Source organism: Kitasatospora sp. NPDC056273, from assembly GCF_042268845.1.
Taxonomy (GTDB): domain Bacteria; phylum Actinomycetota; class Actinomycetes; order Streptomycetales; family Streptomycetaceae; genus Kitasatospora.
Genome location: NZ_JBHJSJ010000054.1, coordinates 1 through 54,642 on the forward strand (window position 1 = coordinate 1; position 54,642 = coordinate 54,642).

The 54,642-nt window shown below is 73.6% G+C and carries 51 protein-coding genes and 1 pseudogene (1 of these 52 only partly in view); 17 read left to right on the forward strand and 35 right to left on the reverse strand.

Annotation, left to right across the window (positions count from 1 at the left end; genetic code table 11):
- Positions 1–97, forward strand: a pseudogene (locus ACFCY1_RS33250) (ABC transporter ATP-binding protein); the annotation flags it as partial.
- Between the two features lie 62 nt (positions 98–159).
- Positions 160–2,721, forward strand: coding sequence for an ABC transporter permease (locus ACFCY1_RS33255; RefSeq protein WP_375876984.1), 2,562 nt, complete (start codon positions 160–162; stop codon positions 2,719–2,721).
- A gap of 139 nt (positions 2,722–2,860) precedes the next feature.
- On the opposite strand, the gene ACFCY1_RS33260 is transcribed toward ACFCY1_RS33255, so the two are convergent.
- The 5 genes from ACFCY1_RS33260 to ACFCY1_RS33280 form a co-directional block, all read right to left on the reverse strand.
- A complete protein-coding gene (locus ACFCY1_RS33260; RefSeq protein ID WP_158077734.1) occupies positions 2,861–3,472 on the reverse strand; it encodes a DUF4232 domain-containing protein in 612 nt (203 codons plus the stop codon).
- Positions 3,473–3,724: 252 nt separating this feature from the next.
- Complete coding sequence (gene efeU / locus ACFCY1_RS33265) at positions 3,725–4,573, reverse strand: iron uptake transporter permease EfeU (RefSeq protein WP_117486587.1); 849 nt, start codon at positions 4,571–4,573, stop codon at positions 3,725–3,727.
- 48 nt (positions 4,574–4,621) lie between these two features.
- Positions 4,622–5,923 (reverse strand): iron uptake transporter deferrochelatase/peroxidase subunit, encoded by a 1,302-nt coding sequence (gene efeB, locus ACFCY1_RS33270; RefSeq protein ID WP_375876985.1) that lies wholly within the window; start codon positions 5,921–5,923, stop codon positions 4,622–4,624.
- A gap of 114 nt (positions 5,924–6,037) precedes the next feature.
- Positions 6,038–7,186 (reverse strand): iron uptake system protein EfeO, encoded by a 1,149-nt coding sequence (efeO, locus tag ACFCY1_RS33275; protein WP_074003652.1) that lies wholly within the window; start codon positions 7,184–7,186, stop codon positions 6,038–6,040.
- 194 nt (positions 7,187–7,380) lie between these two features.
- Positions 7,381–8,205 (reverse strand): ABC transporter ATP-binding protein, encoded by an 825-nt coding sequence (locus ACFCY1_RS33280; protein WP_049655803.1) that lies wholly within the window; start codon positions 8,203–8,205, stop codon positions 7,381–7,383.
- 202 nt (positions 8,206–8,407) lie between these two features.
- On the opposite strand from ACFCY1_RS33280, the gene ACFCY1_RS33285 reads away from it, so the two are divergent.
- A complete protein-coding gene (locus tag ACFCY1_RS33285; protein ID WP_375876986.1) occupies positions 8,408–10,507 on the forward strand; it encodes an amino acid adenylation domain-containing protein in 2,100 nt (699 codons plus the stop codon).
- A 75-nt stretch (positions 10,508–10,582) separates the two neighbouring features.
- Here the strand turns inward: ACFCY1_RS33285 and ACFCY1_RS33290 are convergent, their stop codons facing one another.
- Together ACFCY1_RS33290 and ACFCY1_RS33295 are read right to left on the reverse strand one after the other, a co-directional pair.
- A complete protein-coding gene (locus ACFCY1_RS33290) occupies positions 10,583–11,911 on the reverse strand; it encodes a hypothetical protein (protein ID WP_375876987.1) in 1,329 nt (442 codons plus the stop codon).
- A 79-nt stretch (positions 11,912–11,990) separates the two neighbouring features.
- Positions 11,991–12,392 carry a GNAT family N-acetyltransferase gene (locus tag ACFCY1_RS33295; protein ID WP_074003655.1) on the reverse strand — a complete coding sequence of 134 codons (402 nt, stop codon included), beginning with the start codon at positions 12,390–12,392 and terminating at the stop codon, positions 11,991–11,993.
- 159 nt (positions 12,393–12,551) lie between these two features.
- Here ACFCY1_RS33295 and ACFCY1_RS33300 point away from each other — a divergent pair, with 159 nt between their 5' ends.
- Positions 12,552–14,144, forward strand: coding sequence for a M4 family metallopeptidase (locus tag ACFCY1_RS33300; RefSeq protein WP_375876988.1), 1,593 nt, complete (start codon positions 12,552–12,554; stop codon positions 14,142–14,144).
- A gap of 10 nt (positions 14,145–14,154) precedes the next feature.
- Here ACFCY1_RS33300 and ACFCY1_RS33305 read toward each other — a convergent pair whose 3' ends face one another.
- The 3 genes from ACFCY1_RS33305 to ACFCY1_RS33315 are packed head-to-tail and all read right to left on the reverse strand — an operon-like array spanning position 14,155 to position 16,507.
- Positions 14,155–15,186 (reverse strand): hypothetical protein, encoded by a 1,032-nt coding sequence (locus tag ACFCY1_RS33305; protein ID WP_375876989.1) that lies wholly within the window; start codon positions 15,184–15,186, stop codon positions 14,155–14,157.
- Positions 15,187–15,201: 15 nt separating this feature from the next.
- Positions 15,202–15,597: a hypothetical protein gene (locus ACFCY1_RS33310; RefSeq protein WP_375876990.1), complete on the reverse strand. Its 396-nt coding sequence runs from the start codon at positions 15,595–15,597 to the stop codon at positions 15,202–15,204.
- A gap of 10 nt (positions 15,598–15,607) precedes the next feature.
- Complete coding sequence (locus ACFCY1_RS33315) at positions 15,608–16,507, reverse strand: glycerophosphodiester phosphodiesterase (protein ID WP_375876991.1); 900 nt, start codon at positions 16,505–16,507, stop codon at positions 15,608–15,610.
- Positions 16,508–16,688: 181 nt separating this feature from the next.
- Here ACFCY1_RS33315 and ACFCY1_RS33320 point away from each other — a divergent pair, with 181 nt between their 5' ends.
- The 3 genes from ACFCY1_RS33320 (at position 16,689) to ACFCY1_RS33330 (ending at position 19,020) form a co-directional block, all read left to right on the forward strand.
- Positions 16,689–17,642 carry an oxidoreductase gene (locus tag ACFCY1_RS33320; protein ID WP_375876992.1) on the forward strand — a complete coding sequence of 318 codons (954 nt, stop codon included), beginning with the start codon at positions 16,689–16,691 and terminating at the stop codon, positions 17,640–17,642.
- Between the two features lie 75 nt (positions 17,643–17,717).
- On the forward strand, positions 17,718–18,347 hold the full coding sequence (locus ACFCY1_RS33325; protein ID WP_375876993.1) for a histidine phosphatase family protein: 630 nt from the start codon (positions 17,718–17,720) through the stop codon (positions 18,345–18,347).
- A gap of 76 nt (positions 18,348–18,423) precedes the next feature.
- Positions 18,424–19,020, forward strand: coding sequence for a TetR/AcrR family transcriptional regulator (locus ACFCY1_RS33330; RefSeq protein ID WP_375876994.1), 597 nt, complete (start codon positions 18,424–18,426; stop codon positions 19,018–19,020).
- Positions 19,021–19,083: 63 nt separating this feature from the next.
- On the opposite strand, the gene pqqE is transcribed toward ACFCY1_RS33330, so the two are convergent.
- From pqqE to ACFCY1_RS33360, 6 genes are read right to left on the reverse strand one after another with little or no spacing between them, the layout of a single operon-like run.
- Positions 19,084–20,151, reverse strand: coding sequence for a pyrroloquinoline quinone biosynthesis protein PqqE (pqqE, locus tag ACFCY1_RS33335; RefSeq protein ID WP_375876995.1), 1,068 nt, complete (start codon positions 20,149–20,151; stop codon positions 19,084–19,086).
- On the reverse strand, positions 20,139–20,378 hold the full coding sequence (gene pqqD / locus ACFCY1_RS33340; RefSeq protein WP_375876996.1) for a pyrroloquinoline quinone biosynthesis peptide chaperone PqqD: 240 nt from the start codon (positions 20,376–20,378) through the stop codon (positions 20,139–20,141). Before pqqD ends, pqqE begins: the two co-directional genes overlap by 13 nt.
- Positions 20,375–21,049: a pyrroloquinoline-quinone synthase PqqC gene (gene pqqC / locus ACFCY1_RS33345; protein WP_049654684.1), complete on the reverse strand. Its 675-nt coding sequence runs from the start codon at positions 21,047–21,049 to the stop codon at positions 20,375–20,377. The genes pqqD and pqqC overlap by 4 nt, the downstream gene beginning before the upstream one ends.
- The gene (pqqB, locus tag ACFCY1_RS33350; protein WP_375876997.1) at positions 21,043–21,855 is read right to left on the reverse strand and encodes a pyrroloquinoline quinone biosynthesis protein PqqB; all 813 of its coding nucleotides are present in this window, start codon (positions 21,853–21,855) and stop codon (positions 21,043–21,045) included. Before pqqB ends, pqqC begins: the two co-directional genes overlap by 7 nt.
- 57 nt (positions 21,856–21,912) lie before the next feature.
- On the reverse strand, positions 21,913–22,074 hold the full coding sequence (locus ACFCY1_RS33355; RefSeq protein WP_375876998.1) for a hypothetical protein: 162 nt from the start codon (positions 22,072–22,074) through the stop codon (positions 21,913–21,915).
- A 26-nt stretch (positions 22,075–22,100) separates the two neighbouring features.
- Positions 22,101–23,558, reverse strand: coding sequence for a glucose/sorbosone family PQQ-dependent dehydrogenase (locus ACFCY1_RS33360; RefSeq protein ID WP_375876999.1), 1,458 nt, complete (start codon positions 23,556–23,558; stop codon positions 22,101–22,103).
- Between the two features lie 423 nt (positions 23,559–23,981).
- On the opposite strand from ACFCY1_RS33360, the gene ACFCY1_RS33365 reads away from it, so the two are divergent.
- Positions 23,982–24,263: a hypothetical protein gene (locus ACFCY1_RS33365; protein ID WP_375877000.1), complete on the forward strand. Its 282-nt coding sequence runs from the start codon at positions 23,982–23,984 to the stop codon at positions 24,261–24,263.
- 45 nt (positions 24,264–24,308) lie between these two features.
- Here the strand turns inward: ACFCY1_RS33365 and ACFCY1_RS33370 are convergent, their stop codons facing one another.
- From ACFCY1_RS33370 to ACFCY1_RS33380, 3 genes are all read right to left on the reverse strand, one after another.
- The gene (locus ACFCY1_RS33370; RefSeq protein WP_375877001.1) at positions 24,309–24,656 is read right to left on the reverse strand and encodes a peptidoglycan-binding protein; all 348 of its coding nucleotides are present in this window, start codon (positions 24,654–24,656) and stop codon (positions 24,309–24,311) included.
- Between the two features lie 366 nt (positions 24,657–25,022).
- Positions 25,023–25,592 carry a hypothetical protein gene (locus ACFCY1_RS33375; RefSeq protein WP_375877002.1) on the reverse strand — a complete coding sequence of 190 codons (570 nt, stop codon included), beginning with the start codon at positions 25,590–25,592 and terminating at the stop codon, positions 25,023–25,025.
- A gap of 112 nt (positions 25,593–25,704) precedes the next feature.
- Positions 25,705–25,935, reverse strand: a complete 231-nt coding sequence (locus ACFCY1_RS33380; RefSeq protein ID WP_049654693.1) for a hypothetical protein — start codon at positions 25,933–25,935, stop codon at positions 25,705–25,707.
- A gap of 126 nt (positions 25,936–26,061) precedes the next feature.
- Between ACFCY1_RS33380 and ACFCY1_RS33385 the strand changes: the two genes are divergently transcribed.
- On the forward strand, positions 26,062–26,673 hold the full coding sequence (locus ACFCY1_RS33385; protein WP_375877003.1) for a hypothetical protein: 612 nt from the start codon (positions 26,062–26,064) through the stop codon (positions 26,671–26,673).
- Here the strand turns inward: ACFCY1_RS33385 and ACFCY1_RS33390 are convergent.
- From ACFCY1_RS33390 to ACFCY1_RS33400, 3 genes are all read right to left on the reverse strand, one after another.
- Entirely contained in the window at positions 26,664–28,967 is a 2,304-nt protein-coding gene (locus tag ACFCY1_RS33390; RefSeq protein ID WP_375877004.1) for an acyltransferase family protein, read from the reverse strand. The genes ACFCY1_RS33385 and ACFCY1_RS33390 overlap by 10 nt on opposite strands.
- A 136-nt stretch (positions 28,968–29,103) precedes the next feature.
- Positions 29,104–30,843, reverse strand: coding sequence for a cellulose synthase catalytic subunit (locus ACFCY1_RS33395; protein ID WP_338016312.1), 1,740 nt, complete (start codon positions 30,841–30,843; stop codon positions 29,104–29,106).
- Between the two features lie 281 nt (positions 30,844–31,124).
- Positions 31,125–31,703: a GNAT family N-acetyltransferase gene (locus ACFCY1_RS33400; protein WP_375877005.1), complete on the reverse strand. Its 579-nt coding sequence runs from the start codon at positions 31,701–31,703 to the stop codon at positions 31,125–31,127.
- Positions 31,704–32,060: 357 nt separating this feature from the next.
- On the opposite strand from ACFCY1_RS33400, the gene ACFCY1_RS33405 reads away from it, so the two are divergent.
- A complete protein-coding gene (locus ACFCY1_RS33405; RefSeq protein WP_375877006.1) occupies positions 32,061–32,969 on the forward strand; it encodes a lysozyme in 909 nt (302 codons plus the stop codon).
- Positions 32,970–33,056: 87 nt separating this feature from the next.
- Here the strand turns inward: ACFCY1_RS33405 and ACFCY1_RS33410 are convergent, their stop codons facing one another.
- The 3 genes from ACFCY1_RS33410 to ACFCY1_RS33420 form a co-directional block, all read right to left on the reverse strand.
- The gene (locus ACFCY1_RS33410) at positions 33,057–34,748 is read right to left on the reverse strand and encodes a protease pro-enzyme activation domain-containing protein (RefSeq protein WP_375877007.1); all 1,692 of its coding nucleotides are present in this window, start codon (positions 34,746–34,748) and stop codon (positions 33,057–33,059) included.
- A gap of 243 nt (positions 34,749–34,991) precedes the next feature.
- A complete protein-coding gene (locus ACFCY1_RS33415; RefSeq protein ID WP_375877008.1) occupies positions 34,992–36,716 on the reverse strand; it encodes a M1 family aminopeptidase in 1,725 nt (574 codons plus the stop codon).
- Positions 36,717–37,047: 331 nt separating this feature from the next.
- The gene (locus ACFCY1_RS33420; protein WP_375877009.1) at positions 37,048–37,677 is read right to left on the reverse strand and encodes a maleylpyruvate isomerase N-terminal domain-containing protein; all 630 of its coding nucleotides are present in this window, start codon (positions 37,675–37,677) and stop codon (positions 37,048–37,050) included.
- A 341-nt stretch (positions 37,678–38,018) separates the two neighbouring features.
- Here ACFCY1_RS33420 and ACFCY1_RS33425 point away from each other — a divergent pair, with 341 nt between their 5' ends.
- From ACFCY1_RS33425 to ACFCY1_RS33435, 3 genes are all read left to right on the forward strand, one after another.
- Complete coding sequence (locus ACFCY1_RS33425) at positions 38,019–38,741, forward strand: TetR/AcrR family transcriptional regulator (RefSeq protein ID WP_375877010.1); 723 nt, start codon at positions 38,019–38,021, stop codon at positions 38,739–38,741.
- A 94-nt stretch (positions 38,742–38,835) separates the two neighbouring features.
- Positions 38,836–39,165 carry a hypothetical protein gene (locus tag ACFCY1_RS33430; protein WP_375877011.1) on the forward strand — a complete coding sequence of 110 codons (330 nt, stop codon included), beginning with the start codon at positions 38,836–38,838 and terminating at the stop codon, positions 39,163–39,165.
- Between the two features lie 14 nt (positions 39,166–39,179).
- Complete coding sequence (locus ACFCY1_RS33435; protein WP_375877012.1) at positions 39,180–40,253, forward strand: M14 family metallopeptidase; 1,074 nt, start codon at positions 39,180–39,182, stop codon at positions 40,251–40,253.
- Positions 40,254–40,345: 92 nt separating this feature from the next.
- Here the strand turns inward: ACFCY1_RS33435 and ACFCY1_RS33440 are convergent, their stop codons facing one another.
- The 4 genes from ACFCY1_RS33440 to ACFCY1_RS33455 all read right to left on the reverse strand — a co-directional run bounded on the left by ACFCY1_RS33440 (position 40,346) and on the right by ACFCY1_RS33455 (position 43,813).
- Complete coding sequence (locus ACFCY1_RS33440; protein WP_375877013.1) at positions 40,346–41,725, reverse strand: hypothetical protein; 1,380 nt, start codon at positions 41,723–41,725, stop codon at positions 40,346–40,348.
- 6 nt (positions 41,726–41,731) lie between these two features.
- The gene (locus ACFCY1_RS33445; protein ID WP_375877014.1) at positions 41,732–42,502 is read right to left on the reverse strand and encodes a hypothetical protein; all 771 of its coding nucleotides are present in this window, start codon (positions 42,500–42,502) and stop codon (positions 41,732–41,734) included.
- Positions 42,503–42,520: 18 nt separating this feature from the next.
- Positions 42,521–42,802, reverse strand: a complete 282-nt coding sequence (locus ACFCY1_RS33450) for an ABC transporter permease (RefSeq protein WP_375877015.1) — start codon at positions 42,800–42,802, stop codon at positions 42,521–42,523.
- Between the two features lie 384 nt (positions 42,803–43,186).
- Positions 43,187–43,813 (reverse strand): TetR/AcrR family transcriptional regulator, encoded by a 627-nt coding sequence (locus tag ACFCY1_RS33455; RefSeq protein ID WP_049660629.1) that lies wholly within the window; start codon positions 43,811–43,813, stop codon positions 43,187–43,189.
- Between the two features lie 192 nt (positions 43,814–44,005).
- Here ACFCY1_RS33455 and ACFCY1_RS33460 point away from each other — a divergent pair, with 192 nt between their 5' ends.
- Positions 44,006–44,764 (forward strand): SDR family oxidoreductase, encoded by a 759-nt coding sequence (locus ACFCY1_RS33460; protein WP_049660627.1) that lies wholly within the window; start codon positions 44,006–44,008, stop codon positions 44,762–44,764.
- Positions 44,765–44,772: 8 nt separating this feature from the next.
- On the opposite strand, the gene ACFCY1_RS33465 is transcribed toward ACFCY1_RS33460, so the two are convergent.
- A complete protein-coding gene (locus tag ACFCY1_RS33465; RefSeq protein ID WP_375877016.1) occupies positions 44,773–45,594 on the reverse strand; it encodes an NAD(P)H-binding protein in 822 nt (273 codons plus the stop codon).
- Between the two features lie 97 nt (positions 45,595–45,691).
- On the opposite strand from ACFCY1_RS33465, the gene ACFCY1_RS33470 reads away from it, so the two are divergent.
- Positions 45,692–46,105: a helix-turn-helix domain-containing protein gene (locus tag ACFCY1_RS33470; RefSeq protein ID WP_074003676.1), complete on the forward strand. Its 414-nt coding sequence runs from the start codon at positions 45,692–45,694 to the stop codon at positions 46,103–46,105.
- Positions 46,106–46,138: 33 nt separating this feature from the next.
- Here the strand turns inward: ACFCY1_RS33470 and ACFCY1_RS33475 are convergent, their stop codons facing one another.
- The 4 genes from ACFCY1_RS33475 to ACFCY1_RS33490 form a co-directional block, all read right to left on the reverse strand.
- On the reverse strand, positions 46,139–47,422 hold the full coding sequence (locus ACFCY1_RS33475) for an alpha/beta hydrolase family protein (protein ID WP_375877017.1): 1,284 nt from the start codon (positions 47,420–47,422) through the stop codon (positions 46,139–46,141).
- A gap of 120 nt (positions 47,423–47,542) precedes the next feature.
- Positions 47,543–48,757 carry an acyl-CoA dehydrogenase family protein gene (locus ACFCY1_RS33480; RefSeq protein WP_375877018.1) on the reverse strand — a complete coding sequence of 405 codons (1,215 nt, stop codon included), beginning with the start codon at positions 48,755–48,757 and terminating at the stop codon, positions 47,543–47,545.
- 6 nt (positions 48,758–48,763) lie between these two features.
- Positions 48,764–49,792, reverse strand: a complete 1,029-nt coding sequence (locus ACFCY1_RS33485) for a phosphotransferase family protein (RefSeq protein ID WP_375877019.1) — start codon at positions 49,790–49,792, stop codon at positions 48,764–48,766.
- A gap of 170 nt (positions 49,793–49,962) precedes the next feature.
- A complete protein-coding gene (locus ACFCY1_RS33490) occupies positions 49,963–50,184 on the reverse strand; it encodes a hypothetical protein (RefSeq protein ID WP_117486616.1) in 222 nt (73 codons plus the stop codon).
- A gap of 466 nt (positions 50,185–50,650) precedes the next feature.
- Between ACFCY1_RS33490 and ACFCY1_RS33495 the strand changes: the two genes are divergently transcribed.
- Positions 50,651–51,874, forward strand: coding sequence for a hypothetical protein (locus ACFCY1_RS33495; RefSeq protein WP_375877026.1), 1,224 nt, complete (start codon positions 50,651–50,653; stop codon positions 51,872–51,874).
- 162 nt (positions 51,875–52,036) lie between these two features.
- Positions 52,037–53,107 (forward strand): LuxR family transcriptional regulator, encoded by a 1,071-nt coding sequence (locus ACFCY1_RS33500; RefSeq protein ID WP_159028455.1) that lies wholly within the window; start codon positions 52,037–52,039, stop codon positions 53,105–53,107.
- An 88-nt stretch (positions 53,108–53,195) separates the two neighbouring features.
- On the opposite strand, the gene ACFCY1_RS33505 is transcribed toward ACFCY1_RS33500, so the two are convergent.
- Positions 53,196–54,642: the end of a hypothetical protein gene (locus ACFCY1_RS33505; protein WP_375877020.1), read on the reverse strand. The gene runs 1,622 nt beyond the window's last position; 1,447 of the gene's 3,069 nt are visible here — the last part of the coding sequence; its start codon lies off the right edge, out of view — the gene reads right to left on this strand; the stop codon is at positions 53,196–53,198.

Here is a 54,642-nt window from a genome sequence, read left to right on the forward strand (position 1 = left end):
CGCCGACGGCCGCATCGTCGACGAACTCCACCAGCCCACCGCCGACACCGTCCTGGACCGCATGCGCCGCTTCGACGCCAAGGGCCGCACCAGCTGATCCGGCCCACCAGGGCCCGAAGCCACCCGTCCCCCGAGTACCCCCAGGACTGACACTCCCTCATGTTCCGCACCGCACTGCGCAATGTGCTCGCCCACAAGGGCCGACTGCTGATGACGGTACTGGCCGTCATGCTCGGCACCGCCTTCGTGTCCGGCACGCTGGTCTTCTCCGACACCTTCGGCAACGCGCTGAGGACCCAGAACTCCAAGAGCTACACCGACGTCGCCGTCACGGTCGCCGACCGCGAGGCCCGCAACCTCAGCGACGACGACGGCGGCCGGATCGCCGGCCCGACCCTCACCGAGGAGACCCGTGCCAAGGTCGCCGCGGTGCCCGGCGTCGCCGAGGTCCGCGGCGTGGTCAGCGGCTTCGCCGGCATCGCCGACACCAAGGGCGCGCTGATCGGCAACGGCTTCTCCACCACCGGCACCAACTACGTGCCGGGCGCCGACGGCACCGACCCGCGCTACCCGATGGTCGAGGGCCGCGGCCCGAAGGACGCCACCGAGATCGCGCTGGACCGCAAGACCGCCGACAAGGGCGGCTACAAGGTCGGCGACACCGTCCGGGTCGCGGTCAACGGCCCGGTGATGAAGCTCAAGCTCACCGGCACCCTGACCACCAACGACCCGCGCGTGGTGGCCGGCGGCTCGCTCGCCGCCTTCGACACCGCCACCGCCCAGCAGCTCTACCTGACCCCGGGCCGCTACGCCGAGCTGGACGTCAGGTCCAAGCCGGGCACCGACGACGCCGCGCTGCTCACCGCCGTCAAGCAGGCCGTCCCGCAGGGCGACTCCATCGAGGCGAAGACCGGCCGCGAACTCGCCGCCGAGCAGGACGAGATGATCCGGAAGGGCACCACCGTCCTGACCACCGTCCTGATGGGCTTCGCGGGCATCGCGCTGTTTGTCGGCATCTTCATCATCGCCAACACCTTCACCATGCTGGTCGCCCAGCGCACCAAGGAGCTGGCGCTGCTGCGCGCCGTCGGCGCCACCCGCCGCCAGATCACCCGCTCGGTGCTGATCGAGGCCGTCCTGGTCGGCCTGACCGCCGCGGTGACCGGTCTGCTGGCGGGCATCGGCATCGCCGCCGGGCTCAAGTCGCTGCTCAACGGCCCGATGGACGCCAACCTGCCGGACGGCCCGCTGATCATCGCCCCGACCACGGTGGCCACCGCGCTCGCGGTCGGCGTGCTGGTGACGGTGCTGGCCGCCTGGCTGCCCGCCCGCCGGGCCTCCCGGATCGCCCCGGTGGCGGCGATGAGCTCGGCCGAGCAGCCCGCGACCCAGAAGGGCCTGCGGATCCGCAACACCATCGGCCTGCTGTTCTCCCTGGCCGGCCTCGCCGCGCTGGCCGGCGGTGTGGCCGGCAAGGAGGTCAAGCTGGTCGGCCTCGGCGCCGGCACGCTGCTGATCGGCGTGTTCGTGCTGACCCCGCTGCTGTCCCGGCCGCTGATCGCGCTGTTCGCCCCGCTGCTGCGCGCCGTGTACGGCGCCCCGGGCAAGCTGGCCCAGGAGAACGCGGTCCGCAACCCGCGCCGCACCGCCGCGACCGCCTCGGCGCTGACCATCGGCGTCACCCTGATCACCTCGCTGACGGTGATCGGCGCCTCGGTGAACCAGGCCGTGGACAAGGCCGCCGAGACCGACCTCAAGGCCGACTACACGGTCGCGATGCAGAACTTCTCGAAGCTCTCCCCCGAGGTCGCCACCCAGATCGCCAAGGCACCCGGCGTCAGCGTGATCAGCGCCGAGCGCAGCGTCACCGTCAAGACGGGGCAGAACGGCGAGGACAGCGAGTGGATGACCGCGGTGGACGCCGCGACCATCGACCAGGTGGCCACCGTCAAGGTCAAGGAGGGCTCCCCGGACGCCCTCAAGCAGGGCAGGCTGCTGGTCAGTTCGGGCCGCGCCGAGCGCGCCGGCTACAAGGTCGGCGACACCCTCGCCGTCACCTACCCGGACGGCGCCAAGGGCTCGCTGACCGTCGGCGGCATCCTGGAGGCCAACACCGCGCTGGCCTCGGTCATCGTCCCGGAGGCCGTGGTCGCCCCGCACCTGGCACCCGCCACCGGCCTGGAGAAGGTCCTGGTCAAGGGCACCAACGGCGCGACCGAGGAGCTGAAGCAGGCGCTGCGCGACGCGACCGGCGGCAACCCGCTGATCGCGGTCAAGGGCGCGAAGGAGATCAAGGCGGAGAACCGCCAGATGATCACCGGCATCCTGAACATGATGTACGGGCTGCTCGGCATGTCCGTGGTCATCGCGGTGCTCGGCGTGGTCAACACCATGGCGATGTCGGTGTTCGAGCGCCGCCGGGAGATCGGCATGCTGCGGGCGATCGGCCTGGACCGGCTCGGCATCCGCCGGATGGTCCGGCTGGAGTCGCTGCTGATCGCGCTGTTCGGCGGGCTGGTGGGTGTCGGACTCGGCATCCTGGTCGCCTGGGCGGGTGTGCGCACGCTGGCGGACAGCCTCAAGGACATCACCACCGTGGTGCCGCCGGTGCAGACCGTCGGCTTCCTGCTCGCGGCCGCCGTGATCGGCCTGCTGGCCGCGCTCTGGCCGGCCCACCGGGCGGCGAAGCTGGACATCCTGGACTCGATCAAGAGCCAGTAGTCCGGGCCCGGAACGGATGGAGCCCCCGGGGCGGTTCGGAAGAACCGGCCCGGGGGCTCCGTCGTGTCATCAGGCGAGCGTCATCAGGTGGACATCGTCAACCGGACAGCATCAAGTGAACCGGATCGGGTGAACCGGATCAGTTGAACAGCACCTTCTCGTTGTTCGGCTGCAGGGTGCCGGTGGTCAGCCCGGCGGCCGAGACCAGCAGCTGGCCGGCCGGCTTGCCGTCGGTGCCCAGCACCTCGGCGTTGACCGCCGTGGTCTCGTCCGGCGCGGTGACCTGGAGGCCGGTGAGCACGTGGCAGGTCGCGTCCGACTTGTCGCAGGCGCTCCACTTGAGGCCCGCGTAGCCGGACTTGTTGGGCTTCAGGGTCACCAGCACCGCGGGCCCGGGGTGCGACTCGCGGTTGGCCGCCAGCGCGTCCGCGCTGTTGTCGGCCTTCAGTCCGCCGAAGCCCGGGTAGCCGTACAGGGTGCAGTTGTGGCTGCTCTTGTTCTTGATCGTCAGCATCGCCGAGCCCGCGCCCTTGAGCTGCACGGTGGCGGTGATGTCGTCGCTCTTGCAGCGCGAACCGGCCGCCTGGCCGGCCATCGGGTCGCCCGGGACGGTGGCCCCGGCGGCGCTCGCCTTCGGGTCGCCCGGCTTGTCGTCGGTGTACTTCACGTCGTCGCACGCGGTCAGCAACACGGTCGCCGCGAGGGCGGCGACACCGGCGGCGACTAACCTGGCAGGCCTGCGAACGGTCATGTTCCCCCCATGTGTGGGTAATGGCATGGTGCTGTCACCCTAAGTACGAAGGTGGTGGCGCAACGGTTCCACTGGGACTGCAGTTTGTCAGAGCTGACCGTTTTCGTCGTCTTCCTGACTGGTTCCGACCGCTCCTGGCGAGAACTGGCTCGGCTCCTACGAAACCGCCCCGACCGGCGGGTGCCGGACGGGGCGGTACGGGTGGAGCGGGGTGGAGCGGGTGCTACGGGTGGAACAGGTCGAACGGCCGGATCAGGCGGCCGGCTTGGCGGCCACCGGCTGGGCGGGCTTCTTGCTCCTGCCGCCGCCGAGGAGGTTGAAGAACACCGCCAGGGTCGGGACCAGGTAGAGCAGCCAGACCACCAGCTGCAGCACCGTCGGGTCCGGCTGGAAGTTGAACACGCCCTTCAGCAGGGTGCCGTACCAGCTGTCCTTGGGGATGGTGCTGGAGATGTCGAAGGCCGTGCTGTGCAGGCCCGGCAGCCAGCCGGCCTCCTGGAGGTCGTGCACGCCGTAGGCGAGGACGCCGGCCGCGACCACGACCAGCATCGCGCCGGTCCAGGTGAAGAACTTGGCCAGGTTGATCTTCAGCGCGCCCCGGTAGAACAGCCAGCCGAGCACCACCGAGGTGAGCAGGCCGAGCGCGGCGCCGATCAGCGGGTTCCAGCCGTCACCGGTGGCCTGGACCGCGGTCCAGATGAACAGGGACGTCTCCAGGCCCTCACGGCCGACGGCCAGGAAGGCGGTGACCACCAGGGCGGTGGTGCCCATCGCGATCGCCGCGTCCAGCTTGCCGTGCAGCTCGGTCTTCAGGTGCCGGGCGGTGCGCCGCATCCAGAAGACCATCCAGGTCACCAGGCCGACCGAGATGATCGACAGCGAGCCGCCGAGCGCCTCCTGGGCCTCGAAGGTGAGCTGCGAGGAGCCGAACTGGAGCACCGCGCCGAAGGCCATGGAGAGCGCCACGGCCGAGCCGACGCCGATCCACACCGGCGGCAGCCGGTCCTTGCGGCCGGTCTTGACCAGGTAGGCGATCAGGATGCAGACGACCAGGCTGGCTTCGAGGCCTTCGCGCAGGCCGATCAGGTAGTTGCCGAACACGCGGGCTCCTGGGGGGTGTCGAGATGGTACGGGAGAACAGGAGGGGTGTCAGCCGAAGAGGGCCTGGCCCCACCACTCCCCCGGCTTGCGCACGCCCGCCGGGCAGGCGAAGTGGGCGGAGCCGACGTGCTGGATGTACTCGTTGAGCTTGTCGCTCGCCGCGAGCTTCTGCTGGAGCGGGACGAAGGCCTTGCGGGTGTCGCGCTGGTAGGCGAGGAAGAACAGCCCGGCGTCCAGGCGGCCGAGGCCGTCGGTGCCGTCGGTGAAGGAGAAGCCGCGGCGCAGGATCATCAGGCCGCTGTTGGCGTCCGGGTGGGCGAGGGCGACGTGCGAGGTCGCGGGCATCGCCGCGAGGTCCGGCGCGTCGTGCTCCTTGCCCTTGCCGTACGGGGCGCCCTCGCCCTTGGTGCGGCCGAAGGTGTCCTCCTGGTCCTTCAGCGAGGCGCGGTCCCAGGTCTCGATGTGCATCCGGATCCGCCGGGCGACCAGGTAGGAGCCGCCGGCCATCCACTCCGGGCCGTCGCCGGGGGCGGCCCAGACGTGGTCGGCCAGCTTCGCGCCGTCGGTGCCCGCGATGTTGTGGGTGCCGTCCTTGAACCCCATCAGGTTGCGCGGGGTCTGCTCGTCCGGGGTGGTCGAGGAGGTCTTGCCGAAGCCGAGCTGCGACCAGCGGATGTTGACGGTGCCCATGCCGATCCGGGCCAGGTTGCGGATCGCGTGCACGGCGACCTGCGGGTCGTCGGCACAGGCCTGGACGCAGAGGTCGCCGCCGCTGCGGGCCGGGTCGAGCTTGTCGCCCTTGAAGTTCGGCAGGTCGATCAGGCCCTCGGGGCGCTTGGCCTGGAGGCCGAAGCGGTCGACGCCGTCCTTCTCGAACAGGCTCGGCCCGAAGCCGATGGTCAGGGTGAGCCGGGAGGCGGGCAGGCCGAGGGCCTCGCCGGTGTCGTCCGGCGGCGCCTCCGGCGAGCCGGGCACCGCGCCGGTGCCGACCTCGCGGCCGCCGGTCATCGCGGCGGCCGCCTTGGTCCACTCCTTGAGCAGCTTGACCAGGGACTCCCGGGTGGCCTTCTCGGAGACGTCGAAGGCGGCGAAGTGCAGCCGGTCCTGGACCGGGGTGGAGATGCCCGCCTGGTGCTCGCCGTAGAACGGCACCTCGGCGCCGACGGGGGCGGCGACCGGGACGGCGTCGTCCTGCCGGGTGGCCGCGGCGACCGAGCCGACGGCGGCGGCGCCGAGCGCGACGCCCGCGCCGGCCCAGCCGATGACGGCGCGTCGGCTGACCGCGCCCCTGGTCCCGGTGGCGTCGGCGGCGGCCGGCGTCCCGTTCTGCTGCTCGTTCTCCGCGTCCATCGGCGGGCGGGCCCTTCTACTGTGCTGGACTTCTGCGCTGACCCGCGGAGGCCGTGGGGCCCGGATCGCGGGCCGCCACGGCGTCGGCGGGGTACTTCGGGGCGGGGTGGCCGGTTACTTGACGACCACGGCGGCGGCCAGCTTCGACAGCGGCTCGCCCAGCGAGTTGACCGCGTCGGAGAAGGCCTTGCGCTCGGCCTCGGTGACCTTGTCGTAGGAGGTGAAGGTGCCGTCGGCCTGCTTGTACTTGGCCAGCAGGGTGTTGATGGCGGCGAACTCGGAGTCCAGCGTCTTCGCCAGCTCCGCGTCCTTCTCGGAGGCGACCGGCTTCAGCAGTTCGTAGGCCTTCTGCGCGCCCTCGACGTTGGCGTGGAAGTCGGCCAGGTCGGTGTGGCTGTAGCGGTCCTCCTCACCGGTGATCTTGTTGGTGGCGACCTCGTCCAGCAGCTCCTTGGCGCCGTTGGCCATGCTGGTCGCGGTGATCTCCGCCTCGGGGATCTTCTTCTGCCAGTCCTTGAGGTCGGCGACCAGCTGGTCGGCGAGCTTCTTCTCGTCGTCGCCGATCTTCGCGTCGGCCCAGAGCGACTTCTCCAGCTTGTGCCAGCCGGTCCAGGCCTGGCCCGGCTCCAGCTTGTCCTCGCGGGTGTCGGTCTTCGGGTCGACGTCGCCGAAGCTCTCGGCGACCGGCTCGGTGCGCTCCCAGCCGGTGCGCGAGGGCGCGTACAGCGACTTGGCCTTCTCCAGGTCGTCCGCCTTGATCGCGGCGGCGAAGGCCTCGACGGCCGGGATGGTGGCGTCGGCCTGCTCCTGGGCGTACTTCCGGTAGGAGTCGACGGCGGCGGCCAGGCGCGGGTCGGCCGGCGCGGCGCTGCCGCCCTCGCCGGTGACGGTGATCTTCTGGCGGATGCCGTTGCCGACCATGCCGGGCTTGCAGGCGATCTCGTACGAGCCGGCCTTGATCTCGGCGTTGATGCTCGCCTTGGTGCCGGGGCCGATGTTCTCGCGCTCGGTGACGATCTTGTCGCCGTCGCCGTAGACGTAGACCTCGGTGGTCTTGGAGCCCTTGTTGCTGATGTCCAGGACGACGTGGCCGGCCGGGAAGGTGGTCTTGGAGACCTCGCAGGCGGTGTCGGTCGCGTTCACCTTGACCGCGTCGGAGCCGCCGGCCTTGTCGTCCTTCTTGGACGCGCAGCCGGCCAGGGCTGCGGTCGCCACGGCGAGGGTGAGCAGCGCGGCTGCGGTGGAACGGCGACGGGCGGACATGCGGGCTCCAACGGGAAAGGGCATGGGTGTGCCAAGGCAGTGCGGCCGGCCGGGGACCAGCAGACCATCATTAGCTAAGGCATACCTTACGTAAAGACGATTTTCCGTCTACACCCACCCCCTGAACCGTTACCGTCCCGGTGTCCGGCGGGCGGCCGTCCTGCCCGGCAGGCCGCCACCGTCCCGGCCGGCGGCTACCGTCCCGGTGTCCGGCGGGCCGCGGCCCGGGCCGTCCAGCGGCCCTCGTGCCGGCTGATCCGGATCGGGTGGCCGAAGGTCTCGCTGATCAGCTCCGTGGTCATCACCTCGTCCACCGGCCCGGCCGCCACACACTCGCCGCCGCGCAGCAGCAGGGCGTGGGTGGTGCTCTCCGGCAGCTCCTCCAGGTGGTGGGTGACCAGCACGCTGGCCAGCTCCGGGTGCTGGTGGCGCAGCAGGTCCAGGCTGTCCAGCAGCAGCTCCCGGGCGGTCAGGTCGAGCCCGGTGGCCGGCTCGTCGAGCAGCAGCAGCCGGGGACTGGGCATCAGCGCGCGGGCGATCAGGGCCCGGCCGCGCTCGCCCTGGGAGAGCGTCGTCCACGCGGCCTCGGCCATCGCGCGCATGCCGAGCGTGTCGATCAGCTGCTCGGCCCGCTCCAGCGCCTCCGGGGCCGGCTTGCGGTGGAACTCCGGCTCGATCGTGTTGGTGTAGCCGGTGAGCACCACCTCGCGCACGCTCAGCGGCGAGCGCAGCGGGTGGCGCGGGTTGACGTGCCCGAGGTGGGCGCGCAGCTCGCGGACGTCCACCCGGCCGAGCCGGCGGCCGAGCACGTCCACCTCGCCGCGGGTGGGGTGGGAGACGGCGCCGAGCAGCGCGAGCAGGGTGGACTTGCCGGCGCCGTTGGGGCCGAGCAGCGCCCAGTGCTCGCCGGGCCGGATCTCCAGGGTGATCCCGCGCAGCAGGTGGCGGCCGTCGCGCACGACGTCCACGTCGCGGGTGCGCAGCACGGGCCCGGCGAAGTCGGGGGCGGATGAGTTCATGGGACTCCGATCACGGTGCCGGGCAGGGTGCGGGCGGGGCGCCGCACGGGACGGTCCGGCGCCGTCCGTCCGCGTGCAGAGTACAACCGTCGAGTCGCGGGAGGTCGGGGCGTCCGAGGGGTGGACGCGCCAGAACCCTGTCGCCCGGCGGGAGTTGGGAGGAGGATGGTGCCCTTTCCGAGGGGGGACGAGGGGGGACTCGATGACCGCGGACGGGGAACGGGCCGCCGGCACGCTGCACGGGCTGGTCGAGGAACGGGCCCGCCGGGCGCCGGCCGCGGTGGCCGTGCGCTGCGGCGGGCAGGAACTCACGTACGGGGAGCTGGTGGAGCGGGCCGGGCGGCTGGCCGCCGTGCTGGCGGAGCGGGGCCTGGCCCCGGGCGGCCGGGCGGCGGTCGCGCTGGGCCGGGGCACCGAGGTGTACGTGGCGCTGCTGGCCGTGCTGACGGCGGGCGCGGCGTTCGTGCCGCTGGAGCCCACCGCGCCGGACGCGCTGCTGCGGCACGTGCTGGCGGACGCCGCACCGGACGTGGTGGTCACCGAGGAGCGCCACCGGGTCCGACTGGCGGACGCGGGCGGGGCGCCGCTGGTCTGCGTCGACACGGCCGCCCCCGCGCGGGCCCCCTTCGAGCCGCCCGAGGTCACCGCCGCCGACCTCGCCTGCGTCTTCTACACCTCCGGCTCCACCGGCCTGCCCCTCGGCGCGCTGATCGAGCACCGCAACCTGCTGGCCGCGTACGAGGGCTGGCGCGAGGTGTACGGGCTCACCGCCGAGGACCGGATCCTGCAGACCGCGAGCCTGGAGTTCGACGTCTTCACCGCCGACTGGGTCCGGGCCCTCGGCACCGGCGCGACCCTGGTCGTCACCCCGTTCAACCTCACCCTGGACCGCGCCGCCGACCTCGGCGCGCTGCCCGCCCTGGTCGCCGCCGAGCGGATCACCGTCCTGGAGCTGAACGTCCGCACCGCGCGCCGGCTGACCGCCCTGCTGGCGCGGACCGGCGGCAGGCTGCCCGGGGTGCGGCTGCTCACCGTGGGCGCCGAGAAGTGGTACCTGGACGAGCAGTTGGGCCTGCAGCGGCTGCTCGGCGGGGAGGCGAGGGTGCTGAACGTCTACGGGCTGGCCGAGGCCACCGTGGACAGCACCTGGTTCGACGCCCGGGGCACCGCGGCCGCCGAGGGCGCCGAACGGGTCTCGCTGGTCGGCCGGCCCTTCCCCGGCACCCGGGTGTACGTGCTGGGCCCGAACGGCACCCCCGCCAAGCAGGGCATGACGGGGGAGATCGCGATCGCCGGCGCCGGCCTGGCCCGCGGCTACCTGAACCGGCCGGCGGACACCGCCCGCCGCTTCGTCCGCGCGGACTTCGACCCGGACGGCCGGGTGCTGCTGACCGGCGACCTCGGGGTGCTGCGGGCGGACGGCGTGCTGGAGTTCACCGCCCGGGCCGCGACCGTGGTCGGCCCGCTCGGCGCGGAGCGGCCGACCGGCGTGCTGGCGCGGGTGCGGGCGGCGGTCCACGCGGAGGGCGCGCTGCGCGGGCACCCGGCGGTGCGGGAGGCGGCCGTCGTCTACGTGGAGCCGGTACCGGGGCGGCGGCGGCTGGTCGGCTACGCGGTGACCGATCCGGCCGTGTACGGGGCGGACGGCTGGTCGCTCTCCCAGTACCTGGAGAGGAAGCTCAGGGGCCGCCCGGTGCCCGCCGCCGTCGTCACGCTGCGCGAGCTGCCGCGCACCCGGGCGGGCAAGCTGGACCGCGCGGCACTGCCGCTGCCGGCCCCGCCGGAGCACGCCGCCCCGCGCTCCGCCAAGGCGGGCGGGCGGAGCGGCGGCAAGGGCGGCGGCAAGGCCGGGGGCCGGCGTTCCGGGGACGCGGGCTTCACCGGCGGCTGCGCGGCGGTGGTCTGCGTCCTGGTGTTCGCCTTCGCGGCCTGGGCGATGACCTTCGCACTCTTCCCCGGCTCGACCGACCTCACGGGAGTCCCCTCCCCGTACCGCGGCTTCTTCCAGCTGCTGTACCTCTGCGAGAACCTGGCCTTCGGGGCCGGGATCGTCTACCTCACCATCGGTTTCGAGGCCGTCCTGCGGCTGGGCAGGCCGTTCGGGCTGTCGGTGCTGACCCATCTGGCGATCGCCTGGCTGCTGGTCAACTGGTGGCCGCAGGACAACCTCTACCGGCTCACCAGGGCCACCGACTGGCCGCGCGAGACGGCGATGGTGTTCGCGTTCAACGTCCCGCTGATGCTCGCGGCGCTGGTGCTGGTGCGCTTCGTGCTCTGGCGGCCGCCGGCCGGGAAGGAGTGACGGGACCCCGGCGGCGGCTCAGGCGGGTCCGACCCCAGCGGCGGCTGCTCAGGCGCGCCCGATGTCGCCGGCGGCTCAGCGCAGCGCCTCGAACATCCGGGCCAGCCCGTGGTTCGCGGCGGCGACCAGCGCCTCGGCCGCGTCCAGCGACTCGGTGTCCGGCCCGGCCAGGGCGAGGCCGACGAAGGGCTCCGGCTCGCGGGAGGCGGTCGGGATCAGCGGCAGCAGGGTGACGCCGAGCCGGGCGCAGCGCGGCCGCAGCCGTTCCAGGTGGTCGTGCAGCGCGGCCTGGTCGAGCCGGGCGCCGAGCGGCATCGCGTCCAGGGTGCGGACCAGGTGGCCGGGGCCGCGCACCGCGTCGAGGCGGGCGCGCAGCACGAGGGCGACGGCCGGCCCGGTGAGCCGCAGGTTGATCTCGGTGGGGGCGAGCCGGCGCTCCCGGTCGGTGACGAAGTCGACGTCGTACCAGCCCCGGTAGCCCTCGGCGGCCAGCCGCTCCCCCACCGCCACGGCGAACCGGCGGGCGGTGTCGGCGGCGTCCCCCGGCACCGCGCCGGGGCCGACGGTGACGCCCTGGTAGCGGGTGCCGGCCACCTCCATGGCGCCCGCGCCGACCGGGTGGACGGTGCCGTCCGGGCCGACCAGGGCGTCCTGGGTGAGGTCGCGAAGCCGGGCGGACGGGCCGGCGTCGACGTACTCCTCCAGCAGCAACTCCCCGTCGGCGGGAAGGAGTTCGGTGCGGACCAGGCGCCGCAGCAGGGCCCGGCCGCCGCCCGCGGCGAACAGTTCGGCGGGCTCCACCACGACGGTGCCGTAGCCGCCGACGCCGTACGGGCTCTTCAGCACCGTGGTCAGGCCCCGGACGGCGCGGGCGGTCAGCCGGCGGGCCGCCCGGCGCCGACCGCCCGGGCGCTCCTGGTGCGGCACCCGGATGCCGGGGTGCCCGGGGGCGAGGGCGGTGAACAGGTCGTGCGCGGCGGCCTTGGACTCGTAGCGGCGGACGGCGGCCAGCTCGGGCCCCTCGCCCTGCGCGGCCGTCCGGCCCCACCCCACCACCGGACGGCCGGAGTCGGCGATCCGGGCCGCCAGGGCGGGACGGTCCGCGAGGGCCTCGGCCACCGTGCGGTCCGGTGCCACGCCGCTGTGCACCTCGACCGGGCCCCAGGCCAACTCCCGGGCCAGCCAGTCGGTCCACTCCGGGGCGACCTCGGCGGGCAGCACCAGCAGCGCCGGTTCGGGGCTGTAGCAGGCGGCCAGGCAGGCGTAGTGGTGGGCGTGCCGCAGCCGTCGCAGGCGCTGTGCAGGATCCATGCCGGGGGCGAAGAACTGCGCGTTGAAGTCCGCGACGTCGCCCACGTGGACCGCCGCCCGGCCGCCGGTCCAGGCCCCCACCCATCCGTCCATGGGGCGGAAGCGTAGAGCCTCGGCGGGCCGGCCGCCCAGTGTCGGAGCACCGGAGGTCCGGCGGCCCGGCGGCACGGTGTCAGAGCGCCAACAGCCCGGCGTCGGTGGGGCGCAGGCCGCAGGCGTCGAGGTAGAAGGGGCGCAGGTGCGGCTCGAAGTCGACGTGCAGCCAGGCGCAGCCGGCCGCGCGGGCGCCGTCGGCGGCCTCCGCGACCAGCCGGGTGGCGACGCCCTGCCGCCGGGTGTCCGGGGAGACCGCGGTGTCGAGCAGGAAGGCGTGGACGCCGCCGTCCCAGGCGAGGTTGACGAAGCCGAGCAGGGCGCCGTCGGCGGTGCGGCGGGCGGTGACCCAGCCGAGGCTGTGCCGTTCCAGCCGGGCGAGCCGGCCGCCGGGTTCCACGGGGTGGCCGAAGGCCTCGGCGTGCAGGGCGTCGAGTTCGGGATCGGTGAGCGGGCCGCGCCACAGGTAGTCGATCGTCACGACGGCACTGTAGAGCCCTTGTTAACTTCCGATCATTTTTTATCGACCAAGGACACGACTTGGCAAAGTTATGACCTTTCCTCTAGCTCAATCTGACTGACCCCCGTCAATCTCGGTCGCAGCTCCTTTCCCTGCACAGCTACCCCCACTGGAGTCCGAGTGATCCCCACGTCCTCCTCCCGCCGTGCCCGCGTGGCCGTGGCCTTCGTGGTCGTCGCCGCCCTCGCCGGCGCCACCGTCCCGGCCGCCACCGCCTCCGCCGCCCCCGGCATGCGCGAGGCCGCGATATCCCAGGCCCGCGCCAACGTCGCCCACAACGCGGGGGTGTTCGGCTTCGGCGCCGGCCAGGACCTCGTGCTCAAGGACGTCGTGGTCGACGCCGACGGTGCCACCCACGTCCGCTTCGACCGGACCTTCCAGGGCCTGCCGGTGGTCGGCGGCGACCTGGTCGTCCACCAGGACGCCAAGGGCCGGCTCAAGGACTCCTCCCGCGCGGCCGCCCACGACGCCGCCGTGAAGTCGACCGTCCCCAAGGTGACCGCGCAGTCCGGCGCGGCCGGCGCGCTGGCCGCCGCCCCGGGCGTCAAGGACGCCGTCAGCAGCCCCGAGCTGGTCGTCTGGGCCGCCGACGGCACCCCCCGGCTGGCCTGGCGCACCACCGTCGAGGGCACCGGCGAGCACGGCCAGCCAGCAGGCAAGGTGGTCGTCACCGACGCCACCACGGGCGAGCAGATCGAGTCCTACGACGCCGAGCACCAGGCGGCCGGCACCGGGAACTCCGAGTACACCGGCACGGTCACCATCGACACCACCGCCGCGAACGGCGGCTACACCCTGACCGACCCGGTCCGCGGCCACGTCACCAAGGACGCCAACAACGTCGCCGCGAGCTCGCTCAAGGCCTCCTCCGGCACCGCGATCACCAGCACCACCAACGTCTGGGGCGACGGAAAGAAGTTCTCCTCCAACCGCACCACCGCCGCCGTCGACGCCCACGCCAACACCGCCTGGACGTACGACTACTACAAGAACGTCCACGGCCGCAGCGGCATCAAGAACGACGGCAAGGGCGCCACCGTCTTCGTCCACGTCGGCACCAACTGGGACAACGCCCAGTGGTCCGACACCTGCTTCTGCATGATGACCGGCGACGGCGACGGCACCACCGACCCGGAGCAGGTGGACCTCGACACCATGGGCCACGAGATGACCCACGGCGTCACCAGCGCCACCGCCAACCTGCGCTACAGCGGCGAGTCCGGCGGCCTCAACGAGTCCACCAGCGACATCTTCGGCACCATGGTCGAGTGGTACGCCAACAACAGCGTCGACAAGGGCGACTACCTGTTCAGCGACCAGTCCACCCCGCCGTGGCTGCGCCGCTTCGACAAGCCCTCGCTGGACGGCCGCTCGGCCGACTGCTGGAGCAGCGGCGTCGGCAAGCTCGACGTCCACTACTCCTCGGGCGTCGGCAACCACTGGTTCTACCTGGCCAGCGAGGGCAGCGGCACCAAGACCGTCAACGGCGTCACCTACACCAGCCCGACCTGCAACAACTCCACGCTGGCCGGCATCGGCAACGCCAAGGTCGCCAAGATCTGGTACCGCGCGCTGACCGTCTACATGACCTCCACCACCACCTACAAGGGCGCCCGCTCCGCCTCCCTGAACGCGGCCCGCGACCTGTACGGCGCCGGCAGCGCCGAGTACAACGCGGTCGCGGCGGCCTGGAGCGGAGTCAACGTCAACTGACGTACAGTGCCTAGTGGTCGAAGCCCACGTGGCAGTGGTCGTGGTGGGTGTCGTCGGTGAAGAACCGGTTGCCGACGCCGCCCGGGGCCGCCACCGGACCGCCCACGTTGTACGAACCGGCGGCGGCCGCGTCCCGCATGAAGGACTCGACCAGCTGCCGGGACGTACCCGGGTCCACCACCGCCAGGCCGTCGATCCGCCAGACGTCGAAGGCCCGGCCCAGCGGATGGTCGCTGGGCCGGGTCGTCCCGAAGACGTCCAGCGGGTGGCCGGTCCGCACCACGCTCACCGAGAGCGTGTACGGGCCGGCCAGCCGCAGCATCGCCTCCAGCACGCTGTCGTGGACCGTGCCGCCGCGCAGGTCGGCGGCGGCCTCCGGCGGCAGCTCGATCCGGGGCTCGGCCAGCACCCGGGCCACCGCGGGCGAGGGCGCGGCGGCCGCCGGGCCCGCGACACCCGGACGCAGGTCGGTGACGGTCCAGCGCGGCTCGGCCCGGCCCAGCCGGACGTCCACCGTGGTGCCGCCCTCGGTCACCGAGCCGTCCGGGCCTCGGGTCCACTGGCGGCACACCACCAGCACGCTCGCCGAGTCGTCGAGGATGCCGCCGTACTGGGCGACCACCACCTCCAGGCTCGCCTCCGACGCCGCCGGGGCCAACGGACCGGCGGCATCGGCCAGCGCGGGCGGCAGGCCGAGCGCCGCCACCCGGGCCCGGGCCGCCTCCACCCCCTGCCCGCCGGGCGGCCAGTCGCCGAGCGCGGCGACCAGCTCGACGGCGCGGCGCTTGACGTCGGGCTGGATCTCGCCGGGGCCGGGCTGCCAGAGGGGCGGGCGGGGCAGCGGGGTGACCGTGGGCGTGGGCGTTTCGGGCGCGGGTGTTGCGGTCGGTGTTCCCGGCGTCGTCGCGCTCGGACTCGGCCCAGCCGCCCGTGACGTGCTCCCGCCCGTACACCCCGCCGCACCCAGCGCCAGCGCCGCCGCCGCGCCCGCCCGCAGCACCCCGCGCCGGTCCGGACCCCGGCCGCCGTCTCCACCCGTCATGCCGTCAGTATGCGGCTACGTCAGCTCCGGGGGCCGCAGGCCGTAGCGGCCCTCCTCGGTCCGCACGATCCAGTCGGGCTCGCCGAGCTTCGCCCGCAGCAGCGCCATCGGGTACCTCAGCTCGTGGGGGTGGAGCGACGCGTCGTAGACCTTCCACAGGATCGTGTCCGGCGCGTGCACGCCCTCGCCCAGCTCGATCAGGCCGCGCAGCAGCTTGACGTCCGAGCGGCGGAGCCGGACCTCACGGCCGTCCACGGTGACGACCTGGGTGTCCAGGTCGATGACGAGGCGCCCGTCGAAGGCGGTCAGCGAGCCCTGCGGCTCCAGGACCACGCCGAGATGCCGGCGGATCCAGTCCGCCCCGGCCTGTTCGTCCACCGGCCCGGCGCCCGCCGCGTTCTCCTGCTCCACGCCCGGCAGCCTAACCGGCGGCGCCCCGCGCCGACCAGGCCGCGCTCCAACCGGCCAGCTCGGCCGGGCGGTTGGTGATGATCCCGTCCACGCCCGCCGCCGCGAGCACCTGCCAGCGGGCGGGCCGGTCGACCGTCCAGACATTCACCGCCACCCCGGCGGCGTGCAGCTCCCCGACCACGCCGGGGCGGGCGGACAGCGCGTCGTCCGCGAGGTTGTAGGCGGACAGGCCGAGGTCGCGGGCGACCGCCACCGGGTCGGCGTCCAGGGTGGAGCGCAGCAGGCCGAGCGGCAGCTCGGGGGCCAGCTCGCGGGTGTACCGCAGGGCGTCCACCTCGAAGCTCTGGACGAGGACCCGGTCGGCCATGCCGTGGTCGCGCACCTCCTGGACGATCCGGGCGACCTCGTCGCGGCTGTGCCGGCCCTTGATCTCCAGCAGCAGCCTGCCGCCGCGGCTGCGCAGGTCCTCCAGCTGGGCGGCCAGGGTCGGCAGCCGGGTGCCCGCGTACGCGGGGGCGAACCAGGAGCCTGCGTCCAGGGAGTCGAGCTGGGCGGCGGTCAGCTCGCGGATCCGGCCGGTGCCGTCGGTGGTGCGGTCCACCGTGTCGTCGTGCAGCACGTACGGGACGCCGTCCCTGCTGGGCTGGACGTCGTCCTCGATCCACTCGGCGCCGGCCCGCCGGGCCACCTCGTCGGAGACCAGGGTGTTCTCGGGCGCGGCGGAGGAGGCGCCGCGGTGCGCGTACACGGTCGGCGGCGCACCGGTCGGGCGCAGCCGGGCGGCGGACGGTCGTGCCGGTGTCCCGGTGAGCGCGACGGCGCCGAGGGCGGCCCCGAGCAGCGCGGCGACGAGGACGGCCCGTCGGGTGTAGGGGTGCCGGGGGTGCCGGGGGTGCCGTTGGGGTGTCATGTCCCGCACGCTACGGTCGGCGGGACGCGCCCTCGCCGCCGACACCGGTGTGCCCGGCCGACATGACGACGGACGGCGGAACGCCCGGTCACCCCTCCCCCAACGCGGCCCCCGCTCCCATCCTCATGGACATGTTCGAATCACTGGCGGTCAGGCCGGTTCAGTAGCGATCATGACCGGCATGACGTCCGACAGCACCGCCACCACCCCCGCCACCACCGCGGCCGCCTCCGGCACCTGGAAGCTCGGCGACCGCACCGTCCACCGGATCGGCTTCGGCACGATGCGCCTGCCGCAGACCGGCCCGGCACTCGTCCCGCACGCCGTCCCGCGCGACCGTGAGCAGGCGCTGCGGGTGCTGCGCCGCGCGGTCGAGCTGGGCGTCAACCACATCGACACGGCGGCCTTCTACTTCTCCCCGCTGCGCTCCGCCAACGAGCTGATCAACCGGGCGCTCTCGCCGTACGCCGACGACCTGGTGATCGCCACCAAGGTCGGCCCCGGCCGCGGCATCGACGGCGAGTGGGTCGAGCACGCCCGCACCCCCGCGCGGCTGCGCGCCCAGGTCGAGCAGAACCTGCGCCAGCTCGGCCGCGACCACCTCGACCTGGTGAACCTGCGCATCCTCGGCACCGACTCGGTCGCCGAACGCTTCGGCGCGCTGGCCGAGTTGCGCGAGGCCGGGCTGATCCGGCAGCTGGGCCTGTCCAACGTCCACCCGCACCAGCTCGCCGAGGCTCAGGCCATCGCGCCGGTGGTCTGCGTGCAGAACCCGTACGGCATCGGCGCCACGCCGGAGCAGGACGAGCTGCTGCGGATCTGCGGGGAGCAGGGCATCGCCTTCGTCCCCTTCTACGCGATCGCCGGGGCCGGACGGCAGGACGGCGCCGGGGAGGCCGAGCCCGCCCAGGTCCGGGCGGTGGCCGAGGCACGCGGGGCGAGCACCGCCCAGGTCCGGCTGGCCTGGACGCTGCACCGCGGCCCGCACGTGCTGGCCATCCCGGGCACCGGCGACGTGGCGCACCTGGAGGAGAACATCGCCGCCGGGGCGCTGCGGCTGTCGGCGGAGGAGCTGGCGCTGCTGGACGAGGCCCACACGGGCCGGGCCCACGCGGACGCGGCCCCCACGGGCTGAGCCGGAACCGGGCGCGGCCCCTGGCGTGTCACTCGGGACGACATGATCTTCGTCCCTCCCGAGGAGTCCCACGGCATGACCGACACCGCCACCCGCTACCTCTACCTGGCCCGCCACGGCGAGGCCGAGTCCCACCGCGACCACAGCGGACTCACCGCCGCCGGGCGCCGGCAGGCCGCACTGCTGGGCCGGCGGCTGGCCGGCCGCCCGGTCTCGGCGCTGCACCACGGCCCGCTGCCCCGGGCGGCCGAGACCGCGCGCCTGGTCGCGGAGCAGCTGACCGGCGTGCGGCCGGAACCCTGCGAGGAGGCCGGGGACTTCGTTCCGTACGTACCCGCGCGGGACGAACTGCCCGACGACGGCGCGCGGTTCCTGCTGGACTTCCTCGGGGGCACCACGGCGGCGGAGCGGGAGGAGGGCGCGGTGCTGGCGCGGCGGGCCGTCGAACGGTTCACCGGGCCGGTGCCGGGCCGCGAGGAGCGGCACGAACTGGTCGTCACCCACGCCTTCCTGGTCGGCTGGCTGGTCCGGCACGCCCTGGACGCCCCGGCCTGGCGGTGGCTCGGCGTCAACGCCGCCAACGCGGCGCTGACCGTCCTGCGCTACACGCCCGGACGGCCGCCCGCCGTCCTGCTGCTGAACGACCAGGGCCACCTGCCGGAGGAGCTGCACTGGACCGGCTACCCGCCCCAGTACCGTTTCTGACGATCGGTCAACCATCGCTCAAGGGAGTCTCGAAGGCCCGTCGACACGAATATGCAGACCGGTCTACTATCGCCGCATGGGAGTCAAGGGTGAGGAGACCCGGGCCCGGCTGATCGCCGGCACCAGGGAACTGATCGAGGCGCAGGGCTACTTCGGGACGGGGCTCAACCGGATCGTGGCCGCCACCGGCGCCCCGCGCGGCTCGCTCTACTTCCACTTCCCCGGCGGCAAGGACCAGTTGGTGGCCGCCGCGCTCACCCAGGCCGGCCAGGAGGTCGAGGCGCTGCTCGCCTCCCTGGCCGGCGAGGGCGCCGGCACCGTCACCCTCGCCGGGCGGCTGATCGACGCCTTCGCCGAACGGCTGGAGCGCTCCCGGTACACCAGCGGCTGCCCGATCGCCACCGTCGCCCTGGAGGTGTCCGGCACCAACGAGGCGCTGCGGGCGCTCTGCGCCGAGCTGTACGCGGGCTGGCAGCGGATCCTGGCCGACCGACTGGAGGGCGAGGGCTTCGGCCCGGCGGAGGCCCGGGTCGCCGCCGGGCAGACCCTCGCCCTGGTAGAGGGCGCCGTCCTACTCGCCTCCGTCCGGCGCGACCCCGAACCGCTGGACCACGCCCGGCAGGCCGTCCGGCGGCTGCTCGGCGCCACGCAGGACCACGCAAGCGCCACCTGAACCCGAACACCGGACGGGCGACGGGCCGGCCGGACCGGGGAGGACGGCCTGCGGAGCGGAGCCTCAGCGGCCGGCGGGATCCCGGTAGACGAGGTCCCCGTCCTGCCGGGCGGCGAGCTCCGTGATCAGGCCGTGGTCGGGCGACAGCGCACACGCGGGATCGGTCCGCCCCGGGTCGCCGGTGAGGGCGAAGGCCTGGCAGCGGCAGCCGCCGAAGTCGACCTCCCGGAGGGCGCAGGAGGCGCAGGGCTCGGGCAGCCAGTCGGTGCCGCGGTAGGCCCGGAAGGCCGACGACTCGGACCAGATCCAGGCGAGGGCGTGGTCGCGGACGTTCGGCAGGTCCAGTGGGAGGTCGTAGGCGGCGGGGCAGGGCAGGACCCGGCCGTCGGGGGCGACGGTCAGGGAGACCGCGCCCCAGCCGCCCATGCAGGGCTTCGCGACGCCGTCGAAGTAGTCGGGGACGACCCAGACGAGTTCGACGCCGGTCCGCCGCCGTCGGCGCTCGACGGCCTCCCGGGCGCGGTCCAGCTGGTCCCGGGTGGGCATGAGGGCGGCCCGGTTGGCCAGTCCCCAGCCGTAGAACTGCGTGTTGGCGAGTTCGATGCGCACCGCGCCCCAGGCGATGCCGAGGTCCACGATCGCGTCGATGTCGTCGAGGTTCAGGCGGTGCAGGACGACGTTGAGGCCCAGCGGCAGTCCGGCCTCGCGGACCAGCGCGGCGGCCCGCTCCTTCGCCGCGAACGACCGGCGTCCGGCGATCAGCTCGGAGGAGGCGGCGTCGGCGCCCTGGACGGAGAGCTGGACGCTGGGCAGCCCGGCCGCGGTCAGCGCGGCCAGCCGCTCCCGGGTCAGGCCGAGTCCGCTGGTGACGAGCTGGGCGTAGATCCCGGCGCGGTCGGCCCCCGCGACGATCTCGGTCAGGTCGCGCCGCAACAGCGGTTCGCCGCCCGACAGGTGGACGTGCGCGACCCCGAGTTCACCGGCCTGCGTCAGCACGTCCAGCCACTGATCTGTCGTCAGTTCTGCTCTGCGGGAGGTGAGTTCGAGCGGGTTGGAGCAGTACGGGCAGCGCAGAGGGCAGCCGTGGGTGAGTTCGGCCAGCATGGCCCAGGGCGGGTTCACCGCAGCCATCCCCGCTCCTTCAGGTCGTCGAGGAAGACCACGACGTCGTCGGCCCCCTCGACCGGGAACTCGGTGGTGATCTCCGGTACGGTCCGGGTGCCGTCGCACAGTCCGACGATCGCGGCCGCCTCGGCGCTGAGGACGACGATGAGCTCCGGGACGACCAGCAGCGTGCTGTTCCGCACCGGGCAGTGGCGCAGCCGCGCGTACCCGCTCAGGGCCGGTCGCCAGGTCACGCCGGGGCCCGTTCGACGGCGTCGAGGAGGGTCCACAGCAGCTCGCACTTGTAGGAGAGCGCCGCGATGGCGGCCTCCTGCTCGGCCCGGGTGCGGGCCCAGGACAGCACCAGGGACAGCGCCTCGTCGCTGTCCCGGCGGCCCTGGCCGACGCGGGTCCTGAAGTAGGCGAGGCCCACGGGCTCGATCCAGGTGTAGTGGCGCTCGAAAGCGGCGATCCGGGTGGCCATCAGGTCCGGCGCGAACAGTTCGGTCAACGAGGCGGCCACGGCCTCCAGGGGCGTGCCGTGGCGGCAGAGGTTGACGTAGCCGTCGACGGCGAGCCGCACTCCGGGCAGCACCCCGCGGCCCGAGAGCAGGTCGGCGCGGTCGAGACCGGCCGCCTCGCCGAGCCGCAGCCAGCGCTCGATGCCGCCTTCGTCGCCGTCGCCGCCGTCGTGGTCGGTGATCCGGCGGATCCACAGCCGGCGCAGGGCGGGGTCCTCCAGCTTGGCGAGGATCAGCGCGTCCTTGACCGGGATGTGCCGCTGGTAGTGGAACCGGTTGAGGATCCAGGTGCGCAGCTCCTCCGGCAGCAGGAGCCCCTGGTGCATCCTCAGGTTGAAGGGGTGCCGGTGGTGGTAGCGGCGCTCGGGCACGGCCCTGAGCTCGCTCTCGAAGGTCGTCACCATGTGAGGACCGCTCCTTCCGCGGCCACCCCGAGGCCCCGGTCCGCCAGCTCCTCATGGAGGGGGGAGTCCGGGTCGACGAGCGGGTTGGTGTTGTTCAGATGGGTGTAGAGGCACCGGGCGGACAGGGCGGCGAGCCGGTCGCGGGTGGCGAGCACGGGCAGGTGGCCCATCCCGGTGGCGGACTTCGTGGAGAACCCGGCGGTGCGCGGCTCCTCGTCGTCCCAGAAGGTGCCGTCGACCAGGACCAGGTCGGCGTCCTCGCCGAAGCCGTCGGTCCAGACGCCGGTCGACGGCGCGTAGAGCAGTCCGCCCACCCGCAGGACGCTCACCCAGTCCCCGTCGCAGGCGTCCCGGGCGTAGCGGGGGCGCTTGCCGGAGAGCGGTTCGAGCGCGACGCCGTCGAAGTCCCGCCAGCGCAGGCGGGTGTAGGGCGCGAGGACCTCGCCGAGGCCGAGTCCCTTGTGCACGGCGTCCCGGACCGCGTCGGTCGCCATGACCTCCAGTTCGTCGGCCTCGCGCAGCCGCGCCAGGCCGAGCGTGTGGTCGAGTTCGGCGTCCGTGAGGATCACGCCGGACAGCCGGGTGCGCCGGCCCTCGGGGTGCAGCCAGGGGCAGCGCTCGATCTGTTCGGCGATGTCCGGTGTGGCGTTCACGAGGTACACCCGGCCGGGCTCGGTCTCCACGGCGACGGACGCGTGCAGCCGTCGGCGCGACGGAACCGCGCGTGCCCCGGCACAGCCGGGGCACGCACAGTTCCACTGCGGGACACCGCCGCCGGCTGCCGTACCGAGTACGTGCAGTCGCACAGCGCTTCCTCCCTCTTCGAGTGGTGGTCCTACCGGTGCGGTGCGGTCCGGGGGCCGCTACCGCTTGGCGAGGTAGTACGCCGAGACCTCCAGAGACGCCTCCACCACCTGGTAGCTCGGCTTGCGCCAACGGGCGCCTTCCATCGGGGTGTTCGGCCGGTCGGTGGTGCGCTCCCGGGGCTGCCGGGCACGCCTGGGCTGTTCCTCGTGACGGGTCATGACTGTCTCACCTCCGTGTCGGGGCTTCACTGCGTCGTGTTGTGGTCGTAGGGGACGGCGAGGATCGCGCCCGGATTCGCCAGGTGGGTGGTCGGGGTACCGCCGTCACCGCGGACCATGTGCTGGCCTTCGCTGTCGGTGGCGATGTACAGCGTCTTGCCGTCCGGGCTGAGGGCGACGTCGCGGTAGCGGTTGACGGTCCGGAAGAGCTCCTCGTACTTCTTGCCGTCCTTGGAGAGCCGGAAGACGGTGCCGTTCTTCAGCGAGGTGACGAGGACGTCGTCCCCGTACACCTTGAGGCTGCCGGGCGCCATGGTCGGCCAGCACATGTAGGCGGAGGCGGCGTCGGGGCAGACCGGCGTGGTGCCGAAGTTGTGCCCGCTCTCGACGGTCGTCCCGTACGTGCTGAGCGGGGAGACCATGTTCTTGGTGAAGTCCGTCTCCTTCGTCGTCGGCACCTCGGCCGGCGGCGTGTTCGGGTCCGGGTTGTAGGTGAGCTTCTCGCAACCGCCCTTGGCCTGCGACCAGTTGGAGTAGACGTACGCCTTGTCGTCCTTCCACCCGGCGACGTTGGGCCAGCCGTAGTTGCCGCCCTTCGTGATGAGGTTGAACTCGTCGTCGGTGAGCGGGCCGTTCTCGGCCGTGTAGAGGTCCTTGCCGCCGAAGTCCATCCCGTCCGGGTTGCGCATGCCGTAGGCGTAGATGTGGCTGCGGGCGCCGTTCAGCTCGGGGTTGTCGTCGGGGACGGAGCCGTCCGGGTTGATGCGGAGCACCTTGCCCTGGTACAGCGACCAGTCCGACGCGGCGACCTGGGCGGCGGTCGGCAGGTCCTGCGCGTGGTTCGGCAGACAGTAGTCGGCCATGTAGTTGTGGCCCTGGTCGCCGATCGAGTAGTAGAGCTTGCCGTCCTGTCCGTACCGGATCCGGGCCGACTGGTGCTGGTTGTGCCCCGGCAGCCCCGTCAGGACGGGCTGTTCGTCGGAGAGCAGGCCGTCCTTCGCGGTGTAGCGGACGATCTTCGTGGCCGAGTCGTTGCCGTTCTTGTAGGTGTAGGCGAGGTAGAGGTAGTCGCTGCCCTTGCCCTTGCCGAAGTCCGGGTGCAACGCGAAGCCCAGGACGCCGTCCTGCCCGTCCTGACTGTGGAAGGCCTTTCCCGTGAGGTCGAGGGCGGTGCTCTTGGCGCCGCTCTGCGGGTCGACCCGGGTGATCTTGAGCCCGGACTTCTCGCTGACCCAGAGCCGGCCGTCGGGGGCGTAGGCGAGCTCGAACGGGTCCCCCAGCCCGTCCGTCACCACCTTCACCTGCGTCTGCGGTGCCTGGGCGGCCTGGGACTGCGGGGCCTGGGACTGCACGGGCTCGGCGGTGACGACGGCGGGCTTCTGCGCGGCGGTGCTGCCGCCGGACGCCGCTCCCCCGTTGTCGGAGCACGACGTGATCAGCGCGGCGGCGGGGATCAGGGCCAGTGCGACCGGGAGCTTTCTCATGATGCCTCCCACTCGTCGTGGCGACGAGTGTCTGGTTTCCGAATGACCGGATTCGGCGATTCCGTACGGGACCGGCCGCGCACGGTGCGGGCGCCCGGCGAGCGGGCCATCGCCAACGGTGGGGGGCGCCACCGGCGGCGTACGGCCGCCCGGCGTCCCGATCCTCACCGTAGGTCGGGTCCCCCGGATCCGCACCCCTCGTTGACCCGGTCGCGTGGCCCGGACGGCGGGGTCCTGCTCGACACCGGCGCGGCGAAACGGCCGCGATGGCGCGGGCCAGGATCACCGCATGGCGCGGGCGCTTCGCATCCATCCGATCGCACCCCGGTCATCACAGCTGCGCTTGCCCCTCCCGTCCGCGGCTTCCACTGGCATCATGGACGGGAAGTGACTCTTCGTCAGCTCCCCATCACGGGAGGCGGGATGGCGTTCAGGTTCCACTTCACCGGCGAGGACCTGGCGCGCACCAGGGTCGCGGGGGCGATGGCGGCGATGGTGGAGCTGAACGTGGCGGTGCGCGTCCTGCGGGAGGGCTGTACGACCGGGGACGTCGCCGCCGCCGTCCGCATCTCCGCGGCGAGCGCCAGCGAGCACACGACGGTACTGCGGGCGGCCGAGCTGGTCACCACCCTGCGGGACCGCAACACGGCGATCCACACCGCCACCGCGGCCGGGCTGACGCTCCTCGCCGCCGCTACGGGCTGAGGCCCGGCCCCGTGCGGGCGGGGCCGGGCCTCAGGTGACGCGGTGTCAGCAGGCGTAGCCGGAGGAGGCGGTCCACTTGTCGAGCTGCGCCCAGGTCCTGGGGCCGACCAGCCCGTCCTTCGGGAGGCCGACGCAGCCCTGGAACCTCTTCACCTCGCTCAGCGTGCCGTTGCCGAAGATGCCGTCGCGGGCCAGGTTGCTGCTCTTCATCGAGTAGTAGAGCTCGCACTGGAGCTGCTTGACGGCCGTCGAGCTGTCGCCGACCGACAGGAACGGCTCACTGCTGGTGTAGTTGCACCGGCTGGACGCCTGCGCGGAAGCGGCGGGCGCGGCGGCGACGCCGATGGAGAGCGCGAGTGCGGCGACGCCGAGGGCGGCGGTGATCCTCTTCATGGGACTGTCCCCTTTCAGGGGTCGTCAGGAAGGCGGGTGCGCGGTGGCGGCACCCGGCAGGACGCCGGTCCGGTACGGTGCGGGACCGGCCGGAGACCATCCCCCGCGGTCTCCGACCGGTGTTCCCCGGCCCGGCACAGCCATCGTGCCGACGGCCTCGGGGCGGTGTCGCCTCGCTTCGGCCTCACCCGAATCACGGACAATCGGGGCTTCCTCCGCACACGGCGCGAATGCCGCTCGCCGTGGCCCCGGAGGATCGAGGCCGTGGTCGCCGCCGACGAACGGGCCGACGGGCCCGTCGAGTCGGTACCTACCGAAAGGGCCGCGGGCACAGCCCGGTTCGCCCGTAGGGGGCGGGGCCGAGGCTCACGCCCCCGTGCTGGACGGCGAGTTGACCCGCTGCGGCGCCGCGTCCGGGCGGCCGGTCTCCTCGGCCTCCCGGACGACCACCGCGTCCCCGGCGGCGGCCGCGCTCGCGAAGAAGTCCCGCAGCTCGCGCAGGTCGTGGACGACGAGCGCCGCCCAGGTCTCGGACCAGGGCGTCGGGTAGCCGAGGTGCGCGGCCGTGCGGGCGAGCACGCTGTTCTGCTGGCGGACGAGTTCGCCGAGCGCCGAGCCGCGCAGGAAGGCGGAGGCCGCCACGACCTGTTCGGGGCGCAGCACCGGCATGGCGCCGCACGGCAGTGCCCCGTCCGGTTCGTGCCGCCCGCCGCCGTAGACGGGCAGTCGGGCGGCCGGGTCGGGGTGCAGCCCGTTCTCGGTGAGCGCGAGTTCCATCAGGACGGCGGTGCGCCGCACACCGAGGGCGAGCCCGGCGGCGGCCAGCCGGTCGTACCGGAGGTCGCGGTCGCGGGGCACGAGTTCGCCGAGTTCCTCCGGCGAGCAGGTGTCCACGGCCTGACCCGGCAGGCGGCGCCAGAAGTGATCCACACTCACCCGCCCAGCGTAACGAAGTCGCGGGGTGCCGATCCCGCGCCGAGCCGTTCAGACCTCGTCAAACCGGGGTTCGGGCCCCGTCAGGCCGCGTTCGGGCCCAGTCGGACCGCGTTCAGGCCTCGCCGGCGTGCCAGGCCGGCCATTCCCAGGGGCGGTCGGCCCAGTGGACCCGTTGGGGGTCGCGCGGGTCGAGGTCGGGGAAGAGCTGGTGGACGCGCGGCTCGAACTCCTCCGGTGCGAGCGGCTCCCAGCCGTGGCCCTCGAAGCGGACGAGGCGGTAGCGGCTGTCGGTGCGGAACTCGGCCACCTCGACCAGGGGGGTGGCCGTGCTGTTGGTCTCCATGCCCCCCAGCATGTGGCGCGGTGGCAATCAACGCCCGTCCAGACCCCTCTTCCGGGTCATGTCCCGGCGTCGGCGCGCTCGTTGAGCACAGCAAGGTTCTAGGGGGGCCGCTGGAAGGACGAGCACATGACTGGGCAGCCCACCGGAGGGCAGTGGCAGTGGCCGCAGAACGCTTGGCAGCCGCCGCCGGTTCCGACAGATCCGCTACCGCCGTGGTCCACCGCCACACCGCCGAGGCGCCTGTCGCGCAAGGCCTGGACGGCCGCGATGGTCGGCACGGGCGCCGTGCTGGCGTCCGTCCTGGCGATGTGCGGGCCGGGGTCGGGTGACGAGCTCAGCGTGGCGGCGCTGCCGGACGCCTCACCCACCGCCTCGGACTCGACGGCGGCGCGGCTGCTGCCGGTCTCCCCGTCGCCGGTCACGCCGGCGCCGTCCCCGCTGCCGCCGCCCACCCCGGGCGCGGCGGTCCCGGTGACCGGGCCGGGCACGGCGACGGCCGCGCCCGGTGCCGGGGGCAGCGCGACGCCCGACGCCCAGCACGCCTCGGCGAGTGCGCGCCCCAAGCCGGGGCACAGCCCGCACACCAGCACGCCGGCCCGTGGCCCGTCGGGCGCGCCCGCCCCGGCGAGTACCGGGGCGGGCGGCGGCCAGAACACCATCTGCGACCAGGCCGAGCGGGCGGGCCACTGGCCGCCCGGCTCGGACCAGGCCCGGGTCTGCCACAGCCTCTACGGCTGAACCGGCTGACCCGGCTGACCCGGCAGCTCCGGCTGAATCTGCTGGTCCGGCCGGTCCGACGTCGGCCCGGGAGCCGCAGGCGCGGCCGGAGCGCCCGGACCCGCCGGAGCCGCGGACGCCCCCGGGGCGCCCAGCAGCCCCCTGTCCAGCCGGGGCGCCAGCACCCGCGCCAGGGTGTCGGTGATGTGACCGGTGTCCCGGTACAGCACCACGCCCTCCAGCACGGCCGGGCAGGAGGGCCCGGTGCCGGGGCAGAGCAGCGGGCCGAGGTCGAGGGTCCGCACCCCGTACCGGGCGGCGAGCCCGCCGTCCAGTACGGGGTCGGGCTCGAACGCGGTGTCGCGCGGGAAGAAGCAGGCGTCGGAGCGCCCGTCGGAGGCGGCCAGGCAGGTCGGGATGTCCTTGCCGGGCATCGGGGTGTCGCCGAGGTAGGCGAGCGGGGCGCCGAGCGCGGTGAGCCGGTCCAGGGTGCGGGTCCAGCCCTCGGTGCGCTCCTCCGGGCTGCCGTAGCGGTTGAGGCCCGCCATCAGGACCAGCCGCGGCTTGGGCCCGGAGGCCAGCCGGGTGAGGGTGTTCTCGCGCCAGCGGTCGCACTCCTCGAAGGTCCGGCCGAGCACGTTGTTGCGCACGGTGAGGGTGGCCAGCGGGCAGCCGGGCTTGACCAGCACCTCCAGGGCCCAGTGCCGCTGCTCGGCAAGGGCGAGGCCGGCGGAGATCCACTGCCCGGCGTGGGAGTCGCCGAGCAGCACGATCCGGTCGGGGCTGTCCTCGGCGCCGAAGAGGCAGCGCGGGCTGCTGTCGGCGTTGAGCGGGATCTCGCAGCCCTTGCCGGGCGGGAAGTCCTCCCGGGCCCGGGCCAGCGAGGGCGTCAGGGTGAGCACCCGGGTGCCGGGGGCGAGCAGGCCCGGGCCGTCGGCGGCTCCGGCGGGCGCCGCCACGGGCCCGGAGGAGGGGTCGCCGAGGGCCCGTACGGTGCCGCCGCCGAGGGTGAGCGCGGCGATCAGCGGGATGACCAGGGCGCTGGCGCCGACGGCGAGCCCGCGCCGGGGTGCCGGGCTGCTGCCGTACCGCAGCGGCTGTTCGACCAGCCGCAGGGTGAGCCAGGCGGGCAGCGCGCTGGCGGCGGTGAGCGCGAGCAGAGTGGTCCAGGGCAGAGCGCCGTACCGGGCCTGGGCGATGGTCAGCACCGGCCAGTGCCACAGGTACCAGGCGTACGAGAGCCGTCCGGCGGCGCGCAGCGGGCGGGTGGCGAGCAGCCGCCCGGCGTCGGCGGCGCCGGGGCCGTCGTGCCCGGCGGCGTGTCCGGCGAGCAGGACGGCGGCGGTGCCGAGAACGGGCAGCAGCGCGGCGGCACCGGGGAAGGGGGTTTCGCGGTCGTACAGGACCACCGGTGCGAGCACGGCCGCGAGGCCGAGCCAGCCGACCACCCGCAGCGACCACACCACCGGGCGCCGCTCGGCGCGGGAGAGCAGGGCCGGGCCGGCCAGCGCCGCGCAGGCGCCGGCCGCGAACTCCCAGAGCCGGCTGCCGGTGGAGAAGTAGGCGAGCGGCGCGGAGGTGGCCGTCCAGCGCAGGCAGAGCGCCAGGGAGACGCCGCCGACGGCCACCGTGGCGAGGGTGATCGCGAGGGTGCGGCGGCGCCCGTGCAGGTAGCGGGCGAGGCCGAGCAGCAGCACGCCCCAGAGCAGGTAGAACTGGTTCTCCACGCCCAGCGACCAGAAGTGCTGCAGCGGGCTGGGGTCGTGTTCGGCGGCCAGGTAGTCGGTCTGCTGGCCGACGAAGCGCCAGTTGGCGAACTGCCCGGCGGAGGCGATCAGGTCGCGGGCGAGGTCGGTGCCGCGCAGCGGGTCGAGCAGGGCACCGCCGGCGACGGCGGTGGCGACGAGCACGGTGGCGGCGGCGGGCAGGATCCGCCGGGCGCGGCGGGCGGCGAAGTCCCACAGGCCGAGCGGGCGGCCGACGAGCAGGCCGGTGATCAGGAAGCCGGAGATGACGAAGAAGACGTCGACGCCGACGAAGCCGCCGGTCAGGCCGGGGACGGCGGAGTGGAAGGCGAGGACGGAGAGCACGGCGACGCCGCGCAGCCCCTCGATGTCGGGGCGGAAGGCGGTGCGCCGGCGGGCCTGCCCGCTCTCGGCGACGGTGGCGCGCTGCGGGGCGGCGAGTTCCCGGTCGACCCGGACGACGCCGGGCAGCAGGTCGACGCCTGGGCCGGACGCGGCGGAGGTCGGAACGGAGGGCTGGACATCAGCGGAAGAGGAGGACGACGACGGTGGTGGTACGGCCGTTGACACGGCGGTGCTCCTTGCAGGGCTGGCAGCGGTTTGTCGGGCCCGCCGGGCCGATGGGGCGGCCGGGCGGTGTCCGCGCCGGTGGGGCGACGCGCAAGGAAACGCAACAGGCAGGTGTTGCAGTGGAAGTGACGGTCCGTCAGAAGATCAGTGGGTCGGCCCAGCCGGAGGCCAGCAGCCCGCACAGCAGCAGCGCGGCGGTGACGGCGACGGCCTCGGCCCGTCCGAACCCGAGGTCGGAGCGGCCCGGTGCGGGCGCGGCGACCTCACCGACGGCGGCGCCCTTGCCCCCGTTGGTCCCGTTCAGCAGCGGCCACAGCTCCCGGATCAGCGGGACCATGGTGTAGGTGGTGAGCGCGAGCAGTCCGGCGAGCGCCCAGTACGGCCGCCAGCCGTACAGCAGCGCGGCCCGGACCAGCCCGGCGGCGCCCGCGAGGACGACGAGCCCGAGCCAGGCGACCCCGATCCGGGCGACGGTGCGGGCGAGCGTGCTGCCGCCGGAGACGGCGCCGGTGGGCACCCAGTCGGCGGAGCGGCGGCGCAGCGCGTGCGCGATGGCGACCACGTGGCAGAGCCCGCCGAGGAGTTGGACCCGGGTGACCTCGAAGCGCCAGCGGGTCCGGGACATCGCGGGCAGCAGCACCAGGGCGACCCAGATCGGCGGCAGGAACGGCAGCACCTGCCAGGGCTGGATCTCCTCGGGCCGGAAGAACAGCATGATCAGGGCGGGCAGCGGTACGGCGAAGACGTTCACCGCGCTGGTGACGTAGCCGAGGATGCCGTTCCAGAAGCAGAGCCGGGCGGACTTCGGCAGCGGGCCGCGGCGGAAGTCCGGGTCGCGGACGAGCGCCAGGGAGCCGAGGCACCAGCGGTACTGCTGGCTGATGAAGGCGGGCAGGCCGGTGGGCGACATGCCCTTGGCGACCAGCGCGGGGACGTAGCGGGTGGACCATCCGGCGCGGGCGAGGGCCAGGCCGGTGTAGAGGTCCTCACTGTGGTCGATCTCGGCGAAGCCGCCGATCCGCTGCAGCGCGGCGCGGCGGTACAGGGCGTTGGTGCCGCAGCAGACGGTGCCGTCCTGCGCGTCCCGGGAGGGCTGGATCCAGCGGTAGAAGATCTCCTGGGTGGCTCCCGCGGCGCGTTCGAGCCAGGACATGTCGGCGTCCGTGTCGAAGCACTGCGGGCTCTGCACGATGCCGACCCCGGGGTTGTCGAGGTAGGGCACCAGGTGGTGCAGGAAGTCGGGGCGGGGGCAGAAGTCGGCGTCCAGGACGGCGACGATCTCGCCGGTGCCCTCGGCCAGGCCGTGGTTGAGGTTGCCGGCCTTCTTGAACCGGCCCCGGTCGGGGCGGGCGTGGTAGCGGAAGCCGTAGGACTCGGCGAGTTCGCGCACCTCGGGGCGGCCGGCGTCGTCGAGGACCAGGACGGTCAGCTCACCGGGCCACTGGACGGCCGCGGTGTACCGGTAGGCGTTGTCCAGGACGGCCAGCGGTTCGCCGGCGGTCGGCAGCAGCAGGTCCACGCTCGGGGCGCGGGCGGGGCTCCAGGCGCGCAGCAGCAGGTCGTGCGAGTCGCGGGTGAAGCGCCGGGCGCGCTGGCCGTCGGTGAGCGAGAGCAGCCAGGTGGCCGCGTTGAGCACGGTGAGCACCAGGAAGGGCCAGAGCAGCGGCTTGCTGAGGGCGAACAGGCCGAGCGTGGCGGTGGCTCCCGCGTAGGAGAGGGTGGCGCAGAGCAGCACCCAGCGGCGCTGCGGGCCGAAGTACCAGTAGAGCTCCTCGTCGTCGGGCGGACTGGGCAGCCGGTGGTCGTCGGGGTCCGCGGGTGTCCGGCGCGGACCGGTGTCGGGTGCGGGCATGGCGGTGCCATGGAGAACGGGCATGCGGAAATGGCCCCCCTGGGCAGCGGACGGAACGTGGCCGTTCGCGCTCAGCCTCTCACATTGGCCTAGACCAATAATGAACGAGGTATGACATCTCCGCATCGCCCCAGCTCAGCGAGTTGACGGCGGATCACCTGCGGAAACCCGGTCCAGCGGAACTGAACCGAACCCCGAGGGCGGGCCGTTTCCGAGGCCGTCAACCACCGGTACGACTACTGGTACGACCGCCCGGACGACCCGGCCCCGGCCTCCGCACAGCCGTCAACTTCCGTACACGGACGTCAATTCCCCGCGGACTCCGCCTTCAACTCCTTGACGAGGTGCGCGAACCGGAGGTCCGGGCGCCGCGGGATGCCGAAGCGCTCGTCGCCGTACGGGAACGGGCTGAACTCGCCGGTGCGCCGGAAGCCGCGCCGCTCGTACCAGGCGATCAGCTCGGCGCGCTGCTCGATCACCGTCATCTCCATCGCGCCGACGCCCCACTCCTCGCCCGCCACCCGCTCCGCCTCGGCCAGCACGGCCCGGCCGATGCCGCCGCCCTGGAGCCCGGGACGCACCGAGAACATGCCGAAGTAGGCCAGCCCGCCGCGCCGCTCCAGCTGGCAGCAGGCGACCAGCTCGCCGTCCCGCTCGGCGAGCAGCACCACGCCGTCGGGGTGGCCCACGGCCTCGGCGACGGCCTCCGGGTTGGTGCGCCGGCCGCCCAGCAGGTCCGCCTCCGTGGTCCACCCGGCCCGGCTGGAATCGCCCCGGTAGGCGGACTCGACCAGCGCGACCAGCGCCGGGACGTCGGCGGGCGTGGCGGGCCGGAACACGGGCTCCCCGGCGGGCCGGGCGAAGTCGGTGGCGGTCTCGATCATGGGTGGTCTCTCCTCACGTGCAGGGGGCCGCCCGTGGTGGCCGGCCCGCGGGCATCGTGCCACAGCGCCCCCGCCGCACCCGGCGCCGCCTCCGCTGCCCGCCCCTCCCCCGGCCCCCTCCGCCGGCTCCTCCGTCGCCCCCGCCGCCGATCCCTCCCCGGGGCCGGCCGCACCGGCAGAACCGGCAACGCCGGTTGCCGGTCATGGCGTTCCGACCGAGGTGACGTGCGTTCACCATGTGAAAAAAGATGCCTGGTGGCGGTGCCAGGTACATGGCTACTCTGCGGTACGGCCGGTCAGACCCCGGCCGAACCGGGTCATTTCGACCTTCCCCACGCTCGGACCAGAGGAGTGCTCATGCCCCGCTCTTCCCGCTCCGCCCGCACCACAGCCACCGCCGCGAGCTCCGCAGCGGCCGCCAGACCGGCCCGCCGCCGACTGCCCGCACTGGCCGCCCTCGCCGCCGCGACCGCACTGGTCGCCGGCGCCGCCGCCCCCGCGTACGCGGCCGACCCCGCCCCGGTCGCCCCCGTCGCCGAGGGCCGTCCCGGCTTCCACCCCGAGCAGGACTTCGCCGGCTCCACCGTCGCCGCCCGCGAGGGGCGAAGCACCGCCGCCCCGTTCGCCTCCCTCGCCGCCACCCAGACCCCGGGGCTGGACGTCTCCGGCTACCAGGGCAACGTCAACTGGTCCTCGGTGGCGGCCAACGGCGCCAAGTTCGCCTACGTCAAGGCGACCGAGGGCACCGGCTACACCAACCCGTCCTTCGCCCAGCAGTACAACGGCTCGTACAACGCCGGCCTGGTCCGCGGCGCCTACCACTTCGCGCTGCCGAACGCCTCCTCCGGCGCCACCCAGGCCAACTACTTCGTCAGCCACGGCGGCGGCTGGTCCGCCGACGGCAAGACCCTGCCGCCCGCACTGGACATCGAGTACAACCCCTACGGCGCCACCTGCTACGGCCTCAGCCAGAGCGCCATGGTCAGCTGGATCCGCGACTTCAGCAACACCGTGCACTCCCGCACCGGCCGCTACCCCACCATCTACACCACCACCAACTGGTGGAGCCAGTGCACCGGCGACAACGGCGGCTTCGGCACCACCAATCCGCTCTGGATAGCCCGCTACGCCTCCTCCGTCGGCACCCTGCCGAACGGCTGGGGCTACCAGACCTTCTGGCAGTTCGCCGACTCCGGCACCTTCCCCGGTGACCAGAACTACTTCAACGGCGCGGCCGACCGCCTCCGCGCCCTCGCCCTGGGCTGACGGCCGACGGCCGACGGCCGACGCACCCGCGCCGGTGCGGGACGCCGCAGCGCGTCCCGCACCGGCCGGTATCGGACCGACGGGGGTTCACAGGGCCTTGAGCCCGTCCAGCAGCCGCTGGCCGCCCGGGCTGCCGAGGCCGGTGCACGGGTCCCAGCCCTTCGCGGCGAAGTAGGCGCCGTTGCTGCCCGTGGTGATGTCCCGCAGGACGCCCGCGCCGAACTTCGCGTACAGCAGCGGGTTGAGGAAGCCGACCTGGGCCGCGCCGGGCAGGCCCTGGTTGACCCGGGCGAGCAAGGCGGACCACATCGGGGCGGCTGCGCTGGTGCCGCCGGTCACGAGGACGTGCTCGCCGTCGATGCTCGGGACGACCACGCCGGTGCTGCCGGCCGCGAGCGCGGCCACGTCCGGCACGCCCCGGCCGTGCGCGTGCGGCGGGTTGACCGACGGGGGCACGGTGGTGCCGTCCTGGAAGGGCGGCACCGGGAACAGCTTGCTGATGCCACCACCGGTCCGGTTGCCCGCGCCGTCGTCCCAGACGGTCTCGCTGACCACCTGCCCCTGATCCACCACCAGGCGGGTGCCGCCGACGCCGAGCACGTGCGGGCTGGAGGCGGGGAAGTCGGCGTGGGCGCGCTCGTCGAGCGCCTGGTCCCTGGAGCCGTCGTCGCCCGAGGCGCAGCAGATGCTGATGAACTTCTCGGCCGCGCTGCTGAAGGCCCTGTCGGCGCTGTCGATCGCCCCGGGGGTCCACACCGTGCGGCCCTCCTCGGCGTTGCCGTAGCTGCAGGAGATCACCGAGGGCCGGTTGACCGTGTCGGTCACGACCCGGTGGATCACGTCCACCCAGCCCTGCTCGGTGAACTTGCTGAAGTAGACGACGATCTTCGCCTTGGGTGCGAGGGAGCCGACCACCGCGAGGTCGAGCATGACCTCACCGGTGCTGTCGAGCCGCAGCGGGCCGCCGTCGTCCCGGCCCGGGTCGTTGCCGGTGGAACCGACGTTGGGGATCACCACGTTGGTGATGTCCGGCATGGGCCGTCCCAGGGCGGCGAAGTAGGTGCGCAGCGCGTCGGCCGAGTAGCCGCCGGAGGGGACGCCGGGATCCGTCTCGCCGTTGAACGCGAGGACGGCGACGCACTGCCCGCTGCCGTCGGTTCCGGCGGGGTAGGCGTACGGGGTTTCGAGGTCGGTCGGGAGGAAGACGCCGGCCGGCAGCCCCGGCACGTCCTCGGCGATCGGCAGCGAGAGGTCGGTGAAGGCCGGGCGGATCAGCAGATTGGCGCCGATCGGCCGGTTGTCCAGGCCGAAGACGCCGGTGACGATGCCGCTCAGTCCGGCGGGGACGTTGACCGCGCCTTCGCGGCCCCGGTAGATCCGGGCGTTGTCGTCGGCGTCCCGGTAGCGGTAGCGGGCCAGGGTGACGCGGAAGGCATTCGAGACGTCCTCGGTGGTACCGGTCAGCTGGAGGCTGCGGGCCAGCGGGTTCTCGTGGGAGACGGCGAGGTGGTGCTCGCCGGCGAACGCCTCGACCGCCTTGAGGTCGGTGTCGCGCCACCGGTGGACGGCGGCGTACTCCTCGTCGTCGGGGGCGGTGCGGTGGGTCGGCGGCTGCATCGCGAGCTCGTAGACGTCGGGGCGCGGGGGCGCGTCGGGGTCGCGCCGCAGGTAGACGGTGACGGTCAGGGGTGCCCGTGGGTCGGCCGGTCCGATGACCCGCGCTCCGTCGAGCGGAACGCGGGAGCTGTCCGGCAGCGCCACGTAGTGGTTGGTCGACATGATCGCTCCAGCGGTCGGGGAAGCGCCGGGAGCCTCGCGACTCTTGGTCGTGTGCTTTCGACTGTCCGCGTACGGCACACGCTTATGTCGTACACGTACAGCGTCCTCCCGGCCCCCGACGCCGTCAAGGGGATGCCTGGAGACGCCGGGGGGGGTCGCGAACAGGGGCGTGACGGGGACGCGAACGGGCGTCGCCCCCGGCCGGAACCGGGGGCGACGTCCGGGACATACGGATGTCCGGGCTCAGCCGTCGATGCGGTGCTGGCTCCAGAAGGAGCTCAGGTCCACCGTGGTGGCGGCCTGGGCCGCGGCCTTGAACTCCGCGGTGGTGGAGACGCCGTACCAGTGCGCCTGCGCGTAGTTCCGCAGCAGCGTGGTCATCGCGCTGTCGCCGATCGTCCGGCGCAGGTCGTGCAGGGCGCACTTGCCGTAGCCGTAGACGACCGTCGAGTAGCGCGAGGAGTTGGCGTCCCAGTACGCCATCGAGTTGGTGATCCGCTCCGCCGAGGACGCCCAGGAGACGCTGTTCCAGCAGCCGTTGCCGGTCTTGCCGAGGGCGAGGTCGGTGGCGTAGTCGGTGAAGGCCTCGTCCAGCCAGGGGCCGTTGTACTCGTCGTCGCCGACGATGCCGTACCACCACTGGTGGCCGATCTCGTGGGTGAGCGCCGTGGTGCTGACCAGGTCGAGGACGAAGCCCGGGTACTCCATGCCGCCGAACCAGAAGTTGTTGTCGAGCACCGCGTCCAACTCGCCGTACGGGTAGGCGCCGAAGCGCTGGGCGTGGGCGTCGACCGCCGAGGTCGCGGTGGAGAGCATCGACTGGGAGTCGGCCGCGCTGATCCCCGCCACCGAGTAGACGTTGACCTTCACCCCGGCGGCGGAGGTGCCGGAGATCTTCGTGAACGGCCCGGCGCCCCAGGCGAAGTCGCGCACCTTGCTCGCGGTCGCCTTGGTGACGGTCCGCCCGGCCGTGCCGGGGGTGTCCACCGAGGTGCCGGTCGCGGGCACCAGCAGACTGCTCGGGTGGTCCAGGGTGACGGCGAAGTCCGCGGCCACCGAGTAGAAGGACTCGCCGTTGTTGGTGTACGGGTCGAGGTGCCAGCCGGCCGCGTCCCGTATCGCCAGGACGGGCAGGGCGTTGCCGAGGAAGTTGTACGCGCCGTCGTGGCCGAAGCGGTCCGCACCGCTCGGCACGGTGATGCCGAGGTCGAAGGCGACGGTGCCGCTCTGGCCCTGGGCGAGCGGGGCCGGCAGGGTGATCTTGAGCGCGGTGCAGTTCACCGTGAGCGGTGAGGGCGTGCCGCCGGTCACGTTGGTCACCGTGATCGGGGTGCTGGGGCAGCTGCCGTGGGCGTTGTCCCACAGCCGCAGGTACACCTCGTTCAGCGGGTCGGGCGAGGCGTTGGTGAACGTCACGCTCTCGTGCCCGGTCCAACTGCCGCCGGAGGAGTCGCTGGTGAGGCCGACGGTGTACGCCGGCGCGACCGGGGTGCGGGTCGGGTCGCCGGGCTGGGGCGACGTGCCGCCGCCGGAGACGTCCAGGGTGACGTCGTCCAGCACGAAGCTGGTCTGCAGGCTGGCGTCCTCGACGCCGGTGAAGGCGAGCGTCACGGACTGGCCGGCGAAGGCGGAGACGTCGAGCGTCTTGTGCACGTACCCGGCCTTCGCGTCCAGGTTGGAGTAGGTGGCCAGGGTGGTGGAGCCGAGCTTGACGGTCAGCTTGTCGTACGCGGTGCTGCCGGTCGTCTCGGCGGTATCGACGTGCAGCCAGAACCCGAGCGTCGCGGTGCCGCACCCGGCGGGGAGGGTGACGGACTGCGAGAGCGTGTCGGTGTGGCTGGAGCCGTAGCCGTCGAGCCAGGCGTAGGAGCTGCCGGAGTGGGCGCTCTGGCCGGTGTCGGCGGTGATCGCGCCGCTCGGCGCCGACCAGGACGAACCACCGGACTCGAAACCGCCGTTGGCCGCCACCTGGGCGGGTGTGCAGTCCGCGGCGCGCGCCCCCAGGGGGGTGGGGGGCGGCCCCGGGGGCCCCCCCCCCGCACCCCCCCCGCCACACCACCCGGGGGGGGCCCCCCCCGGGGGGGGGTGTCCCGGCCGGGGGCCCCCCCCTTGGGGGGGGGGGCGCCCCCCCCGAGGCCGGTCGCCGCGAACAGGGCGGCGCCGGTCAGGGCAGGCAGGAGTCTTCTCATCGGAGCCTCTCGTGGGGAGCGGGCCGGGAGCAGCAGCGTGACAGCAAACCCGCACCTTTGAAAGGCTCATGACATGAGACGCATACGCCTCACCCCACCCGACGGAAGCCCTACCGCAGCACCGGGAGCACCGCCTCGGCGCTGCGGCCGGTCGCCGCCTCGATGAAGGCCACCGGGTCGGCCACCTCCGCCAGCAGGGCGCGGGTGAAGTGCAGCGCCCCCTCGGCGGGCGGCGGGCCGCCGACGGCCGCGATCAGGTCGAGCAGGTGGACGGTCGCCTCCATCAGCGCCACCTCGCCGAGCGCGCCGACCGTCACGCTGCCGAGCAGCGGGTGCGCCACCGTGGTCCCCGGCGGCAGGTCCGCGAGGCCGGCCAGCGCCGCCGGGCCCTCGACGCCGAACCGGGCGATCAGCACGGCGGGTTCGGCCACCTCGGCGGTCCGCTTCGCCGCCTCGGCGACCTGCCCGGCGGCGGTGTGGGCGATGCCGCCCGGCCGGTTGTAGGCCCGCAGGATGCCGGCCCCGTCGGCCACCTCGGCCGGCGTGTCCAGGACGGCCGCGCGCAGCCCGGTGAACATCTCCGGCACCGGTGCCACGTGCGCGAACAGCTCCCGTACGGTCCACTCGGGCAGCCGGGTGGGCCGGTCCCAGTCCTCGGCGGCCAGGGCCGCGCCCCGCTCCGCCCAGGAGGACCAGGCCTCCGCCAACAGCACGCGCACGGGATCGTTCTGACTGTTCATCGGCTCTCCTCGGGACGGTGATCACGGGATCGCCCCCACGCTATCCCGGGCCCGCGGAAAGCCGTTTGCCACCCCCGCCCCGGGCCGTCACCATCGCCCCATGACCGTCTCCGCCACCCCGGTCGCCGCCCCCACCACCCCCCGCCCGGTCATCTGACCAGCGGGATCGGCAGCATCGCCGCCGCGCGGCCGCGTGCCCGTTTACGTCCTATTCCTCCCTTGTATCCTGGTTCTGTATCCGCTGAGTGACATCCGCCGAAGCCCCAGCCCGGCAGCGGGCCCCGCGCCCCCGCCGAGCCGACCGCCCGACGACGCCGCCACCGACCCGGAGGAGTGCGGAGATGGCCGAGCAGGACGCCCCCGAGAGGCGGGGCCGGCTGAGCCGCCCGCTGGTACTGGGCGCCGCCGTGGCCCTGGTCGACCGCGAGGGCCTGGCCGCGCTGACCATGCGCAGGCTGGCCGCCGATCTCGGCGTGGAGTCGATGGCCCTGTACCGCTACACCCCGGGCAAGGAGGCGCTGATCGACGGCCTGGTCGAGGCCTACTTCGACGAGATCAACGCCCGGCTGCGGGCCGACGCCGCCCGCGGCCCGCACGAGGACGGCTGGCGCGCCGAACTGCGCCGGATCGCCCGGGCGTTCGCCGCCACCGCGCACGCCCACCCCGAGATCCTGCCGCTGGTCGCGACCCGCCCGCTGGCCGTCCCGGTGGCCCGCCGCCCGGCCTCGGTGCTGGAGCTCACCGAGCACATCCTGGCCGTGCTCGGCCGGGCCGGCTTCGACGACGCCGGCGCGCTGACCGTCTACCGCACCTTCGTCGCCTGGAACCTCGGCTGCCTGCTGGTGGACAAGCGCCAGGTGGTCGACAACCCGAACGAGCCGGACCCGGCCCTGCGGCTCGGCCTGCACAGGCTGCCCGCCGCCGACTACCCCAGGCTGCGCGCCCTGGTGCCCCGGTTCTCCGACTTCGACGACGAGGCCGAGATGCTGAGCGGCCTGGACAGCCTGCTCGACGGGATGCCCGAGCCGCCCCTTGACGGCTTCTACGGCGGCGACGCATCCTGAGGATACGAGGTACACGTCGGACATATCCGCTCGAATCCGGCACCGCCGAGCCGGCCGTGGGCCGCGCTCCCCCGGCGCCCGAGAAGAGGTCGCCATGTCCGCCGTTCCCACCCGACCGCCCCGACCCGACATCCTGCGACTCCGCGTCACCGCCAGGGACCCGGAGGTCCTGCGCGCCCTGCTGCGCGAGGCCCGCCCCGACACCGGTGGCCGCCCGCACGTCGAACCGGACGGCAGCGTCGGCATCGACGTCTACGCCCCGGAGGCCCGGATCGCCGCCCTCGAACGCGAGGGCGTCACCGTCACCCGGATCGGCAACGCCAGCGAGGCCGGCCGCGCCGCCCAGGCCGAGGTCGGCACCGGCGACCGGTTCGCCGCCGCCGACGCCGTCCCGCACGGCCTCGCCGCCAAGCCCGCCGGCTGACCCGGGAGGTCGTCATGCCGTACCTGAACATCACCGAGGTCGAGTCCGCCGTGGCCAGACTGGCCACCGCCTACCCCGGCACGTCCGAACTGCTCACCCTGCCCGAGCCCTCCATCGAGGGCCGCACCGCCCACGCCCTCAGGATCGGTGCACCGGCCCCGGTGCCCAAGAGCTGCGTGATGATGATCGGCGGTGTGCACGCCCGTGAATGGGGCAGCTGCGAGATCCTCGTCCACCTCGCCGCCGACCTGCTGGAGGCCCAGCGCGACGGCACCGGCCTCGGCTACGGCGGCACCGTCTTCACCGCCGACCAGGTCCGCAACCTGCTCCAGCGGCTGGACCTGGTGTTCTTCCCGCTGGTCAACCCGGACGGCCGACTGTTCAGCCAGACCGCCGACCCGATGTGGCGCAAGAACCGCAACCCGGCCAACGCCGGGGGCAGCACGAACCCCGACTGCGTCGGCGTCGACCTCAACCGCAACTACGACTTCCTCTTCGACTTCGCCACCGCCTTCGCCCCGACCGCCACCCCGCAGGTGTCGGCCGACCCGTGCGACCAGCAGGTCTACGAGGGCCCGAGCGCCTTCTCCGAGCCCGAGACCCGCAACGTCCGCTGGCTGCTGGACCAGTTCCCGCGGACCGGGTGGTTCGTCGACGTGCACAGCTACTCCCAGGACATGCTCTACAACTGGGGCGACGACGAGAACCAGTCGGTCACCCCCGCCATGAACTTCCGCAACAGCCAGTACGACGGCAAGCGCGGCCTGCCCGGCGACGTCGCGTACGCGGAGTACATCCCCAAGACCGACGCCGACACCGCCGTGCTGCTCGCCGAGGCCTTCTGCCAGGGCCTGCACGGCGTGCGCGGCCTGGCGTACAAGCCGCTGAGCGGCTTCCACCTGTACCCGACCAGCGGCACCAGCGACGACTACGTCTTCGCCCGCCACTTCGTCGACCCCGAGCAGGGGAAGGTGCTCGGCTTCACCGTCGAGTGGGGCACGCAGTTCCACCCGCCGTGGGCCGAGATGCAGCGGATCGTCCTCGACGTGGACGCCGGGCTGGTGCGGTTCTGCCTGGCCACCGCCTGAACCCCTGCCCCGAAAGCCACAGTGCCCGACAGCAGGGCGCCCGCCACGACCGGTCGTGGCGGGCGCCTTGGGATGCGGGGGTGCGCGGGTGCTCAGGCGGCCCGGTGGAAGAAGAACGGGTCGATGGACGGCGGCACCCGGGTGACCCCGTCCGAGCTGAGCAGCTGGTGGGTGGTGAAGTTGGCGTTGCGCTGGTAGGTCACACCCACCGGGAAGTTGGCCCGGTCGGGGGTGTTGTTGCCGGCGAAGACGCCGTAGAAGTCCCTTCCGACCGTGACCATCCGGAGGTAGTCCCCCAGGTACGGCAACTGCGTCCCGGCCGGCGGCACGTCGCCCGGGGCCTGGTGCAGCACATGGCTCTCCGTCGTCCCGAAGCCATCGCTGGTCAGCTCCAGCACCGTCGACCACTGGTTGTGGACCAGCTGCTGGTAGACCAGCCCGACCAGGCCGTCGGAGTTGACCGCCAGCGACGGGTTCTTGCCGTTGACCACGTCCGGGCGGGCCGCGGCCCAGGTCTGGCCCCGGTCCGCCGAGTGACGGCTGTGCAGCACGTAGTCGGTGGGGGCGGTTCCGCCGAGGTTGTCGCAGTAGGCGATCCAGACGCTGTTGGAGTCCGTGGGGTCCACGGCGACGGCCAGGTCCGCACCGGTGCGCTCCTGGCCCAGCGACCGCTGGTGCGGGTTGAACCGGGCCTTGCGGCCGGTGACCACGCGCTGGCCGACGTCGCCGACGGCCGAGTCGAGGAGGTCCTCGAAGGGGTTCGGTCCGACGCCGCCCTTGTCGTCACGGGTCATCACGACGTCGAAGGTGATCAGGGCCCCCGCGCCGGTGGCGGTCACGCTCAGGAAGGCGACGTAGATCGTGCCGTCCGGGTGCGCGGCGATCCGCACCGGCGGCCCGTCGAAGAGCGTGCCGGTGTGCCGGTCGAGCTTGACGGGCGCGAAACCGGCCGGAGCGGGCCCGGTGCCGGCGTCGTTCGAGACGTCCACGGTGGCGGTGCCGCCGGGCTGGGCGACGTCGTTGCTGCCGATGTACACCCGGTCGCCGCTGCCACCGTTCGCCGTGACGGTGGTGGCGACGACCCAGGGCTGGTCCTCCCCGCTCCGGTCGACGAGCACGGCCATCGGCGTGCTCGCGGTGATGTCCGGCGCGCGCAGGATCTGCAGGTCGCCGCTCTGGCCGTTGAGGATGCCGGTGTAGAGCCGGCCCCCCGCCCCGCCGAAGCCGACGCTGATGTCCCCGGTACCGAGTGCCCCGTTGCCCGGGACGACGCTGTTCAGCACCCAGGTGTCCCCGCCGTCCGTCGAGACGTAGACGGGGGCGAGCGGCCCGTTCATCGGGTCGGGGGTGAAGGCGGTCGCGACCATCTCCAGCGGGTTCTCCGGGTCGACCGCGAGGTTGGGCTCACTGTCCAGGTTGGTGTCGCCGCTCAGCGCCTTCGGGGTGATGTTGACGACCTTGATGGAGGGCATGTCGGCTCACCTCCGTTCCCGCAGCACGGCGAGCCTCTGCGCCGGCTGGTAGTCCTCGGGGTGGAGCAGCCGGTACGGCGCCCGCGCGGCGAGCTCGCCCCCGGTGGCGTGCAGCAGCCACAGGCCCAGCTGCCCGGGCGTCGGTTTGGGCACCGCGCGCCAGCGGATGTCCCCGCTGGCCGGGTAGAGCACGGTGGTCGGTCCGGGGGCGGCGCCGCCGGACTCGACGAGCGAGACGTCGAGTGTGGCGCGCCACCAGTGCGGGTCGTGCTCGGAGTACTCGGCCAGGCCGAGGTCCTCCAGGCCGACCACGGTGGCGACCACGACGGCGTCCGCCTCGGCGGCGTGCGCGGCCAGGTCCTGGTCGCGGATCTCCCGCTGCACCGAGGAGAAGGGGAGTTCGTCGGCCGTGGTGGCGGCCAGCGAGACGTGCTGCCGGACGGCGTCGGCCGGCAGCCGGCCGACCTCGGCCACGCCCAGGCCCTCCCCGTAGACCATCCCCCTGGTGAAGAAGGCCGCCGTGTCGCCGACCTTCAACAGCTCGGTGTCGGCGGCCAGTTGGACGGTGACCTCGCTGCCGCCGAGCTGCCGGAAGGCCGCGGGTGCGTGCAGCACCTGGTCCACCCGGACCACGGCGGTCCGTTCGTTCCTGGCCTCGGCCGGCAGGGCGGCGAGCGAGGTGCCGCCGACCCTGGTGACGGTGCCGAGGAAGCTCAGCGGCGCACTCCGGACGAGGTCGGTCAGCCGGGGTGCGGCGGCGGGTGCGGTGTCGGTCATGACGGTCCTCCGATCCGCTCACCGCGCGGCGCGGACCGGGGCCGGGTGCGCCCGGCGCCACTCGGTCCGCGCGCCGAGCGCGCACCCGGCGGTGACGGCGGCCGCGAGCGCGACCACCAGCCACTCCGCGGCGCCGCTGCCGGCATCCGGGTCGAGGCCGAGCAGCGTCTCGATCCACTGCGGCCACACCAGGGTGAGCAGGAACAGGAGCCCGGACAGCGCGCCAAGGGCCGTCTCCAGCCAGAATCGCGGGCGCACCGGGCTCGGTCGTCGATGGGCGGGGGCTTCTTGGGAAGGCATTGCCGCGCCTCCCCTCTCCCTCCACCCGGGCCGCGCCCGGCGCGCCACGCGCGCCGTCCCGGTGCCGCCGGGCCGCACGGGCCCCGCGACACGGCCGGCCGGACCGGCCCGGGTCGGGGTCTGCTCCCGTCGGCGCCGCCGGTCGGGGGCGTGGCCGCCGCGGGAGGGTGCTGCTGGGGGCGCGGCGCGGGGCCGCGCGGGGGGCCGTCTCTCGGGGCCGGGTGGCGCCGAACGTCGTCGGCACCGTACGTCTACGAGGCACACGTACGAGGGACACGTACTGCGTATACGAGTCTGCTCGCCTCGTCGCAGCAGGTCAAGGGGCCCGGAGCGGCACGGGCGGCACGGGCGGCACGGGCGGCACGGGCGACACGGGGCGCCGGCTCAGACCCGGGCGCCGAGCATCCGCAGGACCAGCTCCCCGTAGCGGCGCCCGAGCTCCTCCGGCGCCTCGGAGGAGTTGTCGGTGTACCAGCGGGAGACGTCGATGCCCAGCGAGGTGACCGCGCGGGCCGCCGTCCGCACCTCCGCCACCTGGAACTCCCCCGCCGCCACGCCCGCCTCGATCAGCGCGCTGACCTCGCGCTCGATGTCCAGCCGCAGCGCCGCGACCACCGCGTAGGCGTCCTCGGGCAGCGCGTGCAGCTCGTAGTTGACCACCCGGCCGACCGTCCGGGCCCGGGCGTGCCAGGCGGTGAACTGCTCGACCAGCTCCCGCATCCGCTCGGCCGGTCCGCCCCCGCCGGCCACCGCGCCCCGGACCAGGGTCAGCGTGGCGGCGTGCCCGGCCCGGCTGATCTCGGCCAGCAGCGCGGCCTTCGACTGGTAGTGGATGTACAGCGCGGCCGGACTCATCCCCGCCGCCGTGGCGATGTCCCGGGTGGTGGTGGCGTGGAAGCCGCGCTCCGCGAACGACTCGACGGCGGCCTGGAGCAGCCGGTACGCCGCTTCGGGGCGGGCGTCGGCGCCGGGCAGGGTCGGCCAGAGGTCGGCGAGCGGGGTGCTGGTCATGGCGTCATCCTCCCAGAGAAACTCGTACAGGCTTTCGCGCCGGCCACCCCTCGGCCCGACCCCCGACCCGGGCCGGCGTGCGACGGGCAAGCGGTCGGCGGACTGTTGACAGCCTCCCGCACCGACAGCATGCTGAGCAAGCGCTTAGTCAGCTGACAGCAGGGATCCCCCGCACGAAAGGCAGGACGCTCCGTGGTGCACTCCTTCAAGGGCCGGGTGGCCGTCGTCACCGGATCGAGCCGGGGCATCGGCCTCGGCATCGCCCGCGAGCTGGTCGACCGCGGGGCCAGGGTCTGCCTCACCGCCCGCAACCCGGAGCCGCTGGCCGAGGCCGTCCGCGACCTGGGCGGCCCGGAGAACGCGATCGCCGTCGCGGGCAAGGCCGACGACCCGGCGCACCAGGAGGAGACCGTCGCCCGCACCCTGGAGGCCTTCGGCCGGCTCGACCACCTGGTCAACAACACCGGCATCAACCCGGTCTACGGGCCGGTCCTCGACACCGACGAGGCCGCCGCCGCCAAGATCCTCGCCGTCAACGTGCTGGCCCCGCTGGCCTGGACCCGCCGCGCGCACGCCGCGTGGCTGGGCGAGCACGGCGGCTCGGTCGTCAACGTCGCCTCCATCGCGGGCATCCGCTCCTCGCTCGGGATCGGCATGTACGGCGTCAGCAAGGCCGCGCTGATCCGGCTCACCACCGAACTCGCCGCCGAGCTGGGCCCCCAGGGCATCCGGGTCAACGCCGTCGCCCCCGCCGTGGTCAAGACCAGGTTCGCCGAGGCCCTGTACGAGGGCCGCGAGGAGAAGGTCGCCAAGGCCTACCCGCTCGGCCGCCTCGGCGTCCCCGAGGACATCGCCGGCGCCGTCGCCTTCCTGCTCTCCCCCGACGCCGGCTGGATCACCGGCCAGACCCTGGTCGTCGACGGCGGGGTCACCCTGGGCGGCGGCATGTGACCCGGAGGTCACCGCCCCTCGGCGATGACCTCCAGGGCCGGGCGGGGCGCGCGGCCGAGCAGGGCCGCGAGGTCGCCCGGCCCGCCCGGGCCGGCGAGGAAGCCGTGGGCGATCGCCGAGTAGGTGCCCACCACCATCGGCACCTGGAAGTCCCGCGCGTCCGAGGCCGCCACCGCCGCCCGGGCGTCCGTCAGCCGTCCCGGCCGGTACGCGGCGCCGAGCGCCTCGGCCACCTCCGCGCCGCCCACCGCCCGCTCCCCCACCAGCTCGTACGTCCGGCCCGCGTGCCCGTCGGGCGCCAGGGCGACGTTCACCGCCGCCTCGGCCAGGTCCGCCCGGGCCACCGCCGCGAGCCGCCCGTCGCCGAGCGGGGCGCTGATCACCCCGTCCGGGCCGGGGGCGGCGATCGCGCCCAGGAACTCGGCGTACAGGCCGTTGCGCAGCACCGTCCAGCGCAGGGTGGCGGACGCGCGCAGCCGCCGCTCGGTCCAGCGGTGGGCGAGGGCGTAGGGCAGGTGGTCGCCGTCGCTGGAGAGGCTGGTGTAGACCACGTGATCGACGCCCGCCCGCTCCGCCGCCCCGATCGCGGCGCCGTGCCGGGCGATCACCACGTCGTCCTCGGCGGCGCCGGCCGAGATCAGCAGCAGGGTCCGCACGCCGGTGAAGGCCTCCGCCAGTGTCCGCGGCCGGTCGAAGTCCACCAGCCGGGCCGGGACGCCCGCCGGCACCCGCTGCGGTGTGCGCGAGCCCGCGACGACGCCCTCCCGCCCGGCGAGCCGCTCCAGTACGAGCGCGCCCAGGCCTCCGTTGACTCCGGTGACGAGCAGCATGGGGTTCCTCCAGGGATGGTCGGTCGAGCAGATGATCGTTCGTCGGCTTCGCGACCATCCTCGGTAGCCTGGGCGTCCGGCGTAAGGAGGCACTTCCATGTCAGCAGGGCACACCGCGGTAACCACCCCCCGCCCGGTGGTCTGGTGCGAGGACGGCGTGGACTGCGGGATCCGCGACCTGCTGGACCGCCTGGGCGACAAGTGGTCCGTCCTCACCGTCGTCGAACTCGCCCAGGGCGTACGGCGGTTCCGCGAGCTGCAGCGCGCGCTGCCGGGCATCTCGCAGCGGATGCTCACGCTGACCGTGCGCCGCCTGGAACGGGACGGCATGGTCTCGCGGACCGTCCACCCGACCGTCCCGCCGCAGGTGGAGTACGAGCTGACGCCGCTCGGCCACAGCCTGACCCACCTGGTGCGGGCGATGACGGACTGGTCGTACGACCACCACGACGCGATCGTCGACTCCCGGCGGCGGTGGGACGGGGCCAACCCGGGCTCCGGGATCCGCTGACCCCGTCCGGTGCCCCCGGCACGCCGGGCCCGGCTACCGCTCGTACGCCATCTCCGGGAAGCGCGCCGAGGGCCCGTCCAGCAGGTGGTCGTCCTGGCCGCGCAGCCAGCGGTCGAAGAAGGACGCGACGTAGCTGCGGGTGGCGAGTTCGGCCCGGCCGGGGCGGATGTCGCCGACGTCCTTGCGCAGCTGGTCGGCGCCGAGCACGCCCTGCCGGGCGAGCTGCGGCAGCAGCGGCTGGGCGTCGGTGTACGAGCCGTGCCGGGAGCCGGTGAGGGTGACGTCGGCGTGCCAGCCGGTGCTGTGCCGCCACAGGGCGTTCCAGCCGGGCTGGTCTCGGTAGCCGCCGGAGTCCTCGCTGCCGGTGCCCATCAGCAGGAACGGGCGGTCGAGGCCGTCCTCGGCGACGCTGGGCAGGAAGACGCCGGTGTGGCCGTCAGGGCCGGGGAAGTGCAGCTGGCCGTCCATGTTGATCCCGGCCGCGATCCGCGGGTCGTCGTGCATGGTCTGGAGCGCGGTGAAGCCGCCCGCCGACTGGCCGACCATGCCGATCCGGCCGAGGTCGAGGGCCCCGGCGACCCCGGCGGGCAGGCCCGGCCGCTCACCGAGCGCGGCGAGCTGGTCCAGCACGAAGCGGGTGTCGGCCACCCGGGTGTCCATCGCCTTGCGCAGCACCGCGCCGACGTCCAGGCCGGGCTGCCCGAGCATGCCGGGGAGCACCGAGGGGGCCAGGTCGCCGTCGGGGAAGGCGACTTCGGAGGCCTCGTAGGTGTGGTCGACGGTGACCACCAGGTAGCCGCGCGAGGCGAGGTCCTCGACCAGCGCCGTCCCCCAGGTGCGCGGGTCGCCGAGGCCGGGCGAGTACAGCACCACCGGGCGCGGGCCGCCGGGCAGCGCCGGGGCGTCCCGGCGGGCGTGGGTGCGGATGGCCGACCAGTCGGTGCGGCCGGGCGTGGTGCCGTAGTTGAGCAGGCCGACGCCGTCCGGGCCGTCGAAGTGCCGCCCGGCGGCGGGCTCCATGTACGGGGCCCGGTCGTCGCCGGCGGCCGGCCGGGAGGTCGGGTACCAGAGGCTGATCATCAGCTCGCGCCGCTGCCCGGGGTGCCAGGGGTCCTCCCGTGCGGTGTCGGTGAGGTGCACGGCGGTGGTCCCGATCGGGTACGGCCCGCTGGGCTCCGGCAGCCAGGCCCGGGCCTGCCGCCCGGGGCTCGTGTCCCCCGGCGGCGGCAGGACCGCTCCCGCGGCCGTGCCGATCGTGCCCACCGCCGCTGCCGCCGCCAGCACCGCCGCCGCCACCGCCCGTCCCGGAATTCCCATGGTGTCCCTCCGTGTTCCGATCGATCGAACACGCAGGACACTACGGTCGGGAACGGGCCGCCGCCGTCATACCTGGGGGCCAACCGGCCCCGGAATACCCGGGTATCACACCCCTACGGGTCAGCGCCGGTACTGCCGCAGTTCCCTCCGGGCCAGCGAGCGCTTGTGCACCTCGTCCGGGCCGTCGGCCAGCCGCAGGGTGCGGTTGCCGGCCCAGAGCTGGGCGAGCGGGGTGTCCTGGCTGACGCCCGCCGCGCCGTGCGCCTGGACGGCCTTGTCCAGGATCCACTCGACGGTGCGCGGGGTGGCGATCTTGATCGCCTGGATCTCGGTGTGCGCCCCCCGGTTGCCGACGGTGTCCATCAGCCAGGCGGTCTTCAGCACCAGCAGCCGCAGCTGCTCGATCCGCACCCGGGACTCGGCGACCCAGTCCTGCACCACGCCCTGCTCGGCCAGCGGCTTCCCGAAGGCCACCCGCTCGTTGGCCCGACGGCACATCAGCTCCAGCGCCCGCTCGGCGATGCCGATGGCCCGCATGCAGTGGTGGATCCGGCCGGGGCCGAGCCGGGCCTGGGCGATGGCGAAGCCCGTACCCTCCTCGCCGATCAGGTTCCCCACCGGGACGCGGACGTCCTCGAACAGGACCTCGGCGTGGCCGCCGTGGTCGGCGTCGTCGTACCCGAACACCGTCATGCCGCGACGGACGGTCACGCCCGGGGTGTCGCGCGGGACGAGCAGCATGCTCTGCCGGCGGTGCGGCTCGGCGGCCGGATCGGTCTTGCCCATCACGATGAGGATCCGGCAGTCGGGGTTCATCGCCCCGGTGATGTACCACTTGCGGCCGTTGACCACGTACGCGTCGCCGTCCCGCTCGATCCGGGTGGCGATGTTGGTGGCGTCCGAGGACGCGACCTCGGGCTCGGTCATCGCGAAGGCCGAGCGGATCCGGCCGTCGAGGAGGGGGCGCAGCCAGCGCTCGCGCTGCTCGGCGCTGCCGAACTGGGCGAGCAGCTCCATGTTGCCGGTGTCGGGCGCCGCGCAGTTGAGCGCGGGCGGGGCCAACTGGATGCTGCGGCCGGTGATTTCGGCGAGCGGAGCGTACTGGAGGTTGGTGAGGCCGGCCCCGAGCTCACCCGGCAGGAAGAGGTTCCAGAGCTTCTGCTTGCGGGCCGCGGCCTGGAGGTCGGCGACGACGGGGGGGACGGCCCAGCGGTCGCGGGCCGGGTCGGCGAGCTGGGCGGCGAGGACGGGCTCGGCGGGGTACACGTGCTCGTCCATGAAGGCGAGCAGCTGCTCGCGGAGTTCTTCCGTCCGGGCGTCGTAGGCGAAGTCCATCGGTTCTCAGCTCTCCTTGAGGGTGCTCAGGCCGTGCCGGGCGAGGATCGGGGCCATCTCGCCGGCGCGCTCGAAGCCGGCGCCCAGGGTGCGGCCCTGCCGGAAGCGGTAGTGGATGCCCTCGGCGACGGCGGCGAGCTTGAACGAGGCGAAGGCGACGTACCAGTCGAGGTCCTCGGCCCGGCGGCCGGTCGCGTCGGCGTAGCGGGAGACGATCTCGTCGGCCTTCGGGAAGCCGGGGGCGGTCATGGCGGAGGGGATGATGCCGCCGCCGACGCCCGCGAGTTCGGTGTACATCACCAGCAGGCCGATGTCGGTGAGCGGGTCGCCGAGGGTGGACATCTCCCAGTCCAGGACGGCCGTGATGGTGTCGGCGTCGTCGACCAGGACGTTGTCGAGGCGGTAGTCGCCGTGCACGAGCGCGGGCGTGGGCGAGGCCGGCAGACGCTCGGCGAGCCTGGCGTGCAGGCGGTCGAGCTCGGGCAGGTCGCGGCTGCGGGAGGCGGCCAACTGCTTGGACCAGCGGCGCAGCTGGCGTTCCAGGTAGCCCTCGGGCCGGCCGAAGTCGGCGAGGCCGACGGCGGCCGGGTCGATCCGGTGCAGGGTGGCGAGGGTGTCGACCAGCCGCTGCCCGAGTGCGTGCACCCGCCGCTCGCCGAGGGCGGCGAGCGGGGCGACGTCCCGGTGGGCGGTGCCGGAGACGTACTCCATGAGGTACCAGGGGGCGCCGAGGGTCTCGTCGTCCGGGTCGAGCAGGAGCGTCCGGGGCACGGGCACCCCGGTGTCGCGCAGCGCCGTCATCACCCGGTACTCGCGGCCCATGTCGTGGGCGGTGGCGAGGACGTGCCCGAGCGGCGGGCGCCGCAGGACCCAGCGGGAGGCGCCGTCGCCCAGGACGTACGTCAGGTTCGAGCGGCCCCCTTCGACGAGGTCGGCCCGCAGCGGCCCCTGGAGGAGGCCGGGCAGCTCGCGCTCCAGCCGGGACCGGAGACGGGCCAGGTCCAGTCCGGGCGGGTCGACGGGGGTCTCGGCCATCGGGCGGCTCCTCGGGGTGGATCCTCATTGACTAAGCGCTTGCTTAGCATTCAGCCCGAGGATGTCCCCTGTCAATGCGGCGAAGCCCGTCCAGGGCCCTCCGGCGGGAACGGCGACGCCCGGGTGGCGGTTCGGACGAACCGCCACCCGGGCGCGCCGAAGGGGCGGGTCTAGCGGGGTGCGGCGGGCTGGGTGGCGCCGGCCACGCCATAGACGGTGACGGCGGGCTTGGGGACCGAGGCGGGCGCGGCGGTCGCGGCACCGGCGGTGGCGACCGCGACGCCGGTGAGCACGCAGGCGGCCACCGCGGCGGCCCCGGCCGCGGCGGCGAGCCGGCTGCGGACGCTCGTGGTCGAGGGACGGTCCAGCGGGCGGTAGTACGTCCTGTTCATGGCACACCAGTCCAATCGGGAAGGTCCACGGGACGCCGCACGAGGGCCGTGGGGCGCCGGAGGTTCGCTGAGCTGGAGCGACCCTAGCCGGGGCCGGAACGGCTGGGCACGTAGCGCCATGCCCATGCCACGAACTTGGCCGAAACCCGCGTGACGCCCGATCAGTCGCTGAACCCATCGGCGGCCGCGGCCGTTGCGGTGGCGGCGACGATGAACCACCCCTCACCCCCACACCCTCCGGGGGCCTCCACCGGAGCCCGCTCGGCGCGCCATCTCCCATGCTCCACAAGGGAGTTGCTCACCCGACCCACCCCCACCAAAGCCACACCTTCCCGACCTCGACAGAGGTCGATCAAAAGTGTTCTGATGATCACATTCATCGATCATCTTCTGAACAGCTCCTGATTGAAGATCAGAGAAATGGGGTCCCGTGCGGACTGCTCGCGGCTCGGCCATCCTGCTGGCGATGGGGGTCCTCGGGGCCTCCGCCCTGGCGACGGGATGCGACGGCACACCGAGCAGACCCACCGCCACCACCGGCACCACCCCGCCCAGCCCCGCCCCGAGCACCACCACCGAGGCCCCCGCCCCGCCACCGCCCGCCCCCACCCCCACCTGGGACGGCCAGGTCAAGGTGCTCGGAGACGGCTCCACCTCCGACACCGGCCCGCAGCCCAAGCAGCCCGTGCCGGAGAAGCTCAAGCCCGGGGAGAAGCCGCCGCAGTTCGTCGTCTTCTCCTGGGACGGGGCGCTGGAGGGCGACGACCGCCAGTTCTCCCGCTTCCGCAAGCTCGGCGCCGAGAACAACGCCCAGATGACCTTCTTCCTGAGCGGCCTCTACACCCTCCCCAAGTCCAAGAGCACGCTCTACAAGCCGCCGCAGCACAAGCCCGGCGACGCCTCCATCGACTACGCCACCGACCCCCACATCAAGGACACCCTGGAACAGCTGCGCCTCGCCTGGCTCGACGGCAACGAGATCGGCACCCACTTCAACGGGCACTTCTGCAACGCCAAGGGCGGCGGCGAGTGGAGCACCGAGGAGTGGAAGAGCGAACTCGACCAGGCCGTCTCCTTCGTCACCAACTGGAAGACCAACACCGGCTTCAAGGACCTCCCGCCGCTCCCCTTCGACTACACCAAGGAACTGGTCGGCGGCCGCGCCCCCTGCCTGGAGGGCCAGAAGAACCTGCTGCCGGCCGAGAAGGCGACGGGCTTCCGCTACGACGCCAGCTCCCCGGGCGAGTTCCAGGTCTGGCCGACGAAGAAGGAGGGCATCTGGAACTTCCCGCTGCAGCTGCTCCCCACCCCCGGCAAGTCCACCCAGAGCCTCTCGATGGACTTCAACTTCCTGGCGAACCAGTCCGGGAACACCACCAACGGCGACCCCAAGAAGTACGACACCTGGGAGAAGGAGACCCGCGAGAGCTACCTCGCCGGCTTCGAACGCGTCTACAACGGCAGCCGCGCCCCGCTGTTCATCGGGAACCACTTCGAGTCCTGGAACGGCGGCATCTACATGCAGGCCATCGAGGACGTGATGAAGGGGGTCTGCAAGCGCGACGGCGTCCGCTGCGTCTCCTTCCGCCAGGTCGCCGACTGGCTCGACGCCCAGGACCCGAAGGTCCTCGACCAGCTCCGCCAACTCGACCCCGCCCAACCGGCCGACTGGTCCCGCCTGTCCAAGTAGCCGGACCCCGTCCTCGAACCAGGTCCACTCACGGCCGGAGAGCAGCACCGCCCCACCCGGGCGGCACGGCTCTCCGGCCGGACCGCCGTCGGGCGGGGCCACCGCGGGGCGTCGCCCCTCGACACGTGGGTGGGGCGCGAACTGTCGTGCTAGCTTCACCGGATGGGGCGACGTGGGGTGGCGGGGCGGGCGGCGATCGAGGGGGTGCGGGAGCTTGCCGGGGCGGGCTTGACGGCACCCGAGGTCTTCCGGCGGGCGGATGAACTGCTGCGGCCGGTGCTGGAGTTCGACGCCGTGTGCTGGCACACCGCGGATCCGGCGACGGGGTTGGTGAACTCGGTGCAGAGCGAGGACCTCACCCTGGACGCGTTCGAGCACGCCGTGCGGCTGGAGGTGTGGGCGGACGACGTGGCGACCTTTCCCGAGATCCGGCGCAGCGGGGTGCAGGCCGAGACGCTGAGCCGGGCGACCCGGGGGTCGCTGCGGGAGAGTGTGCGGTTCCGGGAGCAGGTCAGGCCAGCCGGGTTCGGGGACGAGTTGCGGGCGGTGTTCGACGCGGCCGGCGGCATGTGGGGGTGCGCGGCGTTCCTGCGGGCTCCGGACCGCGGTCCGTACCTGGAGGGCCAGCGGCAGCTCGCCGACGCCGCCGCCCGGCACCTGGGCAACGCGCTGAGGGCCTGTCACGTACCGGCCGGCCCGCCCGAGGAGGCGGATGCCGGGCCGGCGGTGCTGGTGCTGGACCGGCGCAACCGGCTGCAGGCGCTGTCCGGACCGGCCGAGGAGTTGCTCGCCCGGCTGGCCGACCCCACCCCGACCTCGTTGACCGTCCCGACCGGCGTGGCGATGGCCGCCGAGCAGGCCCGCCGGGCGGCGCACGGGCTGCCCGTACCGCAGGCCCCGGTGCGGGTGTGGAGCCGGGACGACCGCTGGTACCTGCTGCACGGTTCCGCCCTGCGCGACGGCGGGGCGGCGGGCGCGGTGACGGTGGTGGCCTCGCCCGCCTCGCCGGCCGAGGTGATGCCGCTGTACCTGGCCGCGTACGGGCTGACCGCCCGCGAGCGGGAGGTGGCGCTGCTGCTGGTGCGCGGCGGCGACACCCGGGACGTGTCCCGGGCCCTCGCGATGACGCCGTACACGGTGCAGGACCACCTGAAGTCGGTGTTCACCAAGACCGGGGTGGGCAGCCGCCAGGAGCTGATCGCGCGGATCATGCTCGGCGAGGGGCGCTGCTGACCCGCGCCGGGCGGCCGGCCCGAAGGCGCCCTCCCGATCGCCGCGCGGCGGTCGGGAGGGCGCCGATTTCGGACGGGCGGACGGGGTGTCAGCCCCAGTTGCCCACCAGCGGGATGTCGCCCGGGTTGCCGAACTTCCTGCTGTAGACCACCAGGTCGGAGTTCTCGGCGGCCCCGTAGAAGGTCTGGTCGCCGGGCCGGTACACGCCGATGGTCTCCTTGCCGCTGCCGTCCCAGTCGCCCTTGACCGGGCGGTCGCCGGGGTTGCCGAACCTGACGCCCGGGCGCGGGTGTTCCGTCTCGTTGGAGTCGTTCAGGTAGAAGGTCTGGGTCTGCGGGTCGTAGACGGCGACGGTGGTGGTGCCGTTGCCGTCCCAGTCGCCGACCAGCGGCTTCCAACCCTCGTTGCCCAGCTTGATCCGGTACCTGACGGTGGCGTTGTCGTCGGACAGGTAGAAGTACTGGTCGCTGGGCCGGTAGACGCCGACCGTGCTCCGCCCCTGCCCGCTCCAGTCGCCGACCAGCGGGACGTCACCGGGGGCCCCGAACGGAAAGGTGGCGGCCACGGTGGCGTTGTCGTAGGACAGTTGGAAGGTCGCGGTGTCACGGTGGTAGACGCCGACGGTGTCGGTGCCCGGCCCGTTCCAGTGGCCCGTCAGCGGGACGACGTCGCCGCCCCCGCCGCCGAACACGGCCTGGCCGGTGTACCAGCCGTTGTGGGCGGCCTGGCCGAAGCTGCCGTCCGAGGGCCGGTACACGCCCACCGAGGCGGGCGCCGGCGTGGGCGTGGCGTCGACCACGGCCTTGCCGATCCTCTTCTGCGCCGCGACGGTCAGCGGCACCTTGTTCGGCTGGTCCGGGCCGAGCCAGCGGAAGTTCTGCAGGTAGACGACCCGGGGGTCCTGCGCGGCGATCGCGCGGTACTCGGCGTTGTACGCCGCGATGTCGGCGTCGGTCTTGCCGGAGTAGCAGCCGTCGGCGACCCGGTACTCGTTGGTGGACTCCGGGAAGAGCATCAGGTGCTGGTCCGGCGAGGAGAGGAAGGTCTTCAGGTTCGCCAGCAGCCGCTGGATCTCGCCGCGGCCCTCGCAGTAGTAGTCGAAGCCGACGATGTCGACCGTGGACGGGATCGGCGCGGTCTGCTCGGCGTTCCAGCGGTCGAGGCTCATGATCAGCGTCTTGTCCGGGAACGCGGCCCTGATCTGCTCCGCCTGCGTCTGGACCTGCGCGGGGCTCAGGCCGTGCGAGTAGGGCTCGTCGCTCACGTCGACGGCGCCGATCTTGTCGATGTTCGACCCGATGCGCCGCACCAGGTTCAGGAGGTTCTGCGCGGCGTTCGGGTTCGGGTCGACGGCCCAGGAACCCGGCGAACGCGGGACCACCGTCTCCTGGTTGAGGTCGATCACGCAGGCGGCCGGCCGGCACTGGTCCAGGAACTCCAGGCGGGGGTCCTGGTCGCGCAGGTAGTTGTTGAAGTTGGTCCACTGCGCCACCTCCGGCGCGTGGTTGGCGCTGAAGTTCGGCTCGTTCGGGTCC

What these genes read in the sequence shown, in the direction of transcription:
- ACFCY1_RS33255 (WP_375876984.1), top strand. Translation starts at nt 160, where the DNA reads ATGTTCCGCACCGCACTGCGCAATGTGCTCGCCCACAAGGGCCGACTG.
- ACFCY1_RS33260 (WP_158077734.1), bottom strand. Translation starts at nt 3,472, where the DNA reads ATGACCGTTCGCAGGCCTGCCAGGTTAGTCGCCGCCGGTGTCGCCGCC.
- efeB (WP_375876985.1), bottom strand. Translation starts at nt 5,923, where the DNA reads ATGGACGCGGAGAACGAGCAGCAGAACGGGACGCCGGCCGCCGCCGAC.
- efeO (WP_074003652.1), bottom strand. Translation starts at nt 7,186, where the DNA reads ATGTCCGCCCGTCGCCGTTCCACCGCAGCCGCGCTGCTCACCCTCGCC.
- ACFCY1_RS33280 (WP_049655803.1), bottom strand. Translation starts at nt 8,205, where the DNA reads ATGAACTCATCCGCCCCCGACTTCGCCGGGCCCGTGCTGCGCACCCGC.
- ACFCY1_RS33285 (WP_375876986.1), top strand. Translation starts at nt 8,408, where the DNA reads ATGACCGCGGACGGGGAACGGGCCGCCGGCACGCTGCACGGGCTGGTC.
- ACFCY1_RS33290 (WP_375876987.1), bottom strand. Translation starts at nt 11,911, where the DNA reads ATGGACGGATGGGTGGGGGCCTGGACCGGCGGCCGGGCGGCGGTCCAC.
- ACFCY1_RS33305 (WP_375876989.1), bottom strand. Translation starts at nt 15,186, where the DNA reads ATGACGGGTGGAGACGGCGGCCGGGGTCCGGACCGGCGCGGGGTGCTG.
- ACFCY1_RS33315 (WP_375876991.1), bottom strand. Translation starts at nt 16,507, where the DNA reads ATGACACCCCAACGGCACCCCCGGCACCCCCGGCACCCCTACACCCGA.
- ACFCY1_RS33320 (WP_375876992.1), top strand. Translation starts at nt 16,689, where the DNA reads ATGACGTCCGACAGCACCGCCACCACCCCCGCCACCACCGCGGCCGCC.
- ACFCY1_RS33325 (WP_375876993.1), top strand. Translation starts at nt 17,718, where the DNA reads ATGACCGACACCGCCACCCGCTACCTCTACCTGGCCCGCCACGGCGAG.
- ACFCY1_RS33330 (WP_375876994.1), top strand. Translation starts at nt 18,424, where the DNA reads ATGGGAGTCAAGGGTGAGGAGACCCGGGCCCGGCTGATCGCCGGCACC.
- pqqE (WP_375876995.1), bottom strand. Translation starts at nt 20,151, where the DNA reads ATGGCTGCGGTGAACCCGCCCTGGGCCATGCTGGCCGAACTCACCCAC.
- pqqC (WP_049654684.1), bottom strand. Translation starts at nt 21,049, where the DNA reads ATGGTGACGACCTTCGAGAGCGAGCTCAGGGCCGTGCCCGAGCGCCGC.
- ACFCY1_RS33355 (WP_375876998.1), bottom strand. Translation starts at nt 22,074, where the DNA reads ATGACCCGTCACGAGGAACAGCCCAGGCGTGCCCGGCAGCCCCGGGAG.
- ACFCY1_RS33360 (WP_375876999.1), bottom strand. Translation starts at nt 23,558, where the DNA reads ATGAGAAAGCTCCCGGTCGCACTGGCCCTGATCCCCGCCGCCGCGCTG.
- ACFCY1_RS33365 (WP_375877000.1), top strand. Translation starts at nt 23,982, where the DNA reads ATGGCGTTCAGGTTCCACTTCACCGGCGAGGACCTGGCGCGCACCAGG.
- ACFCY1_RS33370 (WP_375877001.1), bottom strand. Translation starts at nt 24,656, where the DNA reads ATGAAGAGGATCACCGCCGCCCTCGGCGTCGCCGCACTCGCGCTCTCC.
- ACFCY1_RS33380 (WP_049654693.1), bottom strand. Translation starts at nt 25,935, where the DNA reads ATGGAGACCAACAGCACGGCCACCCCCCTGGTCGAGGTGGCCGAGTTC.
- ACFCY1_RS33385 (WP_375877003.1), top strand. Translation starts at nt 26,062, where the DNA reads ATGACTGGGCAGCCCACCGGAGGGCAGTGGCAGTGGCCGCAGAACGCT.
- ACFCY1_RS33395 (WP_338016312.1), bottom strand. Translation starts at nt 30,843, where the DNA reads ATGCCCGTTCTCCATGGCACCGCCATGCCCGCACCCGACACCGGTCCG.
- ACFCY1_RS33400 (WP_375877005.1), bottom strand. Translation starts at nt 31,703, where the DNA reads ATGATCGAGACCGCCACCGACTTCGCCCGGCCCGCCGGGGAGCCCGTG.
- ACFCY1_RS33405 (WP_375877006.1), top strand. Translation starts at nt 32,061, where the DNA reads ATGCCCCGCTCTTCCCGCTCCGCCCGCACCACAGCCACCGCCGCGAGC.
- ACFCY1_RS33410 (WP_375877007.1), bottom strand. Translation starts at nt 34,748, where the DNA reads ATGTCGACCAACCACTACGTGGCGCTGCCGGACAGCTCCCGCGTTCCG.
- ACFCY1_RS33420 (WP_375877009.1), bottom strand. Translation starts at nt 37,677, where the DNA reads ATGAACAGTCAGAACGATCCCGTGCGCGTGCTGTTGGCGGAGGCCTGG.
- ACFCY1_RS33425 (WP_375877010.1), top strand. Translation starts at nt 38,019, where the DNA reads ATGGCCGAGCAGGACGCCCCCGAGAGGCGGGGCCGGCTGAGCCGCCCG.
- ACFCY1_RS33430 (WP_375877011.1), top strand. Translation starts at nt 38,836, where the DNA reads ATGTCCGCCGTTCCCACCCGACCGCCCCGACCCGACATCCTGCGACTC.
- ACFCY1_RS33435 (WP_375877012.1), top strand. Translation starts at nt 39,180, where the DNA reads ATGCCGTACCTGAACATCACCGAGGTCGAGTCCGCCGTGGCCAGACTG.
- ACFCY1_RS33440 (WP_375877013.1), bottom strand. Translation starts at nt 41,725, where the DNA reads ATGCCCTCCATCAAGGTCGTCAACATCACCCCGAAGGCGCTGAGCGGC.
- ACFCY1_RS33445 (WP_375877014.1), bottom strand. Translation starts at nt 42,502, where the DNA reads ATGACCGACACCGCACCCGCCGCCGCACCCCGGCTGACCGACCTCGTC.
- ACFCY1_RS33450 (WP_375877015.1), bottom strand. Translation starts at nt 42,802, where the DNA reads ATGCCTTCCCAAGAAGCCCCCGCCCATCGACGACCGAGCCCGGTGCGC.
- ACFCY1_RS33455 (WP_049660629.1), bottom strand. Translation starts at nt 43,813, where the DNA reads ATGACCAGCACCCCGCTCGCCGACCTCTGGCCGACCCTGCCCGGCGCC.
- ACFCY1_RS33465 (WP_375877016.1), bottom strand. Translation starts at nt 45,594, where the DNA reads ATGCTGCTCGTCACCGGAGTCAACGGAGGCCTGGGCGCGCTCGTACTG.
- ACFCY1_RS33470 (WP_074003676.1), top strand. Translation starts at nt 45,692, where the DNA reads ATGTCAGCAGGGCACACCGCGGTAACCACCCCCCGCCCGGTGGTCTGG.
- ACFCY1_RS33475 (WP_375877017.1), bottom strand. Translation starts at nt 47,422, where the DNA reads ATGGGAATTCCGGGACGGGCGGTGGCGGCGGCGGTGCTGGCGGCGGCA.
- ACFCY1_RS33480 (WP_375877018.1), bottom strand. Translation starts at nt 48,757, where the DNA reads ATGGACTTCGCCTACGACGCCCGGACGGAAGAACTCCGCGAGCAGCTG.
- ACFCY1_RS33485 (WP_375877019.1), bottom strand. Translation starts at nt 49,792, where the DNA reads ATGGCCGAGACCCCCGTCGACCCGCCCGGACTGGACCTGGCCCGTCTC.
- ACFCY1_RS33490 (WP_117486616.1), bottom strand. Translation starts at nt 50,184, where the DNA reads ATGAACAGGACGTACTACCGCCCGCTGGACCGTCCCTCGACCACGAGC.
- ACFCY1_RS33495 (WP_375877026.1), top strand. Translation starts at nt 50,651, where the DNA reads ATGGGGGTCCTCGGGGCCTCCGCCCTGGCGACGGGATGCGACGGCACA.
- ACFCY1_RS33500 (WP_159028455.1), top strand. Translation starts at nt 52,037, where the DNA reads ATGGGGCGACGTGGGGTGGCGGGGCGGGCGGCGATCGAGGGGGTGCGG.